The sequence below is a fragment of the Halorussus salinus genome (assembly GCF_004765815.2).
Classification (GTDB): Archaea; Halobacteriota; Halobacteria; order Halobacteriales; family Haladaptataceae; genus Halorussus; species Halorussus salinus.
Map to the genome: position 1 here is coordinate 1,427,719 of NZ_ML974127.1, position 57,671 is coordinate 1,485,389.

General features: G+C 63.2%; 49 protein-coding genes (2 of these 49 only partly in view). 28 read left to right on the plus strand and 21 right to left on the minus strand.

Translation table 11 applies throughout. The annotated features are described in order from the left end of the window. Positions 1-443: the start of a 1,4-dihydroxy-2-naphthoyl-CoA synthase gene (locus EPL00_RS07195; RefSeq protein ID WP_135851148.1), read on the minus strand. It extends 457 nt beyond the left edge of the window; the window shows 443 of its 900 coding nt (coding positions 1-443); the start codon lies at positions 441-443; its stop codon lies off the left edge, out of view. Between the two features lie 199 nt (positions 444-642). On the opposite strand from EPL00_RS07195, the gene EPL00_RS07200 reads away from it, so the two are divergent. Beyond that, positions 643-1,842, plus strand: a complete 1,200-nt coding sequence (locus EPL00_RS07200; RefSeq protein WP_135851147.1) for a pyridoxal phosphate-dependent aminotransferase — start codon at positions 643-645, stop codon at positions 1,840-1,842. Between the two features lie 6 nt (positions 1,843-1,848). On the opposite strand, the gene EPL00_RS07205 is transcribed toward EPL00_RS07200, so the two are convergent. The 4 genes from EPL00_RS07205 to EPL00_RS07220 form a co-directional block, all read right to left on the minus strand. After that, a complete protein-coding gene (locus tag EPL00_RS07205) occupies positions 1,849-2,223 on the minus strand; it encodes a DUF7522 family protein (RefSeq protein ID WP_135851146.1) in 375 nt (124 codons plus the stop codon). Positions 2,224-2,307: 84 nt separating this feature from the next. Then, positions 2,308-4,113, minus strand: a complete 1,806-nt coding sequence (gene menD / locus EPL00_RS07210; RefSeq protein WP_135851145.1) for a 2-succinyl-5-enolpyruvyl-6-hydroxy-3-cyclohexene-1-carboxylic-acid synthase — start codon at positions 4,111-4,113, stop codon at positions 2,308-2,310. After that, complete coding sequence (locus EPL00_RS07215; RefSeq protein ID WP_135851144.1) at positions 4,106-5,464, minus strand: isochorismate synthase; 1,359 nt, start codon at positions 5,462-5,464, stop codon at positions 4,106-4,108. The genes menD and EPL00_RS07215 overlap by 8 nt, the downstream gene beginning before the upstream one ends. 396 nt (positions 5,465-5,860) lie before the next feature. Next, on the minus strand, positions 5,861-6,457 hold the full coding sequence (locus EPL00_RS07220) for a sulfite oxidase-like oxidoreductase (protein WP_135851143.1): 597 nt from the start codon (positions 6,455-6,457) through the stop codon (positions 5,861-5,863). A gap of 196 nt (positions 6,458-6,653) precedes the next feature. Between EPL00_RS07220 and EPL00_RS07225 the strand changes: the two genes are divergently transcribed. The 4 genes from EPL00_RS07225 to EPL00_RS07240 all read left to right on the plus strand — a co-directional run bounded on the left by EPL00_RS07225 (position 6,654) and on the right by EPL00_RS07240 (position 10,783). Further along, the gene (locus tag EPL00_RS07225) at positions 6,654-6,941 is read left to right on the plus strand and encodes a hypothetical protein (protein WP_135851142.1); all 288 of its coding nucleotides are present in this window, start codon (positions 6,654-6,656) and stop codon (positions 6,939-6,941) included. A gap of 211 nt (positions 6,942-7,152) precedes the next feature. After that, the gene (locus tag EPL00_RS07230; RefSeq protein ID WP_115795808.1) at positions 7,153-7,371 is read left to right on the plus strand and encodes a ribbon-helix-helix domain-containing protein; all 219 of its coding nucleotides are present in this window, start codon (positions 7,153-7,155) and stop codon (positions 7,369-7,371) included. Positions 7,372-7,441: 70 nt separating this feature from the next. After that, positions 7,442-7,720 (plus strand): UPF0058 family protein, encoded by a 279-nt coding sequence (locus tag EPL00_RS07235; RefSeq protein ID WP_135851141.1) that lies wholly within the window; start codon positions 7,442-7,444, stop codon positions 7,718-7,720. 489 nt (positions 7,721-8,209) lie between these two features. After that, a complete protein-coding gene (locus EPL00_RS07240) occupies positions 8,210-10,783 on the plus strand; it encodes a DUF7527 domain-containing protein (RefSeq protein ID WP_135851140.1) in 2,574 nt (857 codons plus the stop codon). Here EPL00_RS07240 and EPL00_RS07245 read toward each other — a convergent pair. Beyond that, a complete protein-coding gene (locus EPL00_RS07245) occupies positions 10,780-11,085 on the minus strand; it encodes a hypothetical protein (protein ID WP_135851139.1) in 306 nt (101 codons plus the stop codon). The two genes, EPL00_RS07240 and EPL00_RS07245, sit on opposite strands and share 4 nt — an antisense overlap. Positions 11,086-11,344: 259 nt before the next feature. Here EPL00_RS07245 and EPL00_RS07250 point away from each other — a divergent pair, with 259 nt between their 5' ends. The 9 genes from EPL00_RS07250 to corA all read left to right on the plus strand — a co-directional run bounded on the left by EPL00_RS07250 (position 11,345) and on the right by corA (position 18,589). Next, positions 11,345-12,709, plus strand: coding sequence for an adenylosuccinate synthase (locus tag EPL00_RS07250; protein WP_135851138.1), 1,365 nt, complete (start codon positions 11,345-11,347; stop codon positions 12,707-12,709). 165 nt (positions 12,710-12,874) lie between these two features. Continuing rightward, a complete protein-coding gene (locus tag EPL00_RS07255; RefSeq protein WP_135851137.1) occupies positions 12,875-13,192 on the plus strand; it encodes a UPF0058 family protein in 318 nt (105 codons plus the stop codon). 167 nt (positions 13,193-13,359) lie between these two features. Beyond that, the gene (locus EPL00_RS07260) at positions 13,360-13,554 is read left to right on the plus strand and encodes a methytransferase partner Trm112 (RefSeq protein WP_135851136.1); all 195 of its coding nucleotides are present in this window, start codon (positions 13,360-13,362) and stop codon (positions 13,552-13,554) included. A gap of 33 nt (positions 13,555-13,587) precedes the next feature. After that, positions 13,588-14,175 (plus strand): DUF7524 family protein, encoded by a 588-nt coding sequence (locus EPL00_RS07265; RefSeq protein ID WP_135851135.1) that lies wholly within the window; start codon positions 13,588-13,590, stop codon positions 14,173-14,175. Positions 14,176-14,400: 225 nt separating this feature from the next. After that, the gene (locus tag EPL00_RS07270; RefSeq protein ID WP_135851134.1) at positions 14,401-14,913 is read left to right on the plus strand and encodes a DUF7523 family protein; all 513 of its coding nucleotides are present in this window, start codon (positions 14,401-14,403) and stop codon (positions 14,911-14,913) included. 131 nt (positions 14,914-15,044) lie between these two features. Next, positions 15,045-16,493, plus strand: a complete 1,449-nt coding sequence (gene cysS / locus EPL00_RS07275; RefSeq protein WP_135851133.1) for a cysteine--tRNA ligase — start codon at positions 15,045-15,047, stop codon at positions 16,491-16,493. A gap of 93 nt (positions 16,494-16,586) precedes the next feature. After that, positions 16,587-17,225 carry a DUF6517 family protein gene (locus tag EPL00_RS07280; RefSeq protein WP_135851132.1) on the plus strand — a complete coding sequence of 213 codons (639 nt, stop codon included), beginning with the start codon at positions 16,587-16,589 and terminating at the stop codon, positions 17,223-17,225. A 177-nt stretch (positions 17,226-17,402) separates the two neighbouring features. Further along, a complete protein-coding gene (locus tag EPL00_RS07285; protein ID WP_135851131.1) occupies positions 17,403-17,612 on the plus strand; it encodes a hypothetical protein in 210 nt (69 codons plus the stop codon). Further along, on the plus strand, positions 17,609-18,589 hold the full coding sequence (gene corA, locus EPL00_RS07290; RefSeq protein ID WP_135851130.1) for a magnesium/cobalt transporter CorA: 981 nt from the start codon (positions 17,609-17,611) through the stop codon (positions 18,587-18,589). The genes EPL00_RS07285 and corA overlap by 4 nt, the downstream gene beginning before the upstream one ends. A 213-nt stretch (positions 18,590-18,802) precedes the next feature. Here the strand turns inward: corA and EPL00_RS07295 are convergent, their stop codons facing one another. Continuing rightward, positions 18,803-19,663, minus strand: a complete 861-nt coding sequence (locus EPL00_RS07295) for a DMT family transporter (RefSeq protein WP_135851129.1) — start codon at positions 19,661-19,663, stop codon at positions 18,803-18,805. A 67-nt stretch (positions 19,664-19,730) separates the two neighbouring features. Between EPL00_RS07295 and EPL00_RS07300 the strand changes: the two genes are divergently transcribed. The 4 genes from EPL00_RS07300 (at position 19,731) to EPL00_RS07315 (ending at position 28,800) form a co-directional block, all read left to right on the plus strand. Further along, positions 19,731-20,666 (plus strand): DMT family transporter, encoded by a 936-nt coding sequence (locus EPL00_RS07300; RefSeq protein WP_135851128.1) that lies wholly within the window; start codon positions 19,731-19,733, stop codon positions 20,664-20,666. A gap of 460 nt (positions 20,667-21,126) precedes the next feature. Next, positions 21,127-24,987 carry a PKD domain-containing protein gene (locus EPL00_RS07305; RefSeq protein ID WP_135851127.1) on the plus strand — a complete coding sequence of 1,287 codons (3,861 nt, stop codon included), beginning with the start codon at positions 21,127-21,129 and terminating at the stop codon, positions 24,985-24,987. Between the two features lie 103 nt (positions 24,988-25,090). Next, entirely contained in the window at positions 25,091-25,585 is a 495-nt protein-coding gene (locus EPL00_RS07310; RefSeq protein ID WP_135851126.1) for a cupin domain-containing protein, read from the plus strand. A 152-nt stretch (positions 25,586-25,737) separates the two neighbouring features. Continuing rightward, positions 25,738-28,800, plus strand: a complete 3,063-nt coding sequence (locus EPL00_RS07315) for a PKD domain-containing protein (protein ID WP_135851125.1) — start codon at positions 25,738-25,740, stop codon at positions 28,798-28,800. Positions 28,801-29,098: 298 nt separating this feature from the next. On the opposite strand, the gene queC is transcribed toward EPL00_RS07315, so the two are convergent. The 7 genes from queC to EPL00_RS07350 form a co-directional block, all read right to left on the minus strand. After that, positions 29,099-29,803 (minus strand): 7-cyano-7-deazaguanine synthase QueC, encoded by a 705-nt coding sequence (gene queC / locus EPL00_RS07320; RefSeq protein WP_135852434.1) that lies wholly within the window; start codon positions 29,801-29,803, stop codon positions 29,099-29,101. 84 nt (positions 29,804-29,887) lie between these two features. Beyond that, a complete protein-coding gene (locus EPL00_RS07325) occupies positions 29,888-30,130 on the minus strand; it encodes a hypothetical protein (RefSeq protein ID WP_135851124.1) in 243 nt (80 codons plus the stop codon). A 124-nt stretch (positions 30,131-30,254) separates the two neighbouring features. Further along, positions 30,255-31,079, minus strand: coding sequence for a 7-carboxy-7-deazaguanine synthase QueE (locus EPL00_RS07330; RefSeq protein WP_135851123.1), 825 nt, complete (start codon positions 31,077-31,079; stop codon positions 30,255-30,257). A gap of 2 nt (positions 31,080-31,081) precedes the next feature. After that, positions 31,082-31,534, minus strand: coding sequence for a 6-pyruvoyl trahydropterin synthase family protein (locus tag EPL00_RS07335; RefSeq protein ID WP_135851122.1), 453 nt, complete (start codon positions 31,532-31,534; stop codon positions 31,082-31,084). A 100-nt stretch (positions 31,535-31,634) separates the two neighbouring features. Further along, a complete protein-coding gene (locus EPL00_RS07340; RefSeq protein ID WP_135851121.1) occupies positions 31,635-32,636 on the minus strand; it encodes a hypothetical protein in 1,002 nt (333 codons plus the stop codon). A gap of 153 nt (positions 32,637-32,789) precedes the next feature. Further along, positions 32,790-33,155: a DUF3006 domain-containing protein gene (locus EPL00_RS07345; protein WP_135851120.1), complete on the minus strand. Its 366-nt coding sequence runs from the start codon at positions 33,153-33,155 to the stop codon at positions 32,790-32,792. Then, entirely contained in the window at positions 33,145-34,617 is a 1,473-nt protein-coding gene (locus EPL00_RS07350) for a lamin tail domain-containing protein (protein WP_135851119.1), read from the minus strand. Before EPL00_RS07350 ends, EPL00_RS07345 begins: the two co-directional genes overlap by 11 nt. A 438-nt stretch (positions 34,618-35,055) precedes the next feature. Between EPL00_RS07350 and EPL00_RS07355 the strand changes: the two genes are divergently transcribed. The 4 genes from EPL00_RS07355 to EPL00_RS07370 all read left to right on the plus strand — a co-directional run bounded on the left by EPL00_RS07355 (position 35,056) and on the right by EPL00_RS07370 (position 37,982). After that, positions 35,056-35,202: a hypothetical protein gene (locus EPL00_RS07355; protein WP_162224169.1), complete on the plus strand. Its 147-nt coding sequence runs from the start codon at positions 35,056-35,058 to the stop codon at positions 35,200-35,202. Between the two features lie 122 nt (positions 35,203-35,324). Further along, positions 35,325-36,365 (plus strand): ABC transporter ATP-binding protein, encoded by a 1,041-nt coding sequence (locus tag EPL00_RS07360; protein ID WP_135851118.1) that lies wholly within the window; start codon positions 35,325-35,327, stop codon positions 36,363-36,365. 42 nt (positions 36,366-36,407) lie between these two features. Further along, a complete protein-coding gene (locus tag EPL00_RS07365) occupies positions 36,408-37,208 on the plus strand; it encodes an ABC transporter permease (protein ID WP_135851117.1) in 801 nt (266 codons plus the stop codon). Between the two features lie 24 nt (positions 37,209-37,232). Next, complete coding sequence (locus EPL00_RS07370) at positions 37,233-37,982, plus strand: class I SAM-dependent methyltransferase (RefSeq protein WP_135851116.1); 750 nt, start codon at positions 37,233-37,235, stop codon at positions 37,980-37,982. A gap of 19 nt (positions 37,983-38,001) precedes the next feature. Here EPL00_RS07370 and EPL00_RS07375 read toward each other — a convergent pair whose 3' ends face one another. The 3 genes from EPL00_RS07375 to EPL00_RS07385 all read right to left on the minus strand — a co-directional run bounded on the left by EPL00_RS07375 (position 38,002) and on the right by EPL00_RS07385 (position 43,007). Continuing rightward, positions 38,002-41,391 (minus strand): type 2 lanthipeptide synthetase LanM family protein, encoded by a 3,390-nt coding sequence (locus tag EPL00_RS07375; protein WP_135851115.1) that lies wholly within the window; start codon positions 41,389-41,391, stop codon positions 38,002-38,004. 166 nt (positions 41,392-41,557) lie between these two features. After that, positions 41,558-41,749: a rubrerythrin-like domain-containing protein gene (locus EPL00_RS07380; RefSeq protein ID WP_135851114.1), complete on the minus strand. Its 192-nt coding sequence runs from the start codon at positions 41,747-41,749 to the stop codon at positions 41,558-41,560. Positions 41,750-42,602: 853 nt separating this feature from the next. Further along, complete coding sequence (locus tag EPL00_RS07385; RefSeq protein ID WP_135851113.1) at positions 42,603-43,007, minus strand: hypothetical protein; 405 nt, start codon at positions 43,005-43,007, stop codon at positions 42,603-42,605. Positions 43,008-43,115: 108 nt separating this feature from the next. Between EPL00_RS07385 and EPL00_RS07390 the strand changes: the two genes are divergently transcribed. The 3 genes from EPL00_RS07390 (at position 43,116) to EPL00_RS07400 (ending at position 48,685) form a co-directional block, all read left to right on the plus strand. Continuing rightward, a complete protein-coding gene (locus tag EPL00_RS07390) occupies positions 43,116-43,865 on the plus strand; it encodes a hypothetical protein (protein ID WP_135851112.1) in 750 nt (249 codons plus the stop codon). Between the two features lie 365 nt (positions 43,866-44,230). Further along, positions 44,231-47,839, plus strand: a complete 3,609-nt coding sequence (locus EPL00_RS23775; protein ID WP_135851111.1) for an Eco57I restriction-modification methylase domain-containing protein — start codon at positions 44,231-44,233, stop codon at positions 47,837-47,839. 27 nt (positions 47,840-47,866) lie between these two features. Further along, complete coding sequence (locus EPL00_RS07400) at positions 47,867-48,685, plus strand: PDDEXK family nuclease (RefSeq protein WP_135851110.1); 819 nt, start codon at positions 47,867-47,869, stop codon at positions 48,683-48,685. Between the two features lie 281 nt (positions 48,686-48,966). Here the strand turns inward: EPL00_RS07400 and EPL00_RS07405 are convergent, their stop codons facing one another. From EPL00_RS07405 to EPL00_RS07415, 3 genes are all read right to left on the minus strand, one after another. Further along, a complete protein-coding gene (locus tag EPL00_RS07405) occupies positions 48,967-49,914 on the minus strand; it encodes an endonuclease NucS domain-containing protein (protein WP_135851109.1) in 948 nt (315 codons plus the stop codon). 77 nt (positions 49,915-49,991) lie between these two features. Further along, positions 49,992-53,792, minus strand: a complete 3,801-nt coding sequence (locus tag EPL00_RS07410; protein ID WP_135851108.1) for a helicase-related protein — start codon at positions 53,790-53,792, stop codon at positions 49,992-49,994. 334 nt (positions 53,793-54,126) lie between these two features. Next, a complete protein-coding gene (locus EPL00_RS07415; RefSeq protein ID WP_135851107.1) occupies positions 54,127-54,399 on the minus strand; it encodes a winged helix-turn-helix domain-containing protein in 273 nt (90 codons plus the stop codon). Positions 54,400-54,727: 328 nt separating this feature from the next. Between EPL00_RS07415 and EPL00_RS07420 the strand changes: the two genes are divergently transcribed. Genes EPL00_RS07420 through EPL00_RS07430 form a run of 3 tightly spaced genes read left to right on the plus strand, consistent with a single transcriptional unit; the run spans position 54,728 to position 57,574 of the window. Further along, the gene (locus EPL00_RS07420; RefSeq protein ID WP_135851106.1) at positions 54,728-55,864 is read left to right on the plus strand and encodes a CRISPR-associated protein Cas4; all 1,137 of its coding nucleotides are present in this window, start codon (positions 54,728-54,730) and stop codon (positions 55,862-55,864) included. Further along, positions 55,861-56,655, plus strand: coding sequence for a transcription initiation factor IIB family protein (locus EPL00_RS07425; RefSeq protein ID WP_135851105.1), 795 nt, complete (start codon positions 55,861-55,863; stop codon positions 56,653-56,655). Before EPL00_RS07420 ends, EPL00_RS07425 begins: the two co-directional genes overlap by 4 nt. Then, positions 56,648-57,574, plus strand: a complete 927-nt coding sequence (locus EPL00_RS07430; protein ID WP_135851104.1) for a recombinase family protein — start codon at positions 56,648-56,650, stop codon at positions 57,572-57,574. The genes EPL00_RS07425 and EPL00_RS07430 overlap by 8 nt, the downstream gene beginning before the upstream one ends. A gap of 69 nt (positions 57,575-57,643) precedes the next feature. Here EPL00_RS07430 and EPL00_RS07435 read toward each other — a convergent pair whose 3' ends face one another. Next, a protein-coding gene (locus EPL00_RS07435) for a recombinase family protein (protein ID WP_162224170.1) crosses the window boundary here: on the minus strand, positions 57,644-57,671 show its 3' end. The gene runs 1,109 nt beyond the window's last position; 28 of the gene's 1,137 nt are visible here — the last part of the coding sequence; its start codon lies beyond the right edge, outside the window; the stop codon is at positions 57,644-57,646.

Here is a 57,671-nt window from a genome sequence, read left to right on the forward strand (position 1 = left end):
TGGCCGCCGCCGACGGCCCATCCCGGCACGACGCAGACGACCGGCTTCGGGATGTGGCGAATCAGTCGCTGGACTTCGAGGATGTGGAGGCGGCCGCCCTTCGACGCTCGCTCGCTGTCGGCGTCGCCCTCCTCGCCGCGGTACTCGTAGCCCTCCTTCCCGCGAACCGTCTGGTCGCCGCCCGAGCAGAACGCCCACCCGCCGTCCTTCGGCGAGGGACCGTTGCCGGTCAGCAGGACGCACCCCACGTCGGTCTGGCGCTTGGCGTGGTCCAGCGCGTCGTAGAGTTCGTCCACCGTCTTCGGTCGGAAGGCGTTGCGGACCTCCGGGCGGTCGAACGCGATGCGCACGGTGCCCGACTCGACCGCGCGGTGGTAGGTGATGTCGTCGAAGTCGGGACCGGCTCGCTCCCACGCGTCGGGGTCGAAAATCTCGGATACCATGTGTCGGCGTGGGGTCGGTGCGAGGAAAAAGATTGCTTGTTGGCGTATCGTCGTTCGGGCCGGTTCGGGCCGGTTCTCGGGGTGGTTCTCGGGACGGTTCGGGTCTCGGGACGATTCGGATTTCGGGACGGCTTCGGGTCGCGCCGCGGACGGTTCCGAGGAGCGAAGCTACTTCACGCCCCGCTCCGTGACGTAGGCCATGACCGACGCCACCGGCGCGGACCCCGCCGCTCGACTCGCCGACAGAACCCGGAGCCTCGAACGCTCGAAGATTCGCGTGATGTTCGGCCTCGCCGAGGAGGCCCGACGCGAGTCCGACCGCGAGCTAGTCCGCCTCGAAGTCGGCGAACCCGACTTCGGGACACCCGACCACGTCATCGACGCCGCGGCCGAGGCCGCCCGTGAGGGCGCGACCAGTTACACCGAGAACGCGGGCATCCCGCCGTTGCGCGAGGCGATTTCCGAGACGATGGCCCGCGAGAGCGGCGTCGAGTACGACCCCGAGCAGATTACGGTCAAAACCGGCGCGATGGAAGCCCTCTCGTTGACCATGATGGCGATTGCGGGACCCGGCGACGAGGTGGTCGTGCCCACGCCCGCGTGGCCCAACTACGTCAATCAGGTCCAGTTAGCCGGGGCGACGCCCGTGACGGTCCCGCTGTCGGCCGACTCGGGTTTCGACCTCGACCCCGAGCGCGTGGCCAGCGAAATCCGCGACGAGACCGCGGCCGTGATTCTCACCTCGCCCTCGAACCCGACCGGGCGCGTCTACGACGAGGAGGCCGTCGCGGAAGTCGCGGAAGTCGCGGCGGCCCACGACGCCTACGTCGTCGCCGACGAGGTGTACGGCCGACTCACGTACGACCGGGACTTCCGGGGCGTCGCGTCCTACGTCGAGTCGCCGGAGAACGTCATCACGGTCGATTCCTGCTCGAAGACGTACGCGATGACGGGGTGGCGGTTGGGCTGGCTCGCGGGTCCCCAGTCGGTCGTGGACGCCGTGACCAGCATCGGCGAGAGTACGACCGCCTGCCCGTCCAGCGTGAGCCAGCAGGCCGCGCTCGCGGCGCTCACCGGTCCGCAGAACCCGGTTGCCGAGATGAAGGCCGCCTTCGAGGAGCGCCGGGACTTCGTGGTCGAGCGCGTCGCCGAGATACCGACCGTCTCCTGTCCTCGGCCGGAGGGCGCGTTCTACGCCTTTCTCGACGTGAGCGACCTGCCGGGCGGGAGCTTCGACATCGCCGAGCGACTCCTCGCCGAGCGGGGCGTCGTCACCGCGCCGGGCGACGGGTTCGGCGACGCTGGCGAGGGCTACCTGCGAATCAGTTTCGCCAACGGCCTCGACCGCATCGAGGAGGGACTGGACCGCATCGAGGCGTTCGTCCGCGACGAATCGTAGCCGACGCTACTGGTCTATCACGTCGAGACACTCCCCGATGAAGGTGTCGTGGCTGGCGAACACCTCGCGGTCCAGCGCGACCGCGGTGCCGCTCGTCTCGTCGTGCAGGAAGTGCATCTCCACGGCGTCCTCGAACGACCGGACCGTGTAGTTCAGCGGGCCGTGCGCGTACAGGTCTTCCTGATGGGGCTTCTCGACCGCCTCCAGTCGAACGTCGCGGACGACCTCCTTGATGTCTCGCTCGGTGTACTCGTCGGCTACGTCGTCGCGGACGTACAGCACGTCGCCGCCGTCGTCGTCGTAGTAGATGACGCTCCGCAGGTGGTCGCCGACGCGGTCCCGGAGGAACGTAGTCAGGGCTTCGGCAGAGGTTACTGACATTCGAACCGACGGAGGTTCGAGTGGAGCAAGCATTAATGTTTTCTCGATTCTCAGTAAGGATAAATCGGGGGAGCCGGGGACGACTCACTCGACCCGCTCGGCGACGCGCTCGGCCACCTCGTCGCGGAACCGGTGGCTCGACTCGGCGTCGGTGACGACCTCGATGACCTGCGTCCCCTCGCTCTCGACCGACGACTCGAACGCCGACCGGAACGAGTCGAGGCTCCCGACTCGCTCGAAGTCCAGCCCGTAGAGGTCGCCCGTGGGTTCGTAGTCGAGACCGTGAGGCGTCCGGAACTGGTCGGTGAACGGCGGGTCGAACTCCTCGATGGGGAGCATGTGGAAGATACCCCCGCCGTCGTTGTTTATTTCCACGATGGTCGCGTCCACGCCACACCGGGCCACCGCCAGCAGGCCGTTCATGTCGTGGTAGTACGCCAAGTCGCCGGTGACGAGGACCAGCGGGTCGTCGGTCGCGCTCCCCGCACCGAGGCCGGTGCTGGTGATGCCGTCGATGCCGCTCGCGCCCCGATTGCCCAACACCGTCACGTCGGCTCCTCGGGGGCGGCCGAACCGGTCCAAATCCCGGACCGGCATGCTGTTCGAGACCATCACGGTCGCGGGGTTGGGGGCGTCTTCGGCGACCGCCGAGAGTACCCCGCCCTCGAACAGTCGCTCGCCGCGGGCCTCCTCGACCAGTTCCCAGTACTCCTGCTCGGCGGCGGCGAAGCGGTCGCGCCACTCGTGATTTCCGGTCGATTCGACGCTCTCGGCCAGCGACCCGGCGAACCGCGTCGGGTCGGCCGCCAGCAGGTCGGTCGCGGTGAACGTCGCCTCGCGCCACCCGCCCGCGGGGTCCACGAGGAACTGCCGGGCGTCGCTCGCTTCGAGGTACTGCCGGAGAACTTTCGAGGTCGGCGACGCGCCGAACCTGACCACGACCTCCGGGTCGGGCCACGAGTCGCCGACCGATTCGAGGTAGCCGTCGTAGCCGCCAGCGACGACCACGCGGGTCGCGTGGTCGTCGCCGCGCTCGTCGCCGTGGCCGAACCGATGGCCCGACAGGGGGTCGGCCAGAATCGGGAAGCCGGTCGCCGCCGCGAGGTCCGCCAGCGCGTCGCGCTCCGGCGTCGGCGCGTCGGCGGGACCGGCGACTAACAGACCGCGGTCGGCGCTCTCGACGGCCTCCCGAACCGTCTCCATCTCGGCGTCGCTCAGTTCCGGGCGGCCCTGCCCGGTTCGGACGAAGGGCCGTCGAGTTCCGTCGCGCTCGGTCCGACCGTCCGCGCCGAGGGGTGCCTCCTCGGCCAGATTCTCCGGCACGTCACCGGGCACCTCGACCGGTTCGAGCGGCTTGCGGAACGGGACGTTGAGGTGGACCGGACCCGGCGGCGTCCCGGTCGATTCGGCCAGCGCGCGGGCCGCGGTGGTCCGGAGCGACCGGAGCTTTCGGCCATCGGGTTCGGGTTCCGGCAGGTCGGCGTACCACCGCACCGAATCGCCGTAGAGTTTCTGCTGGTCGATGGTCTGGTTCGCGCCCGAGTCCCGGAGTTCCGGGGGTCGGTCGGCGGTGAGGACGAGCATCGGCACGCGGGCCTGAGTCGCCTCGATGACCGCGGGGTGGAAGTTCGCGGCCGCGGTGCCGGAGGTACAGACCAGCGGCGTCGGCTTTCCGGTGCGTTTCGCTCGCCCCAACGCGAAGAAGGCGGCCGAACGCTCGTCCAAGTGCGAGAAGACCCGTATCTCCGGATGCTCGGCGAACGCGACGGTCAGGGGCGTCGAGCGACTGCCGGGCGCGATACAGACCGCGTCCACTCCGGCGGCGGCGAGTTCCGCGACGAGGGTCCGCGCCCAGAGGGTGTTTCGGTTCGGGGCGGGAGAATCAGTCATCTTCCAGTTCGTCCAGAATCGGCCGGTACTTCAGTTGGACCTCCTCGTACTCCTCGTCGGGGTCGCTGTCGGCGACGATGCCGTTCCCGGCGAACAGCGTCGCCGAGGTGCCGTCGGTGACTGCCGACCGGAGGCCGACCGCGAAGGTGCCGTCACCCTCGGCGTCGAACCACCCGACCGGCGAGGCGTACCACCCGCGGTCGAAGCTCTCGGTGTCGAGGATGGTCTGGAGGGCTTTCTCCGGCGGGAGACCGCCGACCGCGGGGGTCGGGTGCAGGGCCTCCACGATGGAGAGGACGTGACCGTCGTCGGTCAGGTCGGCCTCGATGGGCGTCCAGAGGTGCTGGATGGTCGCCAGCTTCCGGACTCGGCGGTCGGCGACCCGGACCTCGCCCGAGACCGGCGAGAGCTGGTCGCGGATGGTCTCGACGACCAGTTCGTGTTCGTGGGCCATCTTCTCGCTGTTCTCGATGCTGGCTTCGAGTTCGGCGTCCTCCTCGGGGGTGTCTCCTCTGCCGACAGAGCCCGCGAGGGCGTCGGTCTCGACGGTCCGGCCGCGCAGGGTGGCCAGACGCTCGGGCGTCGCGCCGAAGAAGGCCCCGTGGGTCGTCGGCTCGAAGCAGAATCGGAAGCAGTCAGGGTACGACTCGCCGAGGCGCGCGAGCGCGTCGGGAATCGAGATTTCGCCCGCCAACTCGACCGCGAGGGCTTGCGCGAGCGTGACCTTCCGGAGGTCGCCCGCCTCGATTCGGGAGACGGCCGCGCTGACCTGTTCGGCCCACTCCTCGCGGGTCGTGGTCGGCGTGGTCGAGCGGACGCCGGGCGGTCCCGCGCTTCGGGGGTCGGTCTCGGTCGGTCGCTCCGCTTGCTCGGTCAGCGCCTCGCGGACCTCGGCGAGTTCGCGCTCGACGGCCTCCGCCGAGGAGTCCCGCGCGGAGACGGTGAGCCACGTCTCGCCGTTCGCGCGGGTCAACTGCGTGCGGGGGAGGACGAACTCGCCGCCGCCGAACCCCTGCCACGGCGGCGCGGGGTCGTGGTCGGCGTGGAACGCGAACCCGCCGAACAGGCGCGGGCGGGCCGCCTCGGGACCGTCGTAGTCGAGTCCGGCGAAGAGGTCGTTTGCGGCCTCGCGGACCGTCTCGAAGCGGTCGGCTCCCTCGGCCGCGATGCGGGCCGCGGTGCCGCCGCCAGCGAACTCCGGACCGTAGGGGCTGGTCCAGTAGATTCTCGGCGCGTCCCGCCCGGCGAGGAACGGTCGGGGGTCGCAGTCGGGTAGCTCTACTGCCCGGCTCACGAGGGCGGAGCCGGTCGGTTCTGCCGACACCTGTCCGTCGCGGGGCGGAGACTCCATTCAGTCGAACTCAGGATTGGGGAGCCTTTAGTCTAACTGAATTACTCGTGGCACTCCTCGGACGAAGACACGGCAACTGAACCGCTCGCCGCGTCGAAGACCCGTCAATTCGAATCGTTCGACTGACCATGTTCGACTGACCATTCATCTCGGCGCGTGCGGCGCGACCCTCGTGGTCGCGCTTTCTCACGCGAGGGATGAGTAGCGCAGGCCCGTGGCCGAGCAACGCAATCGGTTGGGGAGGTGTGTGGTCCGCGGTCGCGGTGCCGTGAGGTCGCAGTGCGGTTGGCGGTACGATAGGCTCAAGCCTGAAACTAGCTCACCGGACCCAATCCCATCCCGAACTCTCCCTCCGAATCCCATCTCGAACTCTCCCTCCAAAAGTAGCCGAATCGCCTAGCTGTATCGCTCCTCGTTCCACGGGTTCGCGGTGTTCGAGTAGCCGCGCTTCTCCCAGTAGCCCCGCTCCGGTTCGGTCAGGAACTCCACGCCGTCCACCCACTTCGCCCCCTTGTAGGCGTACTTGTGGGGCGTCACCACGCGCAGGGGTCCGCCGTGTTCCTCCGGGAGCGCCTCGCCGTCGAACTCGTAGGTGAACAGGACCTCCTCACGCATGCAGTCCGAGAGGGGGAGATTGGTCGTGTAGCCGTCGAGCGCCGAGAACATGACGTGGACCGCGTCGTCCTGCACGCCCGCCAACTCTGCGAGGTCCGGGAACGTGACGCCCGTGAACTCGCAGTCGAACTTGCTCCAGCCGGTCACGCAGTGGAAGTCTTGGCTCTGGGTCTCGGCTGGCAGGTCCCGAAACTCGTCCCACGTGAACGATAGCTCGTCTTCGACCGCGCCCGAGACCGTGAACTCCCACGTCTCGGGGTTCCAGTCGGGCGTGCCGCTCTTCGAGAGGACCGGGAACTTGCTGGTCTCGCGCTGGCCCGGCGGGAGGCGTTCCCCGTCGAACTCCTCGTGAAGGTCGGTAACGTCGGTGACGCTCATATCGGCTACTGGGAAGCGAGACAAGTAGATGTATCGACTGCGCGTGGACACGAGGAGAATCACCTGACGGCAACCGAATCGTTCATCGGCAACGGTCCGTTTCGGGGCGAGTAAGTCCGGACTAACTCGGGTGTTGGGTGGTGGGCCGGAGTATCGACTCAATAACAAAGACGAACCTGTACTAAAGCGAGTTCGCATGGCGACACAAGAAAAACGCACGACCGGTCAAGACAAGACCGTACAGGCGGCCGAGGAGACCGCGACGGATGTCACGGTCCTCGCGGCGGCAACGTCGGTCGTCCTCGCACTGCACCAGTTCTTCGTGCGAGGCAACCGAATGCAGGGTATCTTCATCGGCCTCTGGCCACCGACGATTCTGGCGTTCGCCAGTTACTACAACCAGAAGCGAATCGAGAAGGCGGTCACGGCCCTCGGCCCGAACCGCATCATCAACTCCATCGAGCAGATGCTCGGTAGCCGCTGAACGCCGACGCGACGCCCGCCCGCCGATTTTTTGCGACCATCTGGTACAATCACCGGTTGTATCTCGACACAAAGAAATCCAGTTACCGATTCAAAACCATCTGTTCAGGTTCTCCGAACCTATTTTTCCCTGTCGCAGAAATGGTTTTCCGTCGCCGGTACTCCTCCCCGTCAGACTTAAGAACACCCCTCCCGAAGCCACCAATGTTCCAATGCCGAAGGTAGAGATAACTATTCCGGAACATCTCGAAATGCAGATCGCCCAGATGGTCGAACAGGGCGAGTTCGTCAACCGAGAGGAGGCCATCGAGGACCTGCTCTCGACCGGTTTGAAAGCCTACAAAACGAGCGGTCCGATGGACGACGACGACCGTGAACCGGGTATCGAAGACGAAGGAATGATGGGCCACGAAGACGAGTACGTCTTCTAACCCTCTCTTCTCGGAGCAGTGTGACAGGCTGTCAGAAACTCTTAAACCGGACACATCCGTACCCACGGGCATGCACAAGGACGAGCTTCTGGAACTCCACGAGGAGATGGTCCTCATCATGGAGTACTTCCAAGAACAGGAACGGGTCACCGACGGGCTGTTCGACCCCTACGAGGAGTTGGACGTGGACCCCTCGCACGTCCACAAGTCCAAGAGCGAACACAAACACGCCGTCTTCGTGTTGGGGAACGCGCTGGCCACCGCGATGAGCGACGACGAGTTCAGCGAGGCTGGCCGCATCGGCAAGCGAATGCAGGAACTAGCCGACGACGCCGAATCCAAAATCTGAAACCACGACCTTTTCCAGCGGTCGCTCGCGGCCGAGTCTACGACTCGACCACTCACTCCCTTGCAAAAGCTCGACCAAAAACACGGCGTCACCTCCTCCCTCGCTCGCCGGTACGCAGAGCGCACCGGCTTGGCTCGGTCGAAGGTTCCTTGGTCCGCTTGGTCGCTTCGCTCCCTCGCGGGAGAACTGCTGGACTCCTCGTGGGAGGCCGGGGACACGCAAGATAGACACGTTCCGGTTGCGCTCGATTGACCCTCGGGAGACGCACCGTAACCCACCGCGAGCGAGGAGTTCCGTGTGGCGCTTTGCGCCGCGCGCCGCGACGAACGAGCGGACCGAGGAACCCTCGAAGCCTCGCGCCCTCGGCGCGAAGTCGAGGGGGTGACGACGGTTTTCATCGAAGTTTTGCGAGGGCGCGACGCTCGTGTCGCGCCCGCGGCAAAAGTTCGGGCCGCAAGATATTTGAGAGGCTTGTGGCTTCACCGTAACATGGAAACGCGCACGGTCGAGCAGGTCAAAAGCTGGAAGACTCGTTCGTTCGGGGACGGGTACTCCGGCCTGCGCGAACTCTCCGACGGGGAGTTCTCGGGGGCAGTTAGGGCCGGTGGCGCGTGGCTGTTCATGCTCAACGGGCGGATAATCGGCGTCTACGAGGGGAGTCTCGACGACTTCGAGGACGCCGACGGCACCGCCTACGCCGCGCCTCACCCGTCGCTCCCGCTTCTGTTCAGCATGAAAGAACAGGGCGGCGAGACCCAAGCAAAGTATTATACGAACGACACGCCGCTCTCGGAGGTCGATTCGACGCTCACGAGCGGGAAGTTCACGGGCTACGTCGAGTTGAGCGAGAACGTCCTGAGCGGCGACTACTACGTGGCTTACTACGGCGGACGCTCGATGAGCGTCGCGTTCGTCGGCGCGAGCGAGCAGGTCGTGACCGGCGAGGAGGCCTTCGAGCGCGCCAACGACGAGGTGGGCATCTACGAGGTCCGGGACGTGGACATAGAAGTCACGGACGTTCCCGAACCCGAGGAGCCCGACCCCGACGAGTCGGACCTCGCTGGCGGCGCGAGCGACACCGGCGGAACGGACGCGAGTAGCACGAACGCGTCCGGTACGAGCGCGTCCGGTACGAGCGCGTCCGGTACGAGCGCGTCCAGTACAAGCGCGTCCGGAACAAGTGCCTCCGGTCCGGGGGCATCCGGCGCGAGCGGGGACGCCGCGACGAACGACGCGAACACCGACGCCGCAGGCGGCGGAACGCAGAGCGGACGAGCCACCGGAACCCAGTCTACCGCGAACCACATCGAGGCGGCCGAACCGAGCGCCGAGACCGACCAGTCCCGGCCCGCGGGCGCGCCGGGCACAGACGACGAAGGCGAACAGACCGAGGCCGAAAGCGAACCCGAGACGACCGACAGCGCGGTCGAAGCGACCGACGCCAGCGCGCAGGCGGACGCGAACGCGAGTGGCCGGACGGAGACGGACGCGAGTACGCGAACGGGAGCGGGCGAGCGCGAGGAGACCGGCGGACGCGAGGAGACCGGCGGGCACAAAGAGACCGGCGGACCGACGAGCGAGAGTAACCGTGCGCACGCGACCGAACCCGGAGAGAGTACGTCGTCCGGAGCGGCGTCGCCAAGTACAACGTCGCCGAAAGCGGCGTCGAGCGCCCGCCCCGAGGCCACCCCCGACACCGACGACGACGAGGACGAGCAGGCCGACGGTGCGTTCGCCGACGAGGAGAAGTGGCGAGAGACGACGACGATTCCGTCGCTCGACCCGGACCGAAGCGACGGCCCCGACGGTGCGGCCAGCGAATCGAGCGCGAGCGCACCCGACGAGGCGAGTTCGTCGGACCGGACGAGTGCGAACTCCTCGTCCGCGTCTCGGAGCGACGGCCGACCGGGCACGGACCGAGCGTCGAGCGGTCGGTCGAACGACCGGTCTCGGTCGAGCGCGGCCGGGTCGAATCGGTCCCCGTCGAGTGCGTCCGGCCCGTCGGCGGGCGAGTCCGGGACCGACGCCGCGCCGAGCGGGGCGACGGGTGCCGGGAGAGCGAGTGGGGCGAAGGAGCCGAGTGGGTCAGGCGGGCCGAGCGGCGCGGGAAGCGCGCCGTCCGAGTCCGGCGAGGCCAGCGACGAGGCCAAAGAGCGCATCCAGAAGCTCCGCTCGCAACTCAAACAGCGTAAACAGCAGGTCCAGCAGTTGAAGAGTCGGCTCTCCGACGTGGAGTCCGAGCGCAACGAGTACAAGCGCGAGCGCGACGCGCTCCGCCAAGAGGTCGAGCGACTCGAAGCCAAACTCGAAACCGGCGGGTCGGGTGCGAGCGAGAGCGGCAAACGGCAACTCGACCCCGCCCAAGCGTTCGACGGGACCAACCTCTTCGTGCGCTACGAGTCGAAGGGGAAGGCCACGCTGGACGAGGCCGCGGAGGGCAAAGTCGAGGCGGGCGACGTGAACGCGAACCTTCGGCTCGAACACCACACCCAGTTCGAGGCCGACGAGGTCGAGGTCGCGGGCGAGTCCTTCGAGTCGTTCCTGACCGATTCGTTCGAGTACCGGTTCGTCTCGTGGATAATCGAGGAGTTGCTGTACGAGATTCGGGACACGGGCCACCGGGCGAGTCTGAAGGACCTCTACGAGTCGATTCCGAAGATAGACCGCGTGGACCTCCACGGGTCGGTGAGCGCGGGCGGCGGCGACGAGGACACCCGCCAAGAGTCGTTCGACATCATCATGCGCGACCGGATGGGCAACCCGCTCGTCGTCGCGGACCTCAACGACTCGCGGGACCCGACGACCGGCGAGATGATGGGGTCGCTCGTGGACGCCGCCTCGGGCGTGGCGGGGACCTACGACGAGCTATCGGGGGCGTTCCAAGTCACCGAGAGCTTCTTCGAACCCGCGGCGCTCGAAACCACAGAATCGGCTACGTCGGGCGGGTTCCTGAGCCGGGAAAAGAGAGAGAGCTTCGTGAAACTCTCCCGAAAGCGGGGATACCACCTGTGTCTCGTGGAGTCACGGAGCGGTGGCTTCCACCTGAACGTGCCGGAACTCTAGTTCTCGGCTTCCGCGGTTTCGCTGATCTTCATGTCGTCCAGTTTCGACCCGATGTCGTCTATCTTGTCGTCGAGTTCCGCGACGAACTCCTCGGTACGCTCGGTCGTGATGGCGCCCTGACTCGACGGTTCGATGAGGTTCTCCTCTTCGAGAACGCGGAGGGAGTACCGGACCTTGTGGTGGGGGTAGCCGGTCTCGTTCGACATCTTCACGATGCCGATGGGCTCGCTCTCGATGACCATCTTCAGGACCTGCAGATGGCGCTCCAACATATCGACTTCCTTCTCAAGTCTATCTATCATGGCATGTGTTAACTTGTCTTAGAGCCTTTTAAAAGTTGCTGTCCGCGGAGGCCCAGCGAAACCGTCGCCCCCGCTTGCTAGTGAGAGAGGGTAACATTTGTAGATTCGCACTCGACCCTACAAATTACTTTGCATTCCGGTGGTATCCTCGATGCTGTGTCTTTTCACCGACCTCCCCGGTGATGTGGGCAGAAACGTGCATATTCAGAGCGAAAAGACCGTAATCGGTTTACGGAGTGGGGGAGAACCAATCCGCGTAATGACCGTAACCATCGTCGGTTCGCAACTCGGCGACGAGGGGAAAGGCGGCGTCGTGGACCTCTGGGGCGACGCCGTCGACGTGGTTGCCCGCTATCAGGGCGGGGACAACGCGGGCCACACCGTCGTCGAGGACGGCACCGAATACAAGCTTTCGCTGGTTCCGAGCGGTGCGGTTCGCGGGAAGGTTGGCGTCCTCGGCAACGGGTGCGTCGTCAACCCCGCGACGCTGTTCGAGGAGATAGACCAACTCCGAGAGCGCGGCCTCGACCCCGACGTTCGGGTCGCCAAGCGCGCCCACGTCATCCTCCCGTACCACCGCGTGCTGGACGGCATCGAGGAGGAAGTCAAGAGCGAGTCCGACCAAGAGGTCGGGACGACCGGCCGGGGCATCGGCCCGACGTACGAGGACAAGATGGGCCGCCGGGGGCTTCGCATCGCCGACCTGCTGGACGCCGAGGGACTGCGCGAGAAGTTGGAGTACGTCGTCCCGCAGAAACAGCGGTTCGCCGAGGAGGTCTTCGGCGTCGAGACCGGCGACGAGTTCGACATCGGGAGCCTCTACGAGGAGTACAAGGGCTACGGCGAGCGACTCGCCGACGAGGACATGCTCGTAGACGCCGGGAACTACCTCGCCGACCGCATCGACGGCGGCGACGAAGTGATGTTCGAGGGCGCACAGGGCACCATCATCGACATCGACCACGGCAACTACCCCTACGTCACCTCGTCGAACCCGACCGCTGGCGGGGCCGCGACCGGCACCGGTCTGAGTCCGGGCATCGTGGGCGGCGGCGAGATAGTCGGCATCGTGAAGGCCTACCTGACGCGAGTCGGGAGCGGCCCGATGCCGACCGAACTGGGCGGCGTCGAGGGCGACACGCCCGGCTACGACGAGCAGGGCGAAGGCGACAACGAGGAGCTAGCCACCTACATCCGCGAGGAGGGCGGCGAGTACGGCACCGTCACGGGTCGCCCGCGCCGGGTCGGTTGGCTCGACGTGCCGATGCTACGGCACTCGGCGCGCGCCAACGGCTTCACCGGACTCGCGGTCAACCACATCGACGTGCTGGCCGGGTTGGACGAGGTGAAAGTCGGGCACAGCTACGACCTCGACGGCGAGGAGGTCTTCACGATGCCCGCGACCACCGAGCGGTGGAGTCGCTGTGAACCCAACTTCCGGACGTTCGAGGGCTGGGAAGAGGCCGACTGGCAGGCCATCGCCGACGAAGGTTACGACGCGATTCCCGAGAACGCGCGGGCGTACCTCGACTACCTCGCAGACGAACTCGACGCCGACGTGTACGCGGTCGGGGTCGGGCCGGGCCGCGAGGAGACCGTCGTGGTCGAGAACCCGCTGGAGTAACGCGACGAGAACGCGCTGTTTTCGATTTCGACCCCGCTCGGGGCGTCGGCGGTCAGGCTTAATACCGTGCGGGCGTATGACATACCGGGGGTAGTCGGGGAGGCGAAGAGCGACGACGCGTAGCGGTCGCGCTACCGAGTCACCGACTGCGCCACCTACGGACGCATGCAGAAAGCCGAACTCATCAATCTCCACGCGCTGCTCGCAAAGACCCACGAATACCTCGCGGACCGTCACGAACTCCCGGAGACGTTCGAGGGGTACGACGCCGACGACTTCGGCCCCTACCAGATACAGCGCCAGAAAGACGAACACGAGGCGGCGGTCGTTCTCCTCGCCGAGCGACTCGCCGACGAAGTGCGAGCGGAACGAAGCGACGAGACGGTAGCGGAATCGAGAGACGACAGGAGAGACGAGTCGAGCGACGACGGGGAAGACGAGTCGAGCGACGAGACGGTCGAAGTCGAACTTCAGGAAGCGTGACGGCCCGCGTCGGCGGGAGCGGTCGCCGTTCTCTCTGGACGCTCGGTCGTCGGACCGACGATAAATCACGTGTTATTCTCGTCGCGAGGAGTTGCACAGTCCGGGCGAATTCGAACGCGTTCGCCGAACCCGTCACGCTTTTGGCCTCCCCACGCACAGACAGTAGCATGAAGCAGTCGCTGATGGACATCATCTGTTGTCCGCTCGACAAACAGGAACTCGAACTCGACGCGACCGAGACCGAGGACGACGAGGAGGTCCTTTCGGGTACCCTGACCTGCACCGAGTGCGGCGAGACCTACCCCATCGAGGACGGCATCCCGAACCTCCTGCCGCCGGACATGCGCGACGTGGAAGCGTAGTTTTTTCTACCCCGCATTCGAGGTTTCGATAGCGTGTCAGAGAGTCTCCCAGTCCGCCTCAACCGCGACCGACTGCACGACATCGAGACGCGGGCGTCGTTCGAGGCGACCGACTCGTTCGCGGTGCTGGTCAACAACGGCGACGCGCCGGTCCACGTCCACCTGCATCTGGACGACGCGCTCTCGTCGGTCGCGTCCATCCCCGCGAACAACCACTTCGTGGACGCCGACTCGACCCGACAGGTCGGCGTCGAGGTCGAGGAGGGCGGTCCCCGGCCGGTCGAGGGCCAACTCAAAATCGTCACCGGCCACGGCGCGGAGACCGACTACGTGTCCGTGACTATCGCCGAACCGGACCCCGAACCCGCGGTCACGGTGGACGACTCGCTCGGAGAGCGCGCCAGCGAGTCCAGCGACGCCGACGACGCAGACGACGAGGAGACCGACTTCGAGGTCCCGACGGCGGCCCTGCGCCGGAACGCCCCGGTCGCGGTCCTCGGCCTCCTCGCGCTAGCGGTCGCGGTCGGGTCGGCCGCGCTCGCCGACAGCGTGGCCGTGCTGGCGGGCGCGCTGGCGGTCCTCGGGAGCGTCGTCGCCGCGGGCTATCTCCTCGCGCGGTAGCGCCATATTCACCGCTGGAATAGAAATCTATAGAATCGTAAGAGAAATCCCTAGGTAGTCCCCGTCTTGCCCGCCCACGTCCGGCGGCCGTCGCATCGCATCGCTTTTGCTCCCGCCCGCCCACGTTCGGCGGCCGTCGCATCGCATCGCTTTTGCTCCCGCCCGCCCACATTCGGCGGCCGTCGCATCGCATCGCTTTTGCTCCCGCCCGCCCACGCTCCTCACATGTCACTGGCCGAGGAGACCCGCGCGGCGGCCCGGCGACGCCCCTTCCTCGTGGACGCGCTCCGGGCGGGCGTGGTCAACTACACCGCGGCGGCGCGTTTGGTGGCCGACGATATCGACGGCGACCCCGACCGCGATTCCGTGGCCACCGCGCTCCGGCGGTTCGCCGACTCGTTGCCCGATTCCGAACCCGACTCGCGGGACGTGCGCGTCTCGATGCAGAGCGGACTGGGCGACGTGGACGCCGAATCCACGGACGCCGCCGACGCCCTGCTCTCGGTGGGCGGAACCGCACTCGCGCCCGGCGAGGGGTCGCTCACGGCCGTCCTCGCGTCGGGCGACGTGGACGCCGCCGCGCTCGGGCACCTCCTCGGGCGCTTGGCCGCCGAGGAGGTCGCGGTCCGAGCGGCCGGGGTCGCGGGAGGGAGTCTCCTCGTGGCCGTCGAACGTCGCGACGGTCCCGACGCGCTCCGCATCGCGGAGGACGCCCTCGACGCGGTGCCGACTCGCTAAGTGGTCTCGCCGCGGAACTCCGGTCGGCGGGCGCGAGCGCCAGCGCGGACTCCCAATCGACGCGGACTGCGAATCGGCGCGAAGTGCGGCTACCGAACGTTTAAAACGCCGCCTCCGGCTACTAGCCGCCAATGACGCTCCACGTGACGAACACCCTCACCGGTGAGCGGGAACGGTTCGAACCGCAGGACCCCGAATCTGTACTGCTCTACTACTGCGGCCTGACCGTCTCGGACTTCGCGCACCTCGGGCACGCCCGGTCGTGGGTCCACGTAGACGTGATGCATCGCTGGCTCGAACACGGCGGCTACGACGTGCGACACGTCGAGAACTTCACCGACGTAAACGAGAAAATCGTCGCCCGCGTCGGCGAGGAGGGCCTCGGCGAGAGCGAAGACGAGGTCGCGCGCCACTTCATCTCGGAGGTCATCACCGACATGCGCTCGCTCAACCTCCGGCGCGCGGAGGTCTACCCCCGCGTCAGCGAACACGTCCCCGAGATTATCGACCTCGTGGAGACCCTCGTCGAGAAGGGCTACGCCTACGAATCCAACGGGTCGGTCTACTTCGACGTGACCGAGTTCGAGGAGTACGGCAAACTCTCGAACCAGAACGTCGAGGAGATGGAAGCCCAAGGCGAGGAGGACGAACTCGAAGAGAAGCGCCACCCCGCGGACTTCGCGCTCTGGAAGGCCGGGGAAGCCCACCCCGACGACGCCGAACCGGGCGGCCAGACGTGGGACTCGCCGTGGGGCGAGGGCCGCCCCGGTTGGCACATCGAGTGTTCGGCGATGAGTACGACCCACTTGGACGACACCATCGACGTGCATCTCGGCGGGCAGGACCTCGTCTTCCCGCACCACGAGAACGAAATCGCCCAGAGCGAGGCCGCGACCGGCCAGCAGTTCGCCAAGTACTGGATGCACGTCCGCCTGCTGGAGACCGGCGGCGAGAAGATGTCGTCGAGCCTCCAGAACTACTTCACGGTCCGCAACGCCGTCTCGGAGTTCGGCGGCGACGCGATTCGGATGTTCCTCCTCTCGACGGCGTACAACAACCGCCAGACCTACAGCGAGGAGACCCTGAACGAGGCGGTCGAACGCTGGGAGCGACTGGAACGGGGCTACGACCGGGCCGTCGCGGCGACCGACAGCCCCGACGCCCGGACGAAAGTCGAGGACGACGCCCTGCGCGACGCGGTGGCCGAGACCCGCGACGAGTTCGCGGCCGCGATGGACGACGACTTTAACACCCGCGAAGCCATCACGGCCCTGCTGGAACTGGTCAGCGCGGTGAACAAGCACCTCGATTCGCGCGACGAGTACGACTATCGGGCGCTTCGCGATTCGGTCGAGACCTTCGAGGAGTTCGGCGAGGAGGTCCTCGGGTTCGCCTTAGCGGGCGACGGCGAGGGCGACGTGGAACTGCTGGACGAACTGGTCGAACTTGTGTTGGACGTGCGCGAACGGGAACGGGACGCGGGCAACTACGAGCGCGCCGACGACCTTCGCGACGACCTCGAAGCCCTCGGCGTCGAGGTTCAGGACACCGACTCGGGCGCGGAGTTCCGGCTAGAGTAACCGGTCGGACTCCGGACTCGTGCCAACCCGCGTACTTGTTTTGTAGCGAAGCCACGAAGTTCATAACCCCCGCCTGTCTACGCGGCGAATAGCATGACACGTCACGCAGTCGTCGGCGTCGCGCTCGCGGCGCTCCTCGTCCTGAGCGGTTGCACCGGGGTTCTCTCCGGCCCGGTGTCGTTCTCCGCCTCGCAGGCGACGGTCAGCGACGCCGCGCTCGAAGAGACCGGCTACCAGCACAACAGCACGCAGGCGATGAACGTCTCGCGGACCTTCGAGGCCGCCGGACAGAGCAAGGAAGTCGAGGTCACCAACTGGATTTCCGAGTACCACCAGCGCGTCGGTCTGCCGGGCGTCGGCGAGCAGAAGGTCGCCGTCTTCGCCACCTTCTCCAGCCCGCAGGTCGAGATTCTCGGGAAGTCGTTCAACCCCCTCGACAAGTACAGCGACCGCCAACTCGCACAGCAGTTCACCTCGCAACTCGACAGTGTGAGCGGCGTCCGCGAGGTCGGGAGCCAGAACCGCACGATGCTCGGGAAGACGACCGAAGTCTCGAAGTTCGAGGCGAGCGTCACCACTGCCACGGGCATCGAGTTCGACGCCTACCTCCACGTCACGAAGGTCAAACACGAGGGCGACTTCGTGGTCGCGGTCGGCGTCTACCCCCAGAAGCTCCCCGGACAGGAGGAGAAAATATACCAACTCATCCGCGGCGTCGAACACGGGACGTAGCGGGCGACCACGGGACGTAGTGGGCGACCCCCGACGGACCGAATCCCGACCGAATCCCGGACCGAGTACCACCGGAATCTCGACCGAACTCCGGACCGAGTACCACCGGAGTCCCGACCGAATACGAGACCGACGCGTCCGACAACGTTTTTCTCGCTCCCGCGTGTCACTGGCGATATGAATACCGCGCTGGCCGCCGGACTCGCGCTCACCTTCGCCGGACTGGTCGGCTATCTGGTCGGCCTCACCGCGCCGTACCCCGGCCGGGCGTTCTCCGTGACCGGCGTGATGGTCGGTATCACGCTACTGGCCATCGGGCGCTGGAACGACAGCGAAGACCGACGAGACGAGAACGGACCGGACCAGAACGGAGGAGGTCCGGCGTGACCGTCGAAGCAGTGGTCTACACCCCCGAGGGGACGACGACGCACGACGACCTGCGGGCCGCCCGCGAGGCGAGCGGGACGACGTGGGTCCGCGCCTCGGACGCTTCCACCGACGAGATGGAGCGAGTCGCCGACGCCTTCGGCATCCACCGCCTCTCGGTCGAGGACGTGCGCAACGGCGTCCGCCCGAAGACCGAGGAGTTCGACGACCACACGTTCGTCCTGCTGAAGACCGCGACCCTGCGCCGGGGCGAGACGACCTTCCGCGAGGAGATAGCGAAACGCTCGGTCGGCTTCTTCGTCGGCGAGGACTGGCTGGTCACGATGTCGTCCGAACCGGTCGGCGCGGTCGAACGCGTCTGGGAGATGGTCGTCCGCGAGGAGGGCCGCATCCTCCGGCACGGCCCGGACTTCGCCGCCTACCGCGTCACCGACGCCATCGTGGACGCCTACTTCGACGTGCTGGACGAAATCGAGGACCAGATAGAGCAGGTCGAGGAGGACGTGACGACCGCCACCGACATCGAGACCTTGGAGACTATCAACAACGTCCGCCGGGAACTCCTCTCCTTTCGGAAACTGCTGTGGCCCTCGCGGGAGGCCATCGGCTATCTCGCCCGCGGCGACCCCGAGCAAGTGCAGGAGGTCACCGAGAAGTACTTCCGCGACGTGTACGACCACCTCGTCCAACTCGTGGACCTGACCGAGACCTACCGCGATTTGGCCAGCGGCGCGCGCGACATCTACCTCAACTCGCTGTCGCTCTCGACCAACGAGGTCATGAAGAAACTGACCGTCGTGGCGACCATCGTCCTCCCGCTGACGTTCGTCGTCGGGGTCTACGGCATGAACTTCGACGGGGGAGCCTACAACATGCCGGAACTCGGCTGGACCTACGGTTACCCCGCGGTCATGCTCGGGATGCTCGCGATGACGGTGATTCTCGTCGCGTACTTCCGGGAGTCGGGGTACGTGTGAACCGGTCTCCTCGTCGGCAAATTTGACTGTTTCTCGACACCGCGAACGAGAGGTCGCTACCAGCCGTCACGAAACTTTATATCCGAGAACGGGACCAACTCGGCCCGGACGTTTCGCGCGGTTACGGGCGACCCACCCGAACCGCCAGTCCGACTAACCTGAGACACGGCCGAGCCAAATCTGATGCGCGAGCGGAGTGAGCGCGCCGAGTGATTACTTTGCACCGGTCTGGACCAGCAGGACGCCGCCGAGGACGAGCGCGCCACCGACCACCGTCAGCGGCGTAATCGGCTCGTGCAACACCGCCGCGCCGAGCAACAGCGTCACCACCGGTTCCGCGGTGCTGACGATGCTGGCCCTGCTCGCGCCGATGCGTTCGAGGCCCGCGAAGAACGTGAAGATGGGGACCGCGGTCGCAACCACGGCGATAGCGACGACCAGCGCCCACTCGTAGTCGGTCGCCGGAGCGGCGAGTCTGCCGGTCGCGGTCCCGAACGCGAGATAGGTCGCTGCCGCGCCGGGCAACACGTGCGCCGTGAGGACCTGCGGGTCCACCGTCGCCAGCGCCGACCGACTCGCGGTGATGTAGCCCGCGTACACCACCGCGGCCCCGAGGACGATGGCGATTCCCCGCGGGTCTGCGCCCGCGGGGTCCGCGCCCGTCACGAGCGCCACGCCCGCGAGGGCGGCCCCGAGCGCGCCGACCGTCCGGCGCGTCACCGGTTCGTCGAGTCGCAACGCCGCCGCGGCGACGACGAAGACGGGGTAGGTGTAGAGGAGGATGCCGACAAGTCCGGCGGTCATGAACTCCAACCCCCAGAAGAACAGGCCGCTCATCGTCGCGTAGCCGACCGCGCCCAGCGCGACCCCGACCGCCAGCGACCGACCCCGGAGGAGTCGGAACTGACCGCGAGCGCCCAGCACCAGCCACACGACCGCCGTGGCGAGGAGGAACCGAAACGACAGCACGGTCGGAATCGACAGCCCCGCGGTCGCGGCGAGTTCGCCGAGGACGCCCAGCGTCCCGAATCCCGCGGCCGACACCAACACCAGCGCGGTTCCCAACCGGTCCATGGACCGGGTTCGGAGAGCGCGCACAAAACCGGTTCGACTAAACAGCCACCGTTCGATTTCCGGGACGATGACGTGGTTGGCGTCGCTCGAATCGCGCACGCCGCCGATGGCCGCGCTCGCGGTCTCCATCGTGGCGGTCAGCACCAGCGCCATCCTCGTCCGGTTCAGCGACGCCCCGAGCATCGTCAAGGCGCTCTACCGAGTCGTGTTCACTACGCTCCTGCTCGCGCCGGTCGCCGTCTCGCGGTACCGCGACGAGCTTCGGGCACTCTCTGCGCGGGACGCGCTCGTCGCCGTCGTCACCGGCGTCGCGCTCGCGGCCCACTTCGCGACGTGGTTCGAGAGTCTGGAGTGGACCACCGTCGCCGCGAGCGTCACGCTCGTCCAGTCCCAACCGCTGTTCGTTGCCGTCGGCGCGGCGGTCCTGCTGGACGAGGCCATCAACCGCCGGATGGTCGGCGGTATTCTCGTCGCCATCGCGGGCATCGTGTTCATGTCGCTCGGTGGCCTGCTGTCGGGGGCCGCGCTCGCCGGAGCGCGACCGCTCTACGGCGACGCCCTCGCGCTCGTCGGCGCGGTCATGGCCGCTGGCTACGTGCTGGCCGGGCGGTCGCTCCGCCAGCGAGTCGCCTTGGTGCCCTACGTCACCGTGGTTTACACCGTCTGTGCGGTCGTCCTGTTCGCCGTCGCGCTGGTCGAAGTCGGCGGAGGAGGGACGGCGGCGACCGTCGAAGCACTGACCGAGTATCCCCCCGAGGAGTGGCTCCTCTTCGTCGGCATGGCCCTCGGACCGGGCATCTTCGGGCACACGGTCATCAACTGGGCGCTGAAGTACGTCGAGTCGAGCGTGGTCAGCGTCACGCTACTGGGCGAACCGGTCGGTTCGACCCTCCTCGCGCTGGTTCTCCTCGGGGAGGTGCCCGACCTGTTCACCGTGGCTGGCGGCGCGGTCGTCCTCGCGGGCATCTACGTCACCGCGACCGGCCGACCGAGCGACGCGTAGCGACCGGCCGACCGAGCGACGCGTAGCGACCGGTCGTCGGAGCGACCTCGGCTGGTCGGGTCGGCACCGACTCGGGGTGAGTGGGGTCGCTATCGGCGCGGGTAGCCGGGAAAGCCGGAGTTCAGGCCGACCCAAACGACGATTCGACCCCGCGTAGACACCTCTTTCTCGGTTTTCAGGCGCTCTCTGTGGCGTCTACAGCTGAAGGATAACAAAGGGCGACTGTGGCGGAAGTTCTGGCGTAACGATGCTCTGACGCACGAATCGCGGATTAAGATGCTCAGAACGCACGGAAAACCCGAAATTAACCCCCGAAACGCAGACGAATGCCAGACGCACACCCCCACCACAGACGCCACGGAACACCGCCGACGCGGTGGTGTCCCGACGCAAGCATAGGTACGCCGACCGGAACGCCCCGAAACGGACGCACCACCGACTCCTCGGGAGGTGGCTCCCCGTGAGCGACCGCGCACGGAGCGTCCTGCTGACGCTTCTCCTCGTCGTCTCGTCGGTCTCGGCGGGCGTCGGCTCGGTCGCGGCGGCACCGACCGGCGACGCGACCACGTTCCACGTCACGCAGGGCGGCAACTGTTACGAAGTCTCCCCGCTCACGTCCAGCGAGGAGACCGTCGAGGAGTTCTACGACTACCGCGCCGGTCCCGACACGAAGTACGGTTCGTACGGCGAGGGGTCGCAGGCCGTCCAAGACAATCAGGTCAGTCACCTCTTCGTCTACGAGGGCGAGCAGGGCCTGAGCCTCGTGATGCTCCACGACGACCTCAACGAGTCGGAAGGCGGTGCGATTTCGTTCGACCTCTCGGGCCTGCCGTCCGACCGCGAGTGGGTCATCGAGGACGACAGCTACGAGAACCGGGACGACAACTTCGACCACAGCGGGACGAGTTCGTCCATCGACTGGATGTGGTCGCCCGGTCGGACCGACGGTGCAGTGGTCCGGGGTCTCGGCGGTAGCTTCGACGCCATCACCATCGACTCCGCCTTCGGCGAGAACTCGTGGGCGTATCAGGAGCGACAGAACCAGTGGCAGTACGCCACCGACGACGTGGACTGGAAGCTCCGGTCCGGCGACGGGTCCGAGTACGACCTCACCAAGGGCCAGAGCTTGACCATCGAGAAGGGCAGTTGTGCCGACGAGACCGCGCCGAACGCGGCGCTCTCGGCGAACCCCCAGACCGCGCAGACCGGCGAATCGGTCTCGTTCGACGCCAGCGAATCCTCGGACGGCCAGACCGCCATCGCCGAGTACCGCTGGGACTTCGACGGCGACGGCGAGATTGACGAGACCACCGCGTCCGCGACGACTTCCCACGCGTACGACACCGCCGACAGCTACGACGCCGCGGTGACGGTCGTAGACGAGGGCGGAAACACGGATACGGCGACGACTTCGGTCGCGGTCGAGAGCGGCGATTCGACCGCCCCGAGCGTGACCCTCGACGCGCCCGAGACGGTCACGGCTGGCGAGGAGTTCACCGCCTCGGCGGCCGCGCCCAACGCGAGCAACGTCAGTAGTTACGAGTGGACCTTCGGCAGTGCGACCGAGAGCGGACAGGAAGTCTCGCACACCTACGACAGCGCGGGCACCTACGACGTGACGGTGAACGTGACCTACGACAACGGCACCAGCGTCGAGGAGTCCGCCACTATCGAGGCAGTCGAACCGAGCGACGGGTCGCCGACCGCGGCCTTCTCGCTCTCGTCGCAGACGGTCGCCAACAACGAAGCGGTCGAGTTGGACGCGAGTAGCTCCTCGGACGACGAGGGCATCGCGAGCTTCGACTGGCAGTTCGGCGACGGCGAGAGCGCCAGCGGCGAGACGGTCGAACACGCCTACGACGAGACCGGCGAGTACGAAATCACCCTCACCGTCACCGACACCGACGGCAACACCGACACCGCGAACGAGACCGTCACGGTGACGGAACCGAAGACCATCGAGTACGTCAACGCGACCGCAGTCCGCATCCACGGCGACTACGAGACGGTGTTCGTGGACGCGACGTTCTTCGACACCAGCGGTGTCGGCACCTCGAACTACGACCTCGGGCCGGTCAACGGAACGACGGTCGTCCACGCGCAGGACGAAGGCAAGTGGGGGCCGGTCATCTCCTCGGTCAGCGTCCACGAGGAGGGCATCGACACCCCGGCGAACGCCAGCAAGAAGAACCCCGACTTCGAGGCGCAACTGGACGCGGTCCGACCGGAGCGCCCGAGTACCTTCGTCCAGAACGCGACGAAGGTCGATAACGGGACGTACGAGGTCACGTTCGGCTACGTGAACCCGAACGACCACGAGATGAGCGGCGGCAGCAAGCTCGTCGGTGGGGACGGCTCCGAGGAGTCCCGGAAGACGTTCCTGCCCGGCCGCCACACGGTCACCGTCGAGTGGACACCCGAGAGCAACGACAGCAACCTCGTCTGGGAGACCGACTTCTCGACCTTCGGACTCGGCGCGTCCACGACGACGAGTCCGACGCCCGAGCAGATCGAGTCCGGCGACATGCCCCCGGTCGCCTCGCTGGCGGCCGCCCCGACGACGGTCGAAGTAGACGAGACGGTCGCGTTCACCGCGGGCCAGTCCCGCGACGACGAGAACGTGACCGAGTACGAGTGGGACTTCGACGGCGACGGTGAGACCGAGCGGACGACCGAACACTCCAACGTCACGAAGGCCTACGCGGCCGCCGGAACTTACCACGCGACCGTGACGGTCGTGGACACCAGCGGCCAGACGGACACGGCACAGACGACCGTGACCGTCGAGGAGGCCTCGACCGAACCGCCGACGGACGCCGGACCGAACGCGGCGCTCGCGGTTGACGACACCTTCGCGTTCGGCTCCATCGGTACGCTCGTCGCCAGCGGTTCGACCGGCGACGGCGACCTGACCTACGAGTGGGACCTCGACACCGCGAAGGACGGCTACGAGCGCGACACCGGCCACCAGTCGTACATCGGCATCGAGACGTGGAACGTCTACGACGACGAAGGCACCTACGAGGTTAGCGTCACCGTGACGGAAGCGGACGGCGACACCGACACGGCAACCAAGACCATCGAGGTCGTTGACCTTCAGGGTCCGACCGCGAAACTCGTCGCGCCGGACACGGTCACGGTCGGCGAGGAGTTCACCGTGACGGCGAAGGGCGCGGGCGACCCGAGCGGCCTTGACTACATCAACTGGAAGTTCGACGGCGAGAACAGAACCAACGGCGAGACCGTCACGCACGTCTTCCACGAGACGGGCAACAAGACGGTCACGCTGTTGATGCGCGACAAAGAGAAGCACAACACCCGGATGGAGACGACCGTCCACGTCGAACCCGCCGACGACAGCAGTGACGGCGACAACGGCGGTGACGGCAACGACGGCGACTCCGAGAAGGGCATCGAGGACGACGAGGACGAGAGTACCGGCGGTGGCGGCTACGTGCCGCCCGCCAACCCCGGCGGAAACGGCGGGAACTCGAACAGCGACGACGCGAAGAACACCGACGACTCGAAGGCCACCGCGCCGCTGACGGACGCCGACGGCAACGTCGGGTCGGTCGCAGTCCACGCGAGCAGTTCGGACGCCGACCCGACCGTGCGAGTCAGCGATAGCGTTCCCGCGAACGTGACCGCGCCGACCGTCCAGCGGGACGGATTCGCGGCGCTCTCGTACCTGAACGTCAGCGACGCCGACAGAGCGACGTTCGAGGTCTCGAAGGACCGACTGAACGAGGCGGACGCGGCCCCCGGCGCTGTCGGGCTGTTCCGCTACGACGACGGCGCGTGGAGCGCAGTCGAGACGACCCGACTCAACGAGACCGACGACGCCTACCGATTCGGCGCGAACGTCTCGAACGGCACGTTCGCGGTCGGCATCGGGAAGGCCGTCACGAGCGTCACCGACCTCTCGGTCGGGAGCGCGTCGGTCGAACCCGGAACCGCCGTGACCGTCACCGCGACGGTCCGGAACACCGGCCACGCCGCGGGCGAGCAGACCGTCGAACTGACGGTCGGCGGCGAGGTCGTCGCCACGAAGACCGTCTCGGTCGCCGCGGACGACGCGACCGACGTGACCTTCGAGTACGCCGCCAGCGAGAGCGGCGTCTACGAACTCGCGGTCGGCGGACAGAACGCCGAACTCGTCGTGGAGGGCGTCGAGACCACGACGACCGACGACGAGTCGAGTAGCATGGAGACCACGACCGCGACGACGACCGACAACTCGTCTGGCATCCCCGGCTTCGGGGTCGGCGTCGCGCTGGTCGCGCTGGTGGCCGCCGCGCTGGTGGCCCTCCGGCGACAGTAGCGATTTCCGCGAGAAGCACCCTCGATTCGACGTTCCCTTTTTCGACCCGACGACGTGCGCCGACGGCCCGACGCTTTTGACCCGCCGCTCCGTGATGTCGGCTATGGGAAAAGTTAACGAGACCGACCTCGACTGGACGACGCTCGAAAAGGGCGAGACGAAGCTCCGGCGCAAGCAGTTGGGCGAGGAGGCCGACGGCGAGGAGTTAGGCGCGAGCCTCTACGAACTCCCGCCGGGCAAGCGGTCGTGGCCCTACCACTACCACACCGGCAACGAGGAGGCCCTGTATCTCCTCGCGGGGTCGGGGACGCTCCGACTCGACGGCGAGACGGTCGCGCTCTCGGCGGGCGACTACGTGGCGCTTCCGGCCGACGAGTCGGGTGCCCACCGCGTGGTCAACGATTCGGACGAGCCGTTGCGCTATCTGGCCGTCTCCACGATGAACGATCCCGACGTGACCGTCTACCCCGACTCGGGGAAGGTGGGCGTCTTCTCCGGGTCGCCGCCCGGCGGCCGCGAGGAACGGACGGTTCAGGGCTACTACGAGCGCGACAGCGACGTGGACTACTGGCAGGGCGAGGAGGACGCCGACGAGTAGGTTTTCCGACGGCCGTCCGACTCGTTCTAAGCCGCGACTGACCGCGGTTAAGCCCGGACGACGAGTCGCGTCCGGACCGGGCTATCCCGGCGAAGCCGACATATAACAAAGGCCGTCTCGGGGAAATCTCGGGGCAAGCGACCGCCCTCCCCATGACTCGGACACGCACGCGCCTCGCTATCGTCGGTATCGCCCTCCTCGTGGTCGGCGCGACGGTTCCGCTGTCGCCCGCCAGCGACACCGCCGCGGCCGCGGAACACGCCTTCGTCGCGGAGCAGAACGGCCAGTGCTACGAACTCTCGCCGCTCTCGAACGGCGAGGACGTGCGCTCGTTCTACGACTACCGGAACATCGAGAACGAGGAGGGCGCGAGCAGATACACCTACAGCTCCTACATGCCCGACCACCTCACCCAATCGGACGCCAGTCGCCTGTTCCTCTACGACGGTCCCGAGGGCGTGAGCCTCGTGATAATCCACAACACCGTCGGCGGCGACCGGGGCGACGGGAGCGCCGCGACGTTCCGGTTCGACGGCCTGCCCGAGGGTGGCGACTGGGTGGTCGAGGACGACGACTACGCCGACCAAGACGACCGATTCTACCGGAACCGCATCGACTGGTCGTGGTACGGCGACCGGACCGACGGCGGCGTCTTCCGGGGACTGGACCGCGACGGCACCGCGGTCACCATCGACCCGGCGTTCGACGAGCGGGCCGGACTCTACGACTCGCCGGTGGACCGCTCGGGCGACACCGAGGCGTGGCAGTTCCTGACCGGGAGCGTCGGCGACCCGAGCGCGGTGAGCCTCGATATGAACGCTCCGGTGACGATTCGGACCGGGACCTGCGAACCCGACGAGACCCCGCCGAGCGCCCGACTGAACGCCGAATCGGGCACGGTCGGCGCGCCCGTCACCTTCGACGCCAGCGAGTCGGCGGACGGCGAGACCGGCGTCGCCGAATACCGCTGGGACTTCGACGGCGACGGCGAAATCGAGCGGACGACGAGCGACGCGACGGTCGCCCACGCGTTCGCCGAGACCGGCACCTACGAGGCCAACGTGACGGTCGTAGACGAGGCCGGGAACGCAGACCGCGCGAGCGCGACGGTCGAAGTCGAACCCGACGACCCGCCCGAGGCCGCCTTCAGGGTCGTCTCGCCCGAGACCCCGGTCGAAGGCCAGCAGGTCGTCCTCGACGCGGGCAACTCGACCGACGACACCGGCATCGAGAGCTATCGCTGGACGCTCGGGAACGGCACCACCGCGACCGGCGAGCGCGTGGCCTACACCCCCTCGGGCAACGGCACGTTCCCGGTGACGCTCGAAGTCGTGGACGAGCGCGGCCAGAACGCGACCGTGGAGCGAGACATCGAAGTCCGTCCGGCCGACGAGACCCCGCCGGAGGCCGCGGTCGCGGCCAACCGGACCACCGTCGAAGCGGGCGCTCCCGTCCGCTTCGACGCGGGGAACTCCTCGGACGACCGAGGAGTCGCGGGTTACGAGTGGGACTTCGGCGACGGAGCTACGGCGACCGACCCCGGCGCGACGGCGACCTACCGCTACGACGAGGCCGGGACTTACGACGCGACCGTCACCGTCACCGACGCCGGGGGCAACGCCGCGACCGCGAACGTGACCGTCGAGGTGTTCCCCGAGGACGAGTCGCCGCCGAGCGCCGCGCTCTCGGTGGACACGAACCGGACGAAGACGGGACAGGAAATCGGCTTCAGCGCGAACGGGTCGGGTGACGACGAGACGAGCGTCACGACCTATCGCTGGGACTTCGACGGCGACGGCGAGACCGACCGAGCCACGAGCGACGCGACGGTCAGCCACGCCTACGAGTCGGCAGGCAACTACACCGCGAGTGTGACCGTCCTCGACCGCGGCGGCAACGCGGACGAGGAGACCGTGAGCGTCGAAGTCGAGCGCGACGAGCGAGCGAAACGCGACGAGGGCGGAGGCGGAAACGGCGGTGAGAGCGACGGCGGTAGCGGCGGCAACGACGCCGGAGGAGGCGGCGGTGGCGGAGGCGGCGCGGTGGACCGCGGGCCGCCGCCGGTGCTGACCGAGACCGACGAGCGCGGCCCGAACGCGGGAGTCGTGGACGTGCGCAACGGCCGGGCCGACGGAGCGATTCGGGCCGCCCTGCCCGAGACCGCGGCGGCCGAGGAGACCGGCGTCGCGTTCCGGGAGATAGGGGTGAACCTCTCGCGCGACGAGGCGCACTTCGTCGTGGAGACCGCCCGGAGTGGAGACGAACCGCTGTCAGACGTTCCGGCGGACGTGACCCTCGGCTCGCTGTCGGTCGGCGCGAAGTACGTCGAACCCCGGCAGGTCGGCGGCGTGGGCTACACCGTCGCCATCGACCGCTCGCGGCTCGCCGACGCGGGCCTCGCGCCCGCGGACCTGACCGCCTACCGGCGCGCGGGCGACGAGTGGGAGGCGGTGAACGCGACGGTCCAGTCGCGGGGTGAGACGGTTCTCCTCCGAATCGCGGCCGACGGGTTCGCCCCGATAGCGGTCGGCGCGGAGCGGTCGGTGACGGTCGCCGACGCCGAACTCGCGGCCGCGGAAATCGCCGCCGACGAAGCGGTCGCGCTGAACGCGACCTTCGAGAACGACGGGAACTCGACCGCGACGTTCGCCGCGAATCTGACCGCCGACGGCGAAGTCGTGGCGACGAAGCGAGTCACGGTGCCCGCCGAGGAGACCGCCGAAGTCACGCTCCGCGCCGACATCGCGCCGGGCACCCACGCGGTCGGTCTCGCGGGCGAGCGCGTCGGGTCCGAGAGCGCGCGAGTCGGCGACGTGACGGTGGCCGAACCCACCGCGGACATCTCGGTCGCGGACGTGTCGGTCAACGAGTCCGATATCACGGCGGGCCAGCAGGTCGCCATCACCGCGACGGTCACGAATCGCGGGTCGGCGTCGGGCGAGCGCGCCCTCGCGCTCTCGCTGTTCGGCGAGGAGGTCGCCACGAAGCGAATCGCCCTGTCGGCGGGCGAGCGCGCCGAGGTCACCTTCGTCCGGCGAATCGACGCCGCGGGCGAGTACACCGCCGAGGTCGGGAACGCGACGGCCGCGGTGTCGGTCGAGGAGGTCGGCGACGGCGAGTCGGCGAGTCCCGAAATTCCGGTTCCCGGCTTCGGCGTCGGGGTCTCGGTGGTCGCGCTGGTCGCGGCGCTCCTCGTCCTCCGGAGACGGGAGTGAGTTCTAGGGGACTCGGGCGGTCGAACTCGACGAAGCAACCGCTCCGGCGCGTGCTGGCGCGACTTCGTGTCGCGCCATCGGCGCGCGAGGGATGAGGACCGCAGGTCTGTGGCCGAGGACCGCAATCGGTTGGGGAGGTGTGTGGTTCGCGGTTGCGGTGCTGTGCCGTTGCGGTAGACTCCTTGTTGTCGGCAGTAGCCCGCTTCTTCCCCAATCAAACGTCGAGGAAATCGCGGAGACAACCGTAGCTTACAGCCGCCCTCTCATCAGTTTCGACCGAATCCTGCTCGACCGAATCCTAGTCCGCGTACTCCGGCCGCTCGTCGTACGCGATGGGGTCGCGCACGCCGACGTTCTGGAACGCCTGCAACCGGAACGCGCAGGCGTCGCAGGTGCCGCAGGCCGGGGCCTCCTCACGGTAGCAACTCCACGTGTGTTCGTAGGGCACGCCCAACTCCACGCCGCGCTCGGCGATGTCGGTCTTCGACCACTCCACGAACGGCGCGCGCAGTTCGATGTCCGTCTCGTCTTTCGTCCCGGCGTCGATGACGTTCTGGAAGGCGTCGAAGAACGCCGGGCGGCAGTCGGGGTAGCCCGAGAAGTCCTCGCTGTGGGCACCGATGAACACCGCCTCGCAGTCGTTGGCCTCGGCGTAGGCGGTCGCCATCGCCAGCAGGTTCGCGTTCCGGAACGGGACGTAGGAGGTCGGGACCTCCTCGGAGTCCAAGTCGGCGTCGGCCACGTCCATCTCGTCGTCGGTGAGACTCGACCCGCCGATGGCCGCGAGGTGGCCCGTCTCCACGTGGAGGAAGTCCGCGGCGTCGAGGTCGTCGGCGAGTCGCCGGGCGCACTCGTACTCTCGGTCCTCGGTCTCCTGTCCGTAGGAGGTGTGCAGGAGATAACAGTCGTAGCCCTCCTCGGCGGCGAGGTAGGCCGCGGTGGCGCTGTCCATCCCGCCGGAGGCGAGGACGACCGCGCGTTTCTCGGCGTTCGTCTCGGTCATGCCGGACCACTGGACCGGCAGGTAGATGAGTCGTACGGTTCCGACCAGCGAGGAGCTATCGGTCTCCCGCGGTGTCACACCTCGTCAGTGTCGCGTGACGTGATACAGCACGCCCCACACGAACGCGAGGCCCGACGCGATGAGGAGGCTCCCGGCCGTCTGAGGCGCGAGTTCGACGCCGGTCGTGGCGACCAGCAGGTCCCCGGCGAGGTTCGACACCTCCACGAACGAGGGCGTGTGGTTCCAGACGTACTTCGAGATGACCGTGGCGACTATCATGCTGGCGAACGCCGAGAAGGAGTGCGAGCCGCCCGATGTGAGTGCCATGTGGTAGTTACGACTCCCTTATTATTTGTCCCTGTCACGCAGTCACTTAACTGTATTCAGACGCCACATCGATGGCGCGATTCGGACGCTCCTCGAAATTCGTCTTCCGAAGGTTTCTCCGCGCTCAAGTCTCGGGCGCGTCGTTCCAGAGGTTGACGTGGAGTCGCGGCGTGTACCGGAAACCGAACTCCTGTGCGAGTTCGGCGGCGACGGGCCGGGTCTCGGCGACGCGCTCTTTGGTCGCACCCTCCGGCATCAGGAGTACGTCGGTGTCCCGAATCTCGACCGCGGCGGCGTCCCGGAGTCGGTCCAGCAGGTCCGTCGCCTCGGTCACGTCCGCGCGGTCGCTCACGACGAACTTGAGTTGGAAGTCGTACTCCTCCACGAGCGCCGCGAGCGCGTCGAGGTCGATACGACGCTCGTCGTGGCGCTCGGCCCACTCGTCGGCGTCGGTCGGTTTGCCGTCGGGTCTGGCGGTCTCGTCGGGCGTCGGCGTGCTGGACGCCAGTTTGGGACTCACGCTGGCGAGGTCGATGGGCGCGTCGCGGTGGATGGTCCCGTTGGTCTCGACGGTGGTGTGGTAGCCCCGCGCGTCTAACTCCTCCAAGAGCGCCACGGACGCGTCGTGCAGGAGCGGTTCCCCGCCGGTCAGGACCACGTGGTCGGCGTCGTAGGACTCGACCTCGGCGACTATCTCCTCGACGCTCATCGTCGCGTGGGTCGGCTCCCACGAGGTGTGATACGAGTCGCAGAACCAGCACCGGAGGTTGCACCCCGAGGAGCGGACGAAGACGCTCGGGACGCCCGCGAGTCGGCCCTCGCCCTGTAGGGACTCGAAGAGTTCGTTGATAGGGAGCGCGTCGCCCGAGTCGTCGCTGGCGTTCTCGGTCTCGCGCTCTCGGGTCGCCGATTCGCCCGCGTCGGCGTCCACGTCGCTGGTGACGGGCATCGCTACAACTCGGCCCCGCCACAGAGTTCGGCGGTCTCGCTCACCTGCACGGCGACCTCCGAGACGTTGTCGGGCAACTCGTCGGCGAGGCGACGCTCCAGCACCGCGCTCATCACCTCGGCGGTCGGCGGGGCGTCGAGGACGACCAGCGCGTCACCGTCGCCGGACTCCTCGAAGGCCTCCACGAGCGGGTCGCCCTCCTCCAGCAGGAAGCGGTGGTCCCACTCGGAGATTATCGAGGTAATATCCCCCTTGTCCACGACCCAGCCCTCGTCGCGCAACTCGCCGACGACCTTGACCGTAATCTCGTAGTTGTGGCCGTGCGGTCGGCTACACTTGCCGTCGTGGTGCTGGATGCGATGCCCGCTTGAGATGCGGATGGGGCGGTCGCGCCCGACGTAGAGCGTGCGCTCGCCCGACTCCGCGAGAGGAGACCCGGAGATTCGTTGAGCCATATCACGAGATTATCCGGCGCGCACTTAACTTCACGCAAACGGCGGCCGTGTGGGTCGAGCTGGCAACGCGAGGGTCGGCGGGCGCGAGGGCCGGGCGCGACTACTCGGTCGTCGTCGCCGACAGCGCGACGGTCGTCGTCCCGGAGACACAACCCTCGACGCTGGCGGTCACGGTGCCGTCCGACGAGGCGGCGTACGCGGCGTCCACGGTCTCGGACCACTCGACGCGACCGCTCGGGGCGACCGACTTCCGGACCAGCAAACTCTCGTCGTCGTCGGCGATGGTCGTCGGCCAGTAGACCGCGGCCAGTAACTCGCCCCCGACCTCGGCCACGTTCTCGGCGGTCAGGGACAGTTCGACGGTCTCGCCGTCGGCGACCGTCGCGTCGAACGACCGGAGTTCGAACCGGGGCGCTGGCTCGCCGAGCGCGGCGGCCTCCTCGGCGGGGAGGTCCCAGACCGCCGTCTCGCCGCCGTACCGACACCGAATCGCGGGCGAGTCGGCGGCCAGCGGCGACGGCACCTCGAAGGCGACCCACCCGACGCCGCCCTTCGCGGCCCCGTCGGCGTACGGGTCGTCGTACTTGACTCGGCCCCGTCCGGCGAGCGACGTGGTGAACGCGCCGGTCGTTCGCTCCTCGATTTCGGCCGCGGGGAAGCGTTCGCCGCCCGCGACCAACTCGAAGGCCTCGGCGGTCGGCGGTCCCGCGGCGTCGGCTCCCGACCCGTCGTCGCTCTGGACCGCGGCCACGACGAACTGGGCCTCCTCGGGCGCGAGGACGCCGCCCGACCCCATGATGGAGTCGTAGGCGACCGCCGGTCGGGCGACGGTCTCGGCCACGCCGACGCTCACGTCGGCGACCGACCGCACCGACGACGCGGGAAGGTCGAAGGAGTCGGTGTTTTCGGGCGTCTCGGTGGTCGCGCCGTCGGTTCGGTCGTCGGTAGTCGAATCGGTCGTCGGCCGCTCGGCTACCGTCGGTTCGCCGGTCGTCAGTTCGTCCGCGGTCGAACCACTGCCGCCGCCGAGACACCCGGCCGCGCCGATAGCGAGGGCGGCGGCGCTCGTCCGGAGGAGGCGTCGTCGTTCGGTGGAGGGCATACCCGCCGATACTCGAACGCCCGACAAGTGCTTTCTGCCGAGGTCGGGGGTCTATCGTACCCGTCCGATACACATCTACACACGTCTTTAGAAAATCAAATTCTATCGAAGAAGTATCTATGGAATGCCTTGAAAAATCTAGAAATGGGTGCGCTACGATTCGTCGTCCTCGCCCGGCCGCTCGGCCAGTCGGTCGAACCGCGACTGTGCCGAGTCGGTCCGGCGCTCGGTCTCCTCGGAGTCGTGTGTCATCGAGACCACGAACCCGTTCTTCACCGACAGTTCCAGCACGGCGTCCTGCCGCCGGGCGTCGGCGGGGAGTCGCCACGCCGGAATCGCGCGCTCGGCGACGACCGACTCGCCGGATTCGAGGAGCAAGACCGCTAGCTCGCGCCCGCCGTCTTCCGTGCGACCCTCGGCGTCGCGCTCCCCGCCGCTTCGCGCCGGGTCGGTCTCCTCGAAGCGGTCCACGACGGCGACGTAGCGCCCGTCGGCCACCTCGGTTTTCTCACCCGTCATAGCTGACCTCCGCCACGAGCGACCCGTCGGCGTCGCGGACGAAAACGGTGTCGCCCGCGTTGTTCCAGACCGGCGCGTCGGCGTTCCAGTAGTAGTCGCCGCCGCCGTCGGTTCCGCGGCCGGTGTGGAGCGTCAGCGTCTCGCCGGGCGCGAGTTCGGTCCCCGCGGGGAAGGCGTACCGGTGGTCGGCCTCGTCGCTCACGACCCACCCCGAGAGGTCGATGGTCCGGTCGCCCGCGTTCCGGAAGACGACGTACTCGTCGTTCAGGTTGGCCGCCTCGTCTCCTCGGGCGTCGGCGTGGACTCGGGCGACGGCGAGCGAGTTGGCGGTGTCGGAGTCGTCCGCGTCGGCGGTACTCGATTCGGGAGTCGTCCCGCCGTCCGCGGCCACTATCCCCGAACTCCCGCCGACTGCGAACGTCGCCCGCCGTTCCAGCGGCCCGTCCGCGCCGGGCGAGACGCCCGACGCGCTCCGGAGGTCCAGCGGGTCGGTCGGGGCCGCGCGCCGGGTCCGGACCACCGCGCGCTCGCCGTCGGTCTCGACGACCACGGTGCCGTGGACGCCGGTCCAGTAGGTCGGGACTCCTCGGTCGGCGAGGCGCGCTAGCACTTCGCGGTGCGGGTGGCCGTACGGCGAGTCGTAGGCGCTCTGGATGACGGCGATTCGGGGGCCGACCGCCCCGAGGAGACCGGGGCCGGTGCTGGAGTTCGACCCGTGGTGGCCCGCGGCCAGCAGGGTCGCGTTCAGCGCGCCAGCGTAGCGGTCGGTCAGGTAGCGTTCCGCCGCTCGCTCGGCGTCGCCCGGCAGGAGGAGACTCGCGTTCCCGTAGCCGACCCGGAGGACGAGGCTGTTCTCGTTGCGCTCGCGGTCGGCGAGGTAGCCCTCCGGTGGCGACAGCACGCGGACCGACGCGCCCGCCATCGGAATCTCGTCGCCCGCCTGCGCCCGGTAGAGCGTGACGTTGTGCCGTTCCACCGCGTCGAGGTAGTCCTCGTAGGTCCGCGTGCCCGCCGCGATACCGGGGTCGTAGACGGCCCCGATGCCGTCGGCCTCGGTCTCGAAGTACTCGATGACCTCGGCGTGGCCGCCGATGTGGTCGGCGTCGGCGTGGGAGGTCACGAGGTAGTCGATGCGGGAGACGTTTCGAGCGCGCAGGTAGTCGAGGACGTGTTCGCCGTCGTCGTTCCAGTTGCCGGTGTCGTAGAGCAGGGTCTCGCCGTCGGGACCGACCACGAGGACGCTACCGCCCTGCCCGACGTGGAGGAAGTGTATCGAGAGCGTGCCGTCGCTGGCGTTCCCGCCGGGCGCGGGCGCGAGACCCGCGTCGGCGGTCGTTCGGTCGGTCGTCGCCGTGTCGGGCGACCCGCCGAGGCCGACCCCGCCGAGACACCCCGCGAGCGACGAGACGACGACCACCGCGACGACGACGCGCGCGAGTCGAGGAGCGCGGGGACGGTTCATCGGGTCTCCTCAAGGCCCGGAGCGTCAACACTCTTTCCCACGTCCGAGACGATTCCGTCGGAACGTCGCCGAATCAGTTCGAGGAGTTCGGAACTGTAGTCTACAGATTCCTCGACTAAATACTTGTTAGCATACAGCACGAACCTACGTCAGAACGAGGTTAGATACGTTCGGCGAGAGGTAATTGTATCGGAAAAATAGTTAACAATGTACGCGGCATACGGGTCGTCGTGATATCTCGTCACGGAGTCCCACCGGAACGACCGAGGAGTCCGCGTCCGGAGACGAGCGTGAAGTTGCGGCACGCTCGGCGCTTCCGCGCGTCGTCCCGCGTTTTTCCTTACGTTCTATCCGACACAGTAGTGAATTCATCTCCAACTAAATGTTAAAGACAGCTAGAAAAGATTTAACAACGTCTGTTGTGTATAATCTATCGCAATGTCCGTGACACAGCATACCAGTGACGTGAAGGCAGAGATCGAAACCGAGTACGCCCGCGACGGGTCCGACGCCCTCGACGATTCGTCGGAGCCGATGCGAGCCTGTAGCTGTTACACTCGCATCTGTTGCGACATCGACTCCTAAACGACCGCGACGACCGAGGTCGTTTTTTTTTCGGCCGTGCGTCTGTCCGCTACGCCCCTCGGCCACGGCGACGAGAGCTGACGACGATTCGGCGGTCTTCCGCCGGGAACTGACTCGATAGGATGCGAGATACGACACCGGAACGAAGACAGAGACGCGACGACGAGGCCGAATCCGCGGAGAGCGACGCCGACCGAGTGCGACCGGGAGACCCGGCACTCGCCGTCGAGGGCCTCTCGAAGTCGTTCGGCTCCGGCGACGGCGCGGTCACGGCGGTAGACGACGTGTCCTTCTCGGTCGGTCGCGGGTCCATCGTCGGACTCCTCGGGCCGAACGGCGCGGGAAAGACGACCACCATCAAGTCGATACTCGGAATGGTCGTCCCCGACGCCGGGTCGGTCCGGATAGAGGATGTGGACGTTCACGCCGACCCCCGCGCGGCCTACGAGCGCGCCGACGCGATGTTGGAGGGCGCGCGAAACGACTACTGGCGGCTGACCGTCCGCGAGAACTTGGAGTACTTCGCCAGCATCGGCGGCGAGGACCCCGCGGCGGTGCGAGACCGCCACGACGAGTTGCTCGACAGGCTCGACATCGCCGACAAGGCCGACGAACCGGTCCGGAACCTCTCGCGGGGGATGAAACAGAAGGTGTCGCTGGCCAGCGTCCTCGCCCGCGACGTGTCGGTCGTCTTCTTGGACGAACCGACGCTCGGACTCGACGTGGAGAGTTCCCTGCAACTGCGCGAGGAGCTAGGCCGACTCGTCCGCGAGCGCGACCTCACCGTCCTCCTCTCCAGTCACGACATGGACGTTATCGAGGCGGTCTGTGACCGCGTGTTGATTCTGAACGACGGTCGCATCGTGGCCGACGACTCGGTCGAGTCGCTCCTCTCGTCGGTCGAACTGCAGGGCTTCCGCGTCGCGGTCGCCGACCTCTCGGACGCGACTCGGCGGTGGGTCCGCGACGAGTTCGAGGTCGAGGAGATGACGACTTCGGCCGACAGAACCCGGTTCACCGTCTCGACGGACCCGGCGGGGTTCTACCGACTCACGAACCGATTCGAGGCCGAGGAGGTCCGACTCGAAGACGTGCGCACGGTCGCGCCGGACCTCGAAGACGTGTTCATCGACGTGACGAACGACGGAGGCGGAGAACGATGACCAACGGGGGCGAACCATGACGAAGGAGAGAGGTGGAGAACGATGACCGAGGAGACCAGCGCCGACCGGACCGGCGGGCATCGCCACCTCTGGCGCGCGGTACTCAAGCGGGAGGTCGTCCTGTTCGTCCGGTACCCGCTGAACGCGCTCGGCGGGTTCGTGGTGTTCCTGTTCATGTTTCTGGTCATCTTCCTCGGCGGGCGGGCGTTCGCCGCCCCGGCGCTGTCCAGTTCCATCGAGGGCATCGTCGTCGGCTTCTTCCTCTGGACGCTGGCGACGGCCTCCTACGTGGACATCTCCCAAGACATCGGCAAGGACGCCAAGTGGGGCACGCTCGAACGCCACCTGATGACGCCGTTCGGGTTCGGCGTCGTGCTGGCGAGCAAGTCGGTCGCCAAACTCCTGCGCGAGGCGGTGATGGCCGTCGCGTTGCTCGTCGTCATGCTCCTGTTGACCGGCGTCGAACTTCGACTCGACGTGCTGACGGTCGTCCCGATTCTCGTCGCGACGCTCGCGTCGGTGTTCGGCCTCGGGTTCGCGATGGGCGGACTGACGCTCCTGTACAAGCAAATCGGTAACTGGGCGGCGCTCCTCCAGTTCGGCTTCATCGCGCTGGTCGCCGCGCCCACGCTCGACCTCGGGTGGGCGAGGCTTCTCCCGCTCGCGCAGGGGAGCGCGCTCCTCCAGCGCGCGATGACCGACGGGACCCGCCTCTGGGAGTTCCCGGCGACGGACCTCGGTATCCTGCTGGCCACGGGAATCGGGTATCTCCTCGCGGGCTACCTCGTCTTCCAGTTCGCACAGCGACGCGCCCGGCGGTTGGGCGTCCTCGGCCACTACTGACCACCGAACGACCACACCGAACTCATGATTTCCGATGTCGCCGCCAAGTACGACGCCGTAGCGAGCGAGGGCCACGCCGACCGGATGGAAGCGTCCTACTGGCCGGTCGTCGAACAGGTCGTCGAGGAGATAGCCGTCGATGCCTCGACCACCGTCTTGGACCTCGGGACCGGCAACGGCTACGCCGCGAGATACTTCGCCTCGGAGGGGGCTACCGTCGTCGGCGTGGACGTGTCCGGCGAGATGGTTCGGGTCGCGCGCGAGGCGTCCGACGAGGAGGAAGCGCCCGGCGAGTCCGAAGCGGCCGACGAGTCGGCGACGACCGGCGAGACCGAGACGACCGACGACGGACTCCTCGACTTCGCCGTCGCGGACATGCACGACGTACCGATAGCCGACGACAGCATCGACCTCGCGTTCTCGATGGACGTGCTTCCCTACTCGCGGGACCTCTCGACGCCGCTCGGCGAGGTCGCCCGCGTCCTCGCGCCCGACGGCGCGTTCCACTGCTGTGTCAACTACTACGCCGAGGCCGCCCGGTTCCAGCGCGAGGAGGCCCGCGGCGGTCTCGGGATGACGCTCCACTCGGCCGACGAGTACGCCGACGCCTTCGCGGCGGCTGGCTTCCGAGGAGTCTCCCAAGACACCGTACCCAACACCGCGATAGAGATACCGCCCGAGGAGGCGTTCCCGACCGACGGCTGGGAGACCAGCGAGGACATGCGCCGGACGCTCCGGGAGTGGGGCACCCTGCTCACGGTCGGGGAGCTGTAGGCCGACGAACGTCCCCGAACTACTCCAGCAACAGCACGCAGGGGAGACTCGGGTCCACCAGTCGGAGCAGTTCGTAGCCGATTCCGGCCTCGCCGCCGAACAGCGACGGGTTGTGCCAGTGGTCGGTCTGCCAGCGCGCCCGGAACTGCCTCTCGCGGTCGGCGCGCGCGACGCTCGCGGCCGCCAGTCGGCGCGCGTCACGGCGATACTCGGCGTCGCCGAGGTCGGTCCCCGCCCGGTTCAGGAACGCCACGCGCCCGAAGTTGCCACAGCAGAGGTGGTCGTTGCCCTGCAACGTCTCGGCCTCGACGCCCGCCAGCGCGTCGCGGGCCTCGTCGCGGAGGTCGCGGCGCTCCTCGGCGTCGAGACTCCCGCCGCGACCGTCCGCGGCCATCCCGAGGCGAGCGAGACCGATGCCGCTCCGGCCGTTGCACCACGCGTCGCCGAACTCGCCGTCGAACGCCGGGCGGAGGTCCCGCCAGTTTCGCTCGTCGGGCGAGTAGTGGCGGCGCTCGAACGCCAGACTCTCGACGCCCGCCTCGGCGAACCGGTCGTCCGAGACCGCTCCGAGCCGGACCAGCGCGAGCGCGATACCCGAGACGCCGTGTGAGAGACCCGTCAGCGGTTGGCCGTCCACCGCGGAGTGCCACGCGGGAACGCCGTCGGCGTCCGCGCGCTCGGCCAGCAGGTGGTCGCCCGCGGTCGTCGCGCGCTCCACGACCTCCGCGCTCCCCGTCTCGTCGTGGAGCGCGAGGAGACCGAGAATCGCGCCCGCGCTCCCGCCGAGCAGGTCGTACGCCCCGTCCGAGCGAATCTTCTCGGGCGTGAGCGCGCTCGCGGCCGTCTCGGCGACCCGGACGTACTCGTCGGCGTCGAGGAGGTCCCCGAGTTTGGTGAACCCGTAGACGACCGAGCCGATTCCCGTGACGCCCAGCGGGAGGTCGGCGACGCTCTCCGCGGAGACGGCGTCGGCCACCGGGTCGGCGACCTCCTCGGCGAACTCGGCGAATCGCGGTTCGTCGGCGGTGCGGGCCAGCGCGGCGGCGAACAGCGCGACGCCGAGTCGCCCCCGGTAGAGGTCGTCGGGGAGCGTATCGACCGAGACGCCCTCGGGTCGGTTCTCCCGGACGAGCCACGTCGGGTCGCCGTCTCGGCCCTCGACCGCGGCGTCCACGAGTCGGTCGTAGCAGTCTCTCGCCGCGCGCTCGAACGTCGCGTCGTCGGGGTCCAGTGCGGTCTCGTCCGGGGTCGGTTCCGTGGCACGCCCGCCGTGCGAGCGCGTCTCCGGGTCGAAGGCGTAGCGGACGTACTCGCGCTGTTCGGCCAAGTCCTCGTCGCCCAGTCCACGGATTCGTTCCCGCATCGACTCGTATGGCGTTCGGTCGAACAACTCCTCGACGCACCGCTCGCCGTCCCAGTAGAGGGCGGTGTCGTCGGTGGACGCCCCGAACCGCGGCACGTCGAGGCGGGCCAGCGCGTCGAGTTCGGCCCGGTAGAGCGGTTCGTAGTCGAATCCGGTGTCGGCGTCCGCGAACAGCGTCAGGAGGGCTTCGGACTTACAGCCGAACTGGAGTCCGGTCCGGAGGTACTCGGGCGTCCGGAGCGACTCCAACACCGCCGCGTACTTGGCCGTCTCGCGGTAGACGACCCGGACCTCGCAGTCCTCGAACGCCGAGAGCGGGCCGTCGTCGGCCAGCAGGTCGTCGCGCCGGGATTCGAGGAGCCGATACCCCTCCTCGAACCCCGCCGCGATTCGGTCGGCGTGGTCGGCCGGGCGGGTCTCGTCGCCCCGGAGTTCGGGGAGGTTCGAGACGCTCCCCTCGGCGACGCGCCGGTAGTCCATCTCCATCAGGTCGGTGTTCACCTCGCTGAACACCGGCTCCCGGACACCGCCGGTCTCGTCGTCCACGACCGCGAACGCGCCGGTGCCGACGTTCGTCGGGCCGCCGTCGCCCGTCGCGTCACTCTCGTCGCCGGTCGCGCCATCGTCGCCGCTCGTTCCGCCATCGCCGCCTGCCGAGCCGCCCCCGCTTGCTGCACCGTCCCCGCCTGCCTCACCGGCCCCGGCGGCGTCGGTGGTCGGTATCAGCCCCGTCCCGACGACCGACTCGTCGGCGACCCGCTTGACGGCCCGGTCCATGTGGGGCGCTCGCTCGGGCGGTATCTCGGGTTCCGCCAGCGTCTCGGCGTCCACGACGACCGGCTGGTCGCCCGCCGCGACCACGTTGTCGGCGTGGCCGTCGCCGAACCGGAGCGCGTACAGCATCGCTATCAGCACGCCCGCCCGCCGGTAGAACCGCTCGACCTCCTCGGCGGTCGCACACTCGTCGGTTTCGGCCCACTCCAGCCAGCCGTACTCCTCGCGGGCGAGACAGTCGAGCGTCCGGAGTTCGGGGAGGCCCGACGAGTTCGCGCTCGACTGTTCTGTTCTCGACTGGTCGTTCACCCACGCGAGAAGGTCGTAGAACGCGCTCGTGACCCGCATCTCTCGGGGTTTGTACGCGAGCGTGACCCCGGAGGAGAACCCGACGCGGAGCGAGGCCCGGCCGCCCTCGTGGTAGTCGCCCACCACGTCGATTCGGGTCACGTCGCCCAACCCCTCGTCGCCGCCCAACCGCTCGTCGTCGCCCGAGCCTTCGCCGTCGTCCCCGAACCGCTCGGCGAGTTCGGGGGCGTCACGGGCGAGTCGTCCGCAGAACTCCTCGACGGTCGCGACCCACTGGTCGAGTATCGACGCCAGCAGTCGCGACAGAAACGCGTACTCCACGAAGAACTCCCGGAGGCCGTCGTCCAGCGCGCCCGCGACGAACGCCTCGTAGTAGTTGCGGGGGTCGTCCGGCTCCGGCGGGTCGTCGGCCAGCGCCAACTCCCGGTCGTGGTGGGCGACGAACGTCTTGAACTCCACGAACAGCGGATGGGCGACGACGTGTTCGACTCGCTCGGCCAGCGCGACCTCGAAGTCCGCGAGCGCCGCGTCGGTCAGCGTCTCCTCGACAGCCTCGTCGTCCAACCGCGAGCGAGCGGCGGCGACGATTGCCCCGACGACCTCCTCGAACGGGAGTTCGCGCTCCGAGTCGGGACTCTCGACCGAGGAGGGCGCGACTTCCGCGACGAACGACGACACCTCCTCGACGGTCGCCACCCAGTCGGGAAGCGGTTCGTCGTCCGGCCACGCGTTCGACTGTAGGCGCTCGCGGCAGTCGTCTCGCGACAGTCCGAGCGCGTCCAGTCGCGCTCGGAACCGGTCGGGGTCGCCGTCGGCCAACTGGTCGCGCCACGCGTCCAGTACCGCGTCTACGTCGTCTACGGTCCCGCCCGGTCGGGTCTCGGCGGGCGCGTCGAGGCGCTCGTGGAGCGTCCGGGCGCGTCCCGCCAGCGCCGCTCGTTGCTCCTCGGTGAGGGACGGCATATAATTACTACAGCAGTTGCTCGTATTTATGTGTCGTGCCCGTCGTTGACATCCGGTTCGTCACCACTCGCGGTCGGCGTCCGCGACGCGCGTGCGGTCCGTCGAGACCGACCGAGTGGGGACTGTGGCTTCTCGGAAAAGGCGTTCTCCTCGGTACGACACCGAGCTACGACCGCACGAACGTCAGCGCCCCGCCGCAGTCGGGGCATTTCGGCGGCAAGTCGTCGTCCGTTCCGACGACGTACCCACAATCGACACACTCGCAGGCCCCCGACCGACTCTGTGCTATCGCGGCGTCCGGAGTCGGGTTCACCGTCGGATGCCGAATACCTATCGGTGGTCCATCACTTACGGCCATAATCGAACAGACGGGACGAATCCCTAAATATGTTCCATAGCCATTAGAACATACCTCAGTGTTCGTCTATACTTTTCAGTAATACCGTGATTAGACGGCCGGTCTCTCGAAGATTCGAGGGCAGTGATTCGAGAAAACAAACGTCACTACTGGGCGTTTGGTTCGGCAGAGAAGTGCTCCGTTAGGGATTTGAACCCTAGTCCTTGCCGTGAGAGGCCAACCCAACTCGCCACATCAAACCGACCAACTTACCGGAACCCCTCACACCAATCCCCGGTCTGAACTGATGACACCCCGATTCTCAACGTCGCACCTTATAAATCACCTGTTCATTGCCACCTAGGCAACCTCGACTCACCGGATTCTTTTATCCAATGTCCCGGCCATAATACTATGGTTCGGTCGAAGTCCCTTAGCGGCGTATTAGTAATGATGGTGTACATCTAGCTGATATTCTGCTAACATGCCTTCAAGGACGCGGTAGAGGGTGTCGAAGGGAGAGTGGACGACGTCGCTTGGGATAAATTCCGGGGTGAGAACGCGTGTACCAGCAACTATGAATGTTGTAGGAAACGATAACAGTAGTTGATAATACGGTTTCTTATTCAATCTGTCATTCGTAACCGACTCGGGGGTTTTGCTCAATGCGTGGTGTAGATTGAGCATGGGAATCCCTATCAATTAAGTGTGGTATTGCGAGGTGCGTGCTGAATCCAGAGCGTGAATTCAGCACGGCACACTCATTTCTTTCACGCTGAAGTCAGCGAACCAGTTGTTCAGTGGATCTGCCCACCTACCGAACCAGAACACGCGCAGGTAGACCTCGACCACCTCGCTGTCGGCGTCGGTCTGGTTAGTATCGACCACCCGATTCAAGGAACGCTTCCAATACCTTCCCCCAAGGGATTGGCGCACCGACCGTCACCAGACCGGCTCCAAAGACAATCATCCAAAAGCCCGCCTCGCTTTGATGGTAGAGCAACTGTGTCGCCCCTGCTGTTTCGAGTAGCACACCGAGAAGTCCGACTGGCCCTGCGACAATTGTCGCGCCAATAATACCGGCAAGAGAAACGAGGCCCGGAAGCGAAGTGATGAGTCCGACAGTTAGGTCAATAGACAGTAACGTGGCGGGTTCAGTTGCCGATGTGGCTTCTCGGGCGGAGCGAATCATAACGCCCCCAACGGTCGCCAGCAGAGTTAGAATCATCGCACCGAAGGCTTCAGCGACGCGGGTACGGAAGCGGTCAACATGGTTCATGAGAGGCGACACGTTCTGAACACAGATAATCCCTCTTGGTAGACACGACTATACGCGGATGACGGTAATTGAGGGGATTGAATAAGGTCTATCGAGGATATTGGCACAATGGGTAGTGAGATTGTATCTCGCGCGGCTCGCGGTCTTGTGGAGCGCTATAATCAGGGACGGGAACGTGCTGGCTTGAACAAAATCGGCCCACGGAAACAACGACACTACCGTAGACTACTCGTATACCTTGGAACGGGCGGCGTATTGATTCTAACTTTGACCGCTATCTTCGCATTCTTCCCATCCTCTGTACTTTCTCTTGTGAGCCTCACACTAGCGATATTATCAATTTCGCTGGCAATTTTCTCGTTCACTCAACCCGAATACTGGTATCCCCGTGATGTGGAATACCTGATTAAATCTACTGAACCCGACGAATGGGAGTATCAAGAAATAGAAGAGGAAAGCCGAACTCAATTTATTTACAAGAATAACAGAGACATAGTGCTGAAATTCCAACCATATAGTGAGCGCGAAGACTTTCACGAAGAGTGGGTAGAGAACTATATGAATGACACAGCGTACAAACGACAACTCGAAGTAACCCATCGAGGCCGTCGCTTGGATAACGTATATATTGTGTCAGTTGACGGGGGGAGCGACGACATTCCAATCCCGTCTCGCTTTGACCGGACACTCTCTGAATACGAGTATGAGTTGGGGCGCATACTCAATTGCGCTCAAGCGGGATACCTCGCACGAGATCTAGAGGATTATGATAGGGAGTACCACCAAGCGCTCAAGCATGGTGGAATATCGGCTGAAAACGATTCGTTCGAGATTGATTGGGACAAAGCCAGCCTCTAGACTATATTTCAGAAAGGGATAGTATAGAATTCTCCGACTTCCAACCCGGCGCTGGATTCAATCACTGCACTGAGCGATTGCCACTCTTCTCCTGACTCTCTTGACGCGTGTTGAATATGTGCCGTCTATTCAGCACGCTATTTCTGACAACTGTAGGTCAAGGCGTCGATGGTAGTGATAAATACACGCTCTGCATTTCGCGACGGTTACACAGGCAATTCTGAATAAAGAAACCGTACTACTAACTACTGATAAATGTATTAAGTGGAAGAGAGGGAATTCCACTACTTCCGGTACCCAGCCAGGCCACAAACACCAAACGATAACTGAGGTACTTTTTTACGGATACCCTGACTGGTTCCTGTATGACTCTCCAGCAGATTACGACAGACGATATCGCTGACTGGGACTCTCTTGACGCCATTGCCACCTCTTTTGAGAAGCGCGGACTGAAGCCGAAACCGGATCTCGGCGACGACAACGAGCTTGTCCTCCAGGTTTCCGATCGTGAGTTTATCGTTCTCGTCGAAGCAGGCCCCGGTGAATCGGCCTCAGATTTCAAGCCAGACGACCGCAGACGTCGAACGAACCTTGTCGCCACCAACGACTACGAGGAATTCACGTTCCTTACTCGCACCCGGGCACTTGACGGACAACAACACGGGCGTATCAAACACCAGAAGCTCTCGTTCACGAAAGAGCAAATGACCAGCAAGGGTGGCGAAAAGAACACCATCCTCCAGAAACTCAACAGTCTCGAATACGACTCACCAGCAGCAATCTCCGACGATCTCTACGACACCAAGCAAGTCGTCAGGGAGTTCTACCAAGAATTTGAGGAACTCCGCACCTATCTCGTGCAGGAAGTTACTGGCATCCCGGACGACCGTGGTGACGCGAAGCAACGCTATGTCCAGATCACCCTCGACCGGATGATCTTCCTTTACTTCATCCAAGAGAAACGCCTTCTCGACCGCAACCCGAACTATCTCCACGAACACCACGAACAACGGGCAAAAAACGGTAAAGACACCTATGAGTCATTCTATGAGCCGCTCTTCTTCGAGATGCTCGCAGAAGGTAAGCAAAACCTCGACTTCGGCTCCCTTCCGTACCTCAATGGTGGCCTGTTCTCGAAGAACCCCATCGAAGAAGAATTCGAAGACGCCCGACTCGGCGATACACCCGAGCACACCAACGAACTGTTTGGAGACATTCTTGACTTCCTTTCAGACTGGAACTGGAACGTTGACGAGCGACTCGACATCGTCGACCCCAAGAACCTCTCACCAGCCGTCCTTGGTCACATCTTCGAGCAGACGGTCAACCAGAAGGAGATGGGGGCGTACTACACGCCCGAAGAGATTACCGGGTTCATGTCCCGGCGGACGATTCATCCGTACCTCCTTGACCAGCTCAACGAAGAAGTGGGTGCCAAATACGATGAGATTGACGACGTGTTCGGGTTCCCTGCTCCGGACGCTGAGAGTGGCGTGGAGGCGCTCGCCGATGGTGGGGTAGTCACGGAACAAATCCCAACCGAGAACGTCGAGACACGGCACGTGGAGACGCTGTATCACGACTTCCTAAAGGATACTCGCGTTGTTGACCCTGCGGTGGGCAGCGGCGCATTCCTACTTGCGGCTCAGGAAGTCCTGCTGGACATCTATATGCAATGTATCGAGTTCTTTCAGCAGATGGATGACGAGGGGAAAACGTGGGAACTGGAGGAACGCACTGTTGAGGAACTGGAGCGTATCAATGAGGGTCGTGGAAGCGCTTCCTTATATGCGAAGCGGACAATCATTCTCAACAACCTGTATGGCGTGGACATTGACGATGGTGCCGTTGAAATCTGTAAGCTTAGATTGTGGCTCTCTATGGTGGCGGATATCGAAGATGAACCGAGTGAAGTCGAGCCATTACCAAATATCGACTTCAATATCCGTCAGGGGAACTCACTAATCGGCTTTACTGATATAGTCGAACTTACAGACGATGGAGATGCCTCACTCAATAATTGGGGCGCTGGTGCAGGGACTGGAGTCAAAGAGCTCTACGAAGACGTTATCGAAGCGATTGAGCGCCACCGTAGTGCTACGAGTGCCCAAGATGCGGCAAATGCACGGCGCGTGGCGGAGTCAAAAATCTCCTCACATAGCGGAGAACTTGACGAAAAGGTGATTGAACAGTTCCACGCAGCCGGGTTAGAGTCAGTTGATCAGGACTCTATTAAAGATTTCAATCCGTTCCACTGGGTTCTCGAATTTGCTCCGGTCTATGAGGCTGGTGGTTTCGACGTGGTGATTGGGAATCCCCCATGGGATCGGATTAAACCACTGCGGGATGATTTCTTCTCCAAATATGATGAGACATTCCGTACACGTCTTCCAGACGACAAAGATAGTGTCCAAGAGGAACTGCTCTCTGACGAAGAGATTGCGCAGGAATGGCAGGAGTACCAAGACGAGATAGAACTACGTGCTGAGTATTTCAAGAACACACCAGCGTACGATCTACAACGGCCTGAGATTGACGGACGAATCAACCCTAGCACGAATGACCTTTCATCGTTGTTCTTTGAGCGTGTGTTCAGTTTGGCAGGAGACGATTCTCGCGTCGCGCAAATTCTTCCAGGCGCAATTTTCAATGGCGCGTCGGGCAAAGATCTAAGAACACATCTGCTGAACAACACGCAACTAGATGTACTGAACCTGTTTGAGAACCACGGCATCTTTGACGGGGTTGATGACCGGTATATGTTTGGTGTGGTGGTTTTCAAGAATGAAGGCTCTACAGATTATGTCTCTGGAAGATACCAGGCAGGCGACCTCTCTATCTTTGATAACTTCGGCGAAAGAGCAATCCGAATCCCCCGGGATGTCCTTGAACTCTATTCACCAAAAGCGCGCATCTTCCCCCACATCGAATCTGAACGCAAATTAGAGGTGCTCAAATCCATTATCCAGAACCCGGCTATCGCTCCGGATGACGCTCCAAACGGGTACATGGAACCGTATCAAGGACTCCGCCGGACAAGTGACTCTGATCGTTTCGTCGATAAGTCTGAGGCAGAGTATCCCGTATACGGCGGGAAGAACATCTACCAATATTCATACACTCCCGAATTCATCAGTGACGTGCAGGAACCGGAGTTCTGGAGCGTTGAGGAAGAAACTGATCCCTCTCGCAGTGCCAAACAACGGATGCGAGAGAAAACCGTACGTGACCTCAAGTCCGCCATCTATGATGCGTTTGAGGGCACGGGATCTCAGAAGGGGTTTGTCAATGACCTACTAGAACAACACCGTGGTAAACCTCTCTCAGAAAGCGACGTTCTCCTTGATTCTACAGAGTACCGGATTGGACTTCGCCGGATAGCTCGTTCAACCGACGAACGGACACTCATCGCCACGGTATTGCCGAAAGGCATTGTCTGCCATAATACGTTATTGACTATCCCCAGCTACCTGATAACCCCCTACGAGGAGGGACTGTCGGAAGAACCCCTCCACAACTTCTACGAGAGTATGTTCACTGGCGATGAACTGTTCGCCAAACTGGGATTGCTCAACTCCATTCCGTTGGATTATCTACTCAGGACAAAGGTCGATACGGGGATTGTGATGTACAAATTCAAAGAGTCCCAAATGCCCGACCTCACCGATGGTGACAACTGGTTCCACTACATTTCTGAGCGTGCTGCCCGACTGAGCTGCTACGGTGAGGAGTTTGCAGAAATGCGCGAACGACTTGGTGGTATAGAGCCCGCGACTAACACTCAGGAGCGCCAAGAGATACAGGCTGAGATTGATGCTGCTGCGTTCCATGCATACGGGTTAGAACGGCGGGAAGTCCAGTTCATTCTTGATGACTTCCATCGGGTAACAAATCCACGAATGATGACGGAGAACTACTTCGATATGGTATTCGAGAAATTCGACCTGTTAGAGGAAGAAGGCCCCTTCAAGTAAGATCATCAACGATATCGTCCACTACAAATGGTTTATCACGTTGACGGGAAGAGGGTTACAGCACTTGACCCAACAAGCTTCGACTCTCTTGACCTGACGGAAGCGGACATTGAGGAGTGGATTATCGAGACACCCTCGATACTTGGTGAAGACCTACTCGTAGTCGCGTCACAGTACGCAAAGTTCGACCGGGCAGCGGAGCGCCCCGACGTCTTGGCTCTCGATCCGGACGGGAAGCTCGTGGTAATTGAGGTGAAGCGAGACCGCGCAGACAAGACGACTGATCTCCAAGCCATCAAATACGCGAGCTACTGTTCAACTATCAGCGCCGAAGAGCTTCAGCAGGATTATCGGGCGTTCTGGAATAAGCGCCGCGATGAAGACGACCAGCTGACGCCTGAGAAAGTGGGCGAGCGGTTCACTGAATTCCTTGGTGAGGACATCGTCTTGACAGAAGACGGCTACGCCGATTTCGTGCTGGACGACCGGCCACGGATCTTGTTAGCAGCGGGGGGCTTCGGCCCGGAGATTACCACACCCGTTGTCTGGCTCGAACGCGAGTACGGAATGGACATCACCTGCATCGAACTGGATGTACACCAACGGGACGAAGAGGTGTTTGTTAGTGCTCGACAGGTACTCCCGATTCCCGAGGCCGAAGAGTACATGGCCAAGCGACGTCAGAAGGAGCGACAACAGAGTCGGTCGTCGAGTCGAGCCGAGAGGGCGATCACTGTCCTACTTGAGGCGGGACTCGTCGAGGAAGGGGACATCGTCCTGTTCGATGGTGAAAGCCTTCCAGACGACGCTGAGAGAGAATATGATTCAGAGGACGACTTCTGGTGAGGCCGAATCACCGGGAAAACAGGACGGAGTGACAACGTCGAGTGGTTGGAGAACGGTGCAGAATACTCGTTCACTGCCCTCGCCCAGGAGGTACTCGAACAAGCGACGGATCGCGAATTCAATGTCAATGGCTACCCGTACTGGCTACACATAGAGCATGACATAAGTCTCTCCGAACTCAGACGGTCGAAGGTTGGCGATATTGACTGGTGAACGTGTTGAACTAGGGGACACCAATTGAGGCACTCCCCCTGAGAAGTATTTTTGGAACGAAGATACGCCTATTCCACTGGAACTTGGTCATATTCCAGTGTAACTCCGTATCGCTGTAGGGTTATATTGGCTTCCTCAAGCTCCGATTCTATTCCTTCATAGTCATAGAAGTCTTCAGCCACCAGAACCCCCTGCACCAGTTCCTCCCTTTCCGACCTGATATCTTGGAGGTATTGTTTGAGTTGTCGGACAGCGCTGGGGCCCGCGGCCCCTACCTTAGTCTCCACTACCGTTGTTACTGACTCACTCGACAGAAAGACGAAATCCGCGAACTGTTCATTCTCTGTCTGGTACTCCCTCTTTATATCCTCGGAAACGATATTTGCGTTGTCTTGGAACTTCTCTGGATTATCCCGTAAATGGGCTTGAATGACGCTTTCGTCAAACTCAAAATCATACGACTTTGGCTGGATTTTCGGTGCAGATTGTAGCTCCTCAACCAATACTTCTAGACTGTCTTTCTCCGCAGGATTCCATTGCTGGAGAGTGTTCGGGAGATGCGTCGATGATCTCTCCTTAGGCTGGAACTTCGTTGATAGCTCGTCTCGTACTACTGGCCCGCCGTTGTATTTCCATTCAGCAACGTCTCGATGGAGTTGGTGTGGGAAATCCTCGTGAATTCTTTCGTCTTCCCAGTCAATGTCCCCGACCTCTGCGACTCCTCGAATTACACTCTTGCCGCGGATTTTACGTTGACCGACTATAATGACGATGTCCCCCTCTTCCATGGGGGTTCTATCCTTGTGCTCGTGGCCTGCAAAGCACTTCACGACACTAAGGATATATCCGGGAGATTGGTCATACTGGCCCTCAATACTATCAATAATGTCACTATCCGGTACCTCCTCCACAACTTGTTTTGAAGCTTTCTCCCACCCAACAGATACGATGTCTTCTTGATCCCAATAAGGGAAGTATTCCTGGTGACCCGACTTAATCAAATAGCAGGTTGGCACACCTCTTTCATTTCGCGACCACTTAATAAAGGTATGTGCAAGACCGCGCTGGTAAAACCAACGTCAAAGAAAAGTGGTTATGAGCCGATAACTCCCCAACAGATGAGTCGGGCCTGGACAGCACTCTCTCCAACAAGTGTGGTCTGGTATTCTTGGGACGCTTCGATGTTGTCCTCGATGAAAGCCTCCAGTTCGTTCAAGAACTCCTTAACCGGCCAGTCACCGAGCGACGTGTAGTCAGGGTGTTCCCGGAAGGTCTCCCGCAATATTCGGTCTTCGTCCGTATTCTTGAGACTCACCCGATCGAACTGATCAAATAGCGCATCCGTCCACTCTCCGACCGTATCATACCTGTCCACCGGTGCAGGTTCATCACCGTACTGTGGCTGGATTCGCATCTGCATCATATCCAACACCATTTCCTGGGTTGCTGACTGACCACCGCCACTGAACACTTCCTCAACCTGCCCCTCTCGAACCGCTTCCAACCGTTCGGAGAGTTGCTCTTCTATCGCCTCCCGGTTCGCAAGAATCCTGTCAGTGTTCCCTGACAGGTGTTCCCCTTCAGTGTCTGGTGCAATACTGAGTGACCCGACTGGGCGCTCCTTGATGTCACCACTAAACGGTTTGTAGTACAATGCTCGCCGTACACGCCCAAGCGGTGCCTCTTCGGGTTCGCCAGTATCCTTGTTCTCGAACCACAGATGGACGAGCCCGAACACACCAGGACGTGGGCCACTATCGTGGTCGGTGGCGTTCGTGTAGAGAAAATCCCGGTCATCGGTCGGCTCACTGAAGTACCCTTCCGCAAATTCAAAATCGTCGGATGAGAGTCCATAGTCCTCGTTCAGCTCTTCTTTGAGGAGCACACGTTCGAATGCCGCGTTCTCGTCACTACCAGCATTCCGCAGTAATGGATTCTTCGAGGTGTCGTCCAACTCGTTGTAGTCGTCTACCTTCCGAGACCCTCGGATAGAAGACTCAATTTCCTCAATCTCCAGTTCACCAATGGTTTTCTCAGTCTCAACCCCCGCTTTCTCCAGCACTGCATCCTCGTTTGGGTCGAGAATATTGTTCTCCTTGCCGACGATGAGCGCGATGTCGTTGATCTTCGCCTGCAAGCGCTCAAGGAGCTTGATCGCAGCTTCGATGTCGCCATCGGGGTAGAAGTTGTGGACGTACTTGTCTGCTGTCGAGCCGATGCGGTCGATGCGGCCAACACGCTGGACGATTCGCATGGGGTTCCACGGAAGGTCGTAGTTGACGACAACTGAGATGTCCTGAAGGTTCACACCCTCGCTCAGGGTGTCTGTCGCAACCACGTACTGCAATTCTGTTTCATTACTCTCGGCTAGCGTCTGCTGGTACCCTGACGCCTCTGGGGCGAATCGTTTGATGATGTTTTGTTTGTTTTCGTCACCCCCTTTTACGACGGCACTATTTTCCGTCGTCATGGGTGAGTTCTCGTCGTTGACGAGTGTGCGATGGACGTAGTCGGCAGTTGCGCGGTATTGGGTGAAGATGAGTACCTTCTGGTCGTACTCATTCAGGACATTGGAGAGGCGATTGATTTTGGGGTCACGGAACTCGCGGAGGGCGAACACGCCTTCGTAGAAGTCCCGGGTGGCACTGTCGGCGTCACTCAAATCTTGTTGGGGATAGAGGACGGGGTTCGGGTCATCTTCGGGTATGTCCGGAAGCACTGCTGCACCGTGGTTGGCGAGCCATTGTTCCAGTTCGACTTCCATGTCCGCAATCGTCCCGGAGTCTTTGGCAACGCGACCGATGAATCGGGAGAGGAAGTACGCGAGGAGCGTCAAGTCTTCGCGGATGTATGTTTTCACCTCGCTTACTGTGACTTCCGTCAGTTCGTTGTCTGTGTCGTCCTCGTTTGCTTGAAGGGCACCACTGTCGAACCCGAATTCCTCAAGGGTTTGCTCCAGGTCTTCAGCGGCGTCTGAACCCTCCACAAAATCACCGATTGTCGTGTCTGCGTCGTCGTCCTTGATGGTGCGGAGGACATCGATGTCTTCGTCTTCCGGTAGTCCGTCGAGGAAGCCAAGGAGTGCCCGTTCACTCTCGTGTAACGTCTGTATCGATTGGACGAAGGCGTAGGTGGATGATTCGAGGCGTTTCAGCAGATTGAGTTTGTAGAGTGCTTTCAGTGTCCCACCGGCCTGGGGGTTCTTGATGGAGATGTGTGGGAGGTGCAGTGCATCCATCACGTCCGGGAGCATTCGATAGATTGGCTGGTAGGCAGGCGGCAGTGAGTACTGTTCTTTGTGGAGCTCCGGTGGTTTGAAGCTCATCTCGAAGTCGTCTTGGCCGGTCAGCGTCTCTTTGACGTGCTTTCGAGTGCGGAGCACCATCACTTCATTAAGAATCTCGGAGATTTCCTCGGAGTGGCGCTTCAGTTGCTCTGTCATCTGGCGCTGCTCTTCCTCGGTGGCTTCGTCTTTACCGGCGGCCACTCGCTTGCGCTCCTCGGCAAGGTCGATGTACTCGTCGAAGGCACTGAACTTCAGCGACGCCTTGTTCATCAACTCGTTTTCGTCGGTGAACAACCCGATGAGGTTCTTGAGGTCAGTAGCTGAGTTGTTGATCGGCGTCGCGGTCAACATTACCATTGTGTTGTCGCGGAGGAGACGAAGGTTCGCGTGCCGCCGAGTTCCTTTGTAATCATCGTTGTGATCCGGGTTTGGTCGCCACTTCCCGTGGTTTCGGAATCGATGTGCTTCGTCGATGAGCACCACATCGAATTGATCGTCCAGGTCGTTTACTTCCTCGTGTGTGAGGTTCTGGAACTGGCTGATGCTCATGACCTGAATGTGTTTTCCGTCCACTTCGAGACCGAAGTACGGCTCACCGTCCTCGTCAGTCGCGTCTTCGAGGAGCTCTCGCCACTGATCGGTCAGGTTGGCCGGAACGACGAGGAGGCACCGATCCCCTTGTTCCCGGTAGTCGTAGAGGAGTTCGCTTCCGATGAACGACTTTCCCAACCCGACAGAGTCAGAGATTATACACCCATCGTACTGTGACAACTTTGTTTTCGCGCTCTCGTAGCCGAGTGACTGGAAGTGGTAGAGGGGGCTGTCTCGAGAGGTTACGTTACCATCGAGTTCGTCATAGGCGAGAAGTTTGTACATCTCGAATGGTTCGAGGTAGGTGCCGAACTCCTCGGTTTCATCGTCATCAGTGTGCTTCTCTTGGTCTTTCCAGTCTTGGTATCTGCTGCTGTTTTCAATGATGTTGACGAGGTCGTCGCTGAAGTCTTCGGCATTGGCCCATTGGTTGTCGAACCAATCTTCGAAGGCTTCCGCGTCGCCGCGTTCCTGACTGGTGAGGTTCAGCTCGACGTTTCGTTGGTGGCCGCTGGCGGAGAAATTCGATGACCCGACGATAGTGACGGCAGGGCGGCGGTCAGTATCGCCTTCGCGGTCGTCTGGACTGTTGGGGGTGCCGCGGAAACAGGCGCCTTTGGCGTGGAAGTACCCGTTTTCTGGCACCTGTACTCGGATGTTGACTTTGTCGTTGGCGATGAAGTCGCGGAGGCGGTCGAGACGGTCGAGTTGTGCGTTGTTGAGTTCAGCGATGTCGTCTTTGACTTCCTGCCGGAATTGGCCACGGAGCGTTTGGCCAGATTCGATTTCTTCGGCGGTTTCGGTGTTCGTCTGGCGTCCCATCAGAATGCGGAACGGTGCATTATTTAGGGTGTCTGGGTCGCGTAGGTTGGTGAGATCGTCTTTGAAGAGGTTGAACCCTGAAAGGTAGAAATAGCCCGTTGCAATACGGATTTCTTCGCTTTCAGGAATGACCTTCTTGTATGTCTCTTCGAGCGTGGTCTCGGTGTTGTCGATGAGGGGGTCAAGAGAGAGCATGGTTCTGGATTTGAGATGGTGCTGACTTTGAGGGAGTCTATTCACGCCTGACAAATAAACACACCTCACCCTCGCGCACAGAAATCTTAGTAGATTCTTGCAGGAGTAGATTAGTTATCGAAAGAGTCGAGGGGTTGGTTTTCCGTAGAGGGAATAGCCTCTTTTACAACACCAACTTCAAGCAGGAACTCTCGGAGAGCCTCAGATTCATGTTCAGTAGAGGGTGGTGAGTGATATAGTTCCTCAACCACTTCACGCAGATTACTGTAAAATAGGGTGTTTGTGGTGTAAATTAATATGTTCCAAAAAGGGTAGCTACTGGGAATGAACTCGACTACTCGAATTCATCATTTTCAGTTTGATGTTCACTAGGAGTACTTGTGTGTCCAGGATACCACCAAACCATACTCCGCCCTCCAGCTTTCTTGGACTTTATTTGGCCTTGGTCGCGGAGTTTCTTTAGCCGTTTATACACTCCCCGACGACTGATTGGTAGTTGATCGGCGACTTCAGATGCGACGAGTACTGGATCTTCTGACTCTTGGAAAATGGTGAGAATTTCGTCGTCACTTACCTGGGGCTTTCGCCCAGGCTTATCGTCGCCCATTTGTTCCTTCGAGGGAGCTATAGGTTTAAAAAGAAATTGTACCCACGTAGGAACCAATACTGTCAACAACAAGTTTGGAAATCGCCAAATACTCTTATTTAGTACCCATGTAGGAACCAATTAGGCTCAGTCCGTCCATTACGACTGAGGTGCGCGAAAAGTCCGGGTGCCCAGTCACCCGGACTGAGTCTCACAACATAGGCTGATCGACCCATGTTAGCAACCGATCTACGAGGACATCAAGGTCACGCAGAGTTAGAGGCGTTTAGCGAGGGTTTTCGCCATCCTTGGGTTGAACAGACACAAAATAACCAGAGGAGCGAAGACAATGACTGAGTCGGAACCACGTGACGAAAACGGGACGAGCGACGGTAACACAGAAACTCACGACCCAGTAGCCACCTTAATTGAGAAAATCTGCACGACGGACTTCGACACGTGGTATCGAGAACGGCAGTTCGTGCAAAATATTCGAGAGGGCCAACCCTATTTCAACGGGCCAAGCCCTTGTCGCGACCCAAGATACCACACCCCGAACAAACTGAACCAGTGTCACAGAAAAATCTACTACGACCGACTCAACGCTCCTGAAGAGCAACCAGAACCGGAGGGCCTCTTCTGGTTTGGAACGAAATTCGAGGAAGAACTCGCGATGGAGTACCTCGAAGACACCGTCAAGCCTCATAGGTATGTTCGCAATTCGATTTGGCTTGACTTCACGATCGAAACCGAAACGGACAACCTGCGGTTCCGAGGCGAGACTGACCCCGTTGTTGTCGACAAAGACGGCGTACCTTACCTCCCGACGGAAGTGAAGACGACAGAAGTCGATAATCTGACTAAGCCGAAAAAACGCCATCTTGCACAGGTACACGCGTACCTCTATGGGTTGTCGCAAGAGTACGATCGAGAGTTTACGGCGGCTGTGCTCTTGTATACCCACCGGAAAACGTTTAGCTTCACCCCCTTTGAGGTTGAGTTTGATTCTGAGTTTTGGCGCAACACGGTTGTTGAGTGGGCGGAAACACAGACTCAATATCGACAGGACGAGATCCTTCCCCCAGCTGATCCCGAATTAGAATGGGAGTGCGAATACTGTGATTACAAACACCGATGTGGGGAGGGTAACACGAATTACGAAAATGGAGGGGTTCGTGGATTTTTACCGTTGTTCGCAGAGTATCCCCGCGACAAGGTAGAGGAGTACCTCGAAGTATATTCAGACGTAGGTGCGAAACTGACGCCAACGTTGGCTCACCACTATCCGGACTTAGCCAATCGGTTCGAGGTAGATGATTGGCAGTGTGAGGCCTGTGAAACTACGCAGCAGTGGGATTCCGTTGACTGGAATGGGAATGTTGACCGTCCACCCTTATGTCCACAGTGCGAAAAGGATGGGATTCCTGCACCACTCAGTGGGCCAGCACCAACGGAGTCGGCTTTTGAAAGGGAGGCGTTCCAATGACGGATTCACTGGAGTCCTTCAAAACACAGTGTCCGAACTGTGGATCAACAAACCTTGATGAAGAATGGGAGGACATTGACGCAGTGTGTTCTACTTGTGGGTTTGTTATTCATAGCTATGAAAACCCCGACAGCCACTTGACCTCACAAAATCGAGGGAATCGACAGGGTACTGGAACCGAACAGACGACACGATGGGAAGACCACCATACAGTAACTAACAGTACCGAACAACGAATCGCATCTGCATTCGAATCTCTTGAAGAAATCGGTGACGCACTGCATTTGTCGAATGATGCCCGAAAGCGAGCAGCATCAATGTTTGCGACATTGGCGAAGAAAAACTTGGTTGACGGACGATCTACGGAGGTAGTAGTCGCCACTACTCTCTATTTTGCGGCACGACAAGTTAAGCGTCCTCGACCGCTCGCACGAATTGCTGAAGAAGTTGACACGGAACCGAACAAAATCGACCGACTTTCCCGATCACTCCGTTCAGAATTGGCTTTCGAATTTAAAAGTTGTACTCCCAAAGATTACCTTCCCTACCTTTGCGAGGAGCTTGGTTACGAGGAGAGTGTCGAAGATGAGGCACGCACTCTTTGTGCCAAAGCCGAAGAATCAGGGTTGACGAACGGGAAAAGTCCAGTCGGTGTAGCCGGTGCAGTACTCTACTTGGTAGGGGATAAATCCGAAACTCAGCAAGAGATGGCAGCAACAGTGGGGGTATCAAAGGAAACGATTCGGTTACGACTCAAAGAATTTCGGGATGGAGGGTTGGTTGATGATTGAATCCCACGCAGGCCTCGGGCAAGTAACGTCGGAACAGGAGTTGAGTCGGGCAGCAATATATGTCAGGACTTCATCGGGGAATCAACAATATGGATACTCAATTGAGGAGCAAGTACGACAGTGCACAAAACGTTGTGAATTTCTTGGTTGGGACATTGTCTATATTTTCCGTGATCGAGCAGAGAGTGGAAAAGATACCGAACGACCGATGTTCCAACGAATGATGCAGGCGGCAAAAACGGGTTGCTTTGATGTCGTTGTTTTCTGGAAGCTGGATCGGTTTTCAAGGAGTCTCCTGCATGCAGTTCAGCTCGAAAAGACACTCCGGGAGTGTGGAGTCGCCCTCCATAGCGTTACTGAGCAAATTGATACCACAACTTCGGCTGGACGATTCAATTTCCGGAACATCGCGAATGCGGCTGAATTCGAACGGGAAATGATCAGTGAACGCTCTCAAATGGGGTTGAAGGCACTTGCCTCAGAGTACCGTTGGCCCAATGATCATCCTCCGTTGGGATATCGAAGAACCTCAGACGGAACATTGGAAGTTGATGACACCGAAGCGAATCTCGTCGAGGAAATATTTGAGATGTACTTAGACAGGCAATCAATGCCAGAAGTCGCGCATGAACTGAACAACAATGGATTGTCGACCAAGACTGACGGTGAGTGGACGCACAGAGCGGTTCGAGATGTACTGACGAATGATCTCTATATTGGGGTGTATGCGGTGGCGGGCGTGAAAGACTATGTCCCCGAATACAGAATTATATCAAAGAATCTTTTTAAAGAAGCCATCTCTGTCCGTCACCGGTTCAATTCAGAATCAACTTCTCAACGCCCAGAAATGGGTGCGCAAAGGAAAAGCAAAAACGTAGACGCTATTCTCGAAAAGTACAAGGATTTTGTTAATAGATGATGGTTCCCGGAGCTATCCCAAACAGCTCCAAAATTCATTGACAGGAGGGGGTGTACATAGGACTTCCAGTTATTCGTCAAGAAGCTGATCACGAATC

Coding starts and splice junctions, on each gene's coding strand:
- EPL00_RS07335 (WP_135851122.1), bottom strand. CDS start 31,534: ATGGCTCAACGAATCTCCGGGTCTCCTCTCGCGGAGTCGGGCGAGCGC.
- menD (WP_135851145.1), bottom strand. CDS start 4,113: ATGACTGATTCTCCCGCCCCGAACCGAAACACCCTCTGGGCGCGGACC.
- EPL00_RS07230 (WP_115795808.1), top strand. CDS start 7,153: ATGCCGAAGGTAGAGATAACTATTCCGGAACATCTCGAAATGCAGATC.
- EPL00_RS07380 (WP_135851114.1), bottom strand. CDS start 41,749: ATGGCCGTAAGTGATGGACCACCGATAGGTATTCGGCATCCGACGGTG.
- EPL00_RS07270 (WP_135851134.1), top strand. CDS start 14,401: ATGTCACTGGCCGAGGAGACCCGCGCGGCGGCCCGGCGACGCCCCTTC.
- EPL00_RS07245 (WP_135851139.1), bottom strand. CDS start 11,085: ATGATAGATAGACTTGAGAAGGAAGTCGATATGTTGGAGCGCCATCTG.
- EPL00_RS07340 (WP_135851121.1), bottom strand. CDS start 32,636: ATGCCCTCCACCGAACGACGACGCCTCCTCCGGACGAGCGCCGCCGCC.
- EPL00_RS07295 (WP_135851129.1), bottom strand. CDS start 19,663: ATGGACCGGTTGGGAACCGCGCTGGTGTTGGTGTCGGCCGCGGGATTC.
- EPL00_RS07235 (WP_135851141.1), top strand. CDS start 7,442: ATGCACAAGGACGAGCTTCTGGAACTCCACGAGGAGATGGTCCTCATC.
- EPL00_RS07220 (WP_135851143.1), bottom strand. CDS start 6,457: ATGAGCGTCACCGACGTTACCGACCTTCACGAGGAGTTCGACGGGGAA.
- EPL00_RS07365 (WP_135851117.1), top strand. CDS start 36,408: ATGACCGAGGAGACCAGCGCCGACCGGACCGGCGGGCATCGCCACCTC.
- EPL00_RS07255 (WP_135851137.1), top strand. CDS start 12,875: ATGCAGAAAGCCGAACTCATCAATCTCCACGCGCTGCTCGCAAAGACC.
- EPL00_RS07200 (WP_135851147.1), top strand. CDS start 643: ATGACCGACGCCACCGGCGCGGACCCCGCCGCTCGACTCGCCGACAGA.
- EPL00_RS07325 (WP_135851124.1), bottom strand. CDS start 30,130: ATGGCACTCACATCGGGCGGCTCGCACTCCTTCTCGGCGTTCGCCAGC.
- EPL00_RS07400 (WP_135851110.1), top strand. CDS start 47,867: ATGGTTTATCACGTTGACGGGAAGAGGGTTACAGCACTTGACCCAACA.
- EPL00_RS07330 (WP_135851123.1), bottom strand. CDS start 31,079: ATGCCCGTCACCAGCGACGTGGACGCCGACGCGGGCGAATCGGCGACC.
- EPL00_RS07350 (WP_135851119.1), bottom strand. CDS start 34,617: ATGAACCGTCCCCGCGCTCCTCGACTCGCGCGCGTCGTCGTCGCGGTG.
- EPL00_RS23775 (WP_135851111.1), top strand. CDS start 44,231: ATGACTCTCCAGCAGATTACGACAGACGATATCGCTGACTGGGACTCT.
- EPL00_RS07420 (WP_135851106.1), top strand. CDS start 54,728: ATGACTGAGTCGGAACCACGTGACGAAAACGGGACGAGCGACGGTAAC.
- EPL00_RS07315 (WP_135851125.1), top strand. CDS start 25,738: ATGACTCGGACACGCACGCGCCTCGCTATCGTCGGTATCGCCCTCCTC.
- EPL00_RS07425 (WP_135851105.1), top strand. CDS start 55,861: ATGACGGATTCACTGGAGTCCTTCAAAACACAGTGTCCGAACTGTGGA.
- queC (WP_135852434.1), bottom strand. CDS start 29,803: ATGACCGAGACGAACGCCGAGAAACGCGCGGTCGTCCTCGCCTCCGGC.
- EPL00_RS07225 (WP_135851142.1), top strand. CDS start 6,654: ATGGCGACACAAGAAAAACGCACGACCGGTCAAGACAAGACCGTACAG.
- EPL00_RS07410 (WP_135851108.1), bottom strand. CDS start 53,792: ATGCTCTCTCTTGACCCCCTCATCGACAACACCGAGACCACGCTCGAA.
- EPL00_RS07355 (WP_162224169.1), top strand. CDS start 35,056: ATGTCCGTGACACAGCATACCAGTGACGTGAAGGCAGAGATCGAAACC.
- cysS (WP_135851133.1), top strand. CDS start 15,045: ATGACGCTCCACGTGACGAACACCCTCACCGGTGAGCGGGAACGGTTC.
- EPL00_RS07250 (WP_135851138.1), top strand. CDS start 11,345: ATGACCGTAACCATCGTCGGTTCGCAACTCGGCGACGAGGGGAAAGGC.
- EPL00_RS07415 (WP_135851107.1), bottom strand. CDS start 54,399: ATGGGCGACGATAAGCCTGGGCGAAAGCCCCAGGTAAGTGACGACGAA.
- EPL00_RS07300 (WP_135851128.1), top strand. CDS start 19,731: ATGACGTGGTTGGCGTCGCTCGAATCGCGCACGCCGCCGATGGCCGCG.
- EPL00_RS07285 (WP_135851131.1), top strand. CDS start 17,403: ATGAATACCGCGCTGGCCGCCGGACTCGCGCTCACCTTCGCCGGACTG.
- EPL00_RS07360 (WP_135851118.1), top strand. CDS start 35,325: ATGCGAGATACGACACCGGAACGAAGACAGAGACGCGACGACGAGGCC.
- EPL00_RS07260 (WP_135851136.1), top strand. CDS start 13,360: ATGAAGCAGTCGCTGATGGACATCATCTGTTGTCCGCTCGACAAACAG.
- EPL00_RS07310 (WP_135851126.1), top strand. CDS start 25,091: ATGGGAAAAGTTAACGAGACCGACCTCGACTGGACGACGCTCGAAAAG.
- EPL00_RS07345 (WP_135851120.1), bottom strand. CDS start 33,155: ATGACGGGTGAGAAAACCGAGGTGGCCGACGGGCGCTACGTCGCCGTC.
- EPL00_RS07215 (WP_135851144.1), bottom strand. CDS start 5,464: ATGGAGTCTCCGCCCCGCGACGGACAGGTGTCGGCAGAACCGACCGGC.
- EPL00_RS07385 (WP_135851113.1), bottom strand. CDS start 43,007: ATGAACCATGTTGACCGCTTCCGTACCCGCGTCGCTGAAGCCTTCGGT.
- EPL00_RS07430 (WP_135851104.1), top strand. CDS start 56,648: ATGATTGAATCCCACGCAGGCCTCGGGCAAGTAACGTCGGAACAGGAG.
- EPL00_RS07375 (WP_135851115.1), bottom strand. CDS start 41,391: ATGCCGTCCCTCACCGAGGAGCAACGAGCGGCGCTGGCGGGACGCGCC.
- EPL00_RS07205 (WP_135851146.1), bottom strand. CDS start 2,223: ATGTCAGTAACCTCTGCCGAAGCCCTGACTACGTTCCTCCGGGACCGC.
- EPL00_RS07390 (WP_135851112.1), top strand. CDS start 43,116: ATGGGTAGTGAGATTGTATCTCGCGCGGCTCGCGGTCTTGTGGAGCGC.
- EPL00_RS07240 (WP_135851140.1), top strand. CDS start 8,210: ATGGAAACGCGCACGGTCGAGCAGGTCAAAAGCTGGAAGACTCGTTCG.
- EPL00_RS07280 (WP_135851132.1), top strand. CDS start 16,587: ATGACACGTCACGCAGTCGTCGGCGTCGCGCTCGCGGCGCTCCTCGTC.
- EPL00_RS07370 (WP_135851116.1), top strand. CDS start 37,233: ATGATTTCCGATGTCGCCGCCAAGTACGACGCCGTAGCGAGCGAGGGC.